This is a genomic window from Bacillus proteolyticus (assembly GCF_001884065.1).
Taxonomy (GTDB): Bacteria; Bacillota; Bacilli; order Bacillales; family Bacillaceae_G; genus Bacillus_A; species Bacillus_A proteolyticus.
The window spans coordinates 1-50,680 of record NZ_MACH01000140.1 but is presented as its reverse complement, the minus strand read 5'-3'; the positions used below and the strand labels follow the sequence as shown (position 1 = coordinate 50,680).

Genomic DNA, 50,680 nt, shown 5'->3' with positions numbered 1-50,680 from the left:
ACCTGAAGATGTGAAAAGTCTCATTAAACAGCGATATCGTTGGTCATATGGTACACTCCAATGTCTTTGGAAACATCGCAAAGCGTTGCTTAATCCAAAACATAAAACTTTAGGGTTTATTGCATTGCCCAATATGTGGTTATTCCAATATGTTTTGCAATTCATTGCTCCTTTAGCAGATATATTAATGATTATGGGGTTATTTGGTAGCAATCCACTAAAAGTTTTGGGGTTCTATCTTGTATTCTTTTTAATGGATCTTCTCGCTTCTCTGTTTGCATTTAAATTAGAGAGGGAGAACCCTAAACCATTAGTATGGTTAATTTTACAACGCTTTATTTATCGTCAATTTATGACTTATGTAGTAATTAAATCTATATTCTCGTCAATTCGAGGAGTAGCAGTAGGGTGGAATAAACTAAAGAGAATGGGAAGTGTTGAGCATTCCCCTGAACATAAGGAGGCGTCATAAGAGAGCAGAGAATCTGCTCTCTTTTTTATTGATTTTAGTTGGTTGAAGCTAGAGTAGATGTAACATAAAACCTTCTGCGTCCATAACGAAATTTCTATTCATTACTGATAGTGAGACGTTATGTTAAGACACTCCTTTGTTTTCGGACTAAAGTTTTTTTATATTTTTTTAAAATGACGGACACAAAAATGTATATACTTTCGAATTATATATATGGATATCATTAATATTTATATAAAAGGGGAGAAAAAATATGAAAAAAACAAAAGAAATGTATGAAGAAATCGCTGAAGTATTAAAGGTATTGGCGCATCCTGTCCGTTTATCTTTAGTAAAAATAATGCTTGCAAAAGGCGCTACGAATGTAACAACAATGTATGGGGATTTACAAATGCCCCAAAGTACAATTAGTCAACATTTATCCAAACTAAAGGCTGCTAAAATCGTAACTGGTACTCGAAAAGGATTAGAAATTTATTATGAGGTAACGGACAATCGTACAAAAGCGATATTGGCAAGTTTAGTTTAAATGCTGACTTTCTAGACTTCAAAATTAAGAAGAGGATAGGAAAGTAATTCTGTGGCTATAATTTTTTAGAAATTTATATAAGAGCTATATTTATAAGAATATGTAATTTTCCTTCGCTACAGTTAATTCCTTTGAGAAATAAGCTTTTTTCATTTTAGGGGTATTTTTTGTTAGCTTAATAGTGATATGGCGATACCCCTATTATAAAATTTCAGAAGAATTCTTGACATAGAAGATGTAACAAAGTTGATAGGGTTCTTTTAGTCATTTAATCTTTTTATTTGATGGTCTTTTCCCCATTCAAATAGTTCATCCATAATTTGCATTAAAGATTTTCCATGTGCGCTTATTGTGTACTCAACCTTTGGTGGTACTTCTTGATATACAGTACGATGGATAATTCCATCAGCTTCAAGTTGCCGAAGTTGTTGTGTAAGAACCTTTTGCGTAATGTTTGGAATTTCTCGTTTTATTTCATTCGTTCGCATTTTTCCATCCATCAAAATACATAATATATGAACTTTCCATTTTCCACCGATTACTTCGAGTGTCGTTGCGATTGGGCAATCATCATTTTGATTCATTTAACACCTCCAAAGGTACCTCAAGGTTCCTATAGCACTTGAAAGTACGTACTTTTCAATTATATGTGACTCATTCATACTAATACTAAAGCGTTTGAATTATTTATAAGGGGGAAGAAAATATATGAAAACACTTGTAATTGTAGCACATCCTGATATTGAAAAGTCTCGAATTAATAAAAGATGGGTAGAAGAACTTGAGAAATATTCAGATGAAATTACAGTGCATGAATTATATAAAGCGGCACCGAATTGGGAGTTTAATGTTGAAGAGGAACAAAAGCTGTTAGTAGAACATGACCGATATATATTTCAATTTCCACTCTACTGGTATAGCTCACCACCGTTGTTAAAAAAATGGTTCGATGATGTATTAACATATGGATTTGCTTACGGATCTAAAGGGGATAAAGTGCAGGGGAAAGAGTTTGGTGTAGCTATTTCTATAGGTGGATTAGAAAAAGACTATGAAAATAGCGGTATCACAATGGCTGAGTTAACAAAACCTTTTCAAGCAACATGCTTATACACGGGAATGGAGTTTATTCCTTCCTTCTATTTATATGGTGCAGAATATGAAATCAGTGATGAAGAGATTGAAAAAAGTGCACCTGAATATGTGAAATATGTTATGAACAAGAAGTATTCTAATATATAAGGAAAAATAGCCATTTACTTGCTAAGTAGATGGCTATTTTATATTTGTTTTATATTCACTAAGTGTAATCTTTAGCAAATTAATAGTTAATCTAGTAAAATAAAAAACCTAATATATATAAAGGGGAGTTTTACTTGAGAACGATGCGACAATTATTACAAAAGAGAGCAATGCAATCACTGAATATGGAAGCACTTGTCGGGGGAGAGAAAAGGTATTCGTTTCAACAATATAATGAACGAGTAAACCAGCTTGCACATTACTTGTTACATTGCGGTGTGCAAAGAGGAGATCGCATAGGGATCTTATGCAAAAATAATCATCCGTTTCCAAGCGTTATGATGGCAAGCTTAAAAATTGGAGCGGTATTTATTCCACTTAATCATCAGCTTACTGCTTATGAATTAGAAACGATTGTAAAAGAAGCAAAATTAAAAGTATTAGTTATTGATGATGAATTTAGTGAAGCTTTATTAAAAATTGAAGCAGTTAAAGAAATTCCTTATGTAATTGAGACGACAAAAGAAGGCTTTGGCTCATTTGAATTAAAATTAAAGGAACAGCCAATAACAGAACCGAACGTGGAAGTTCATGAAGAAGATGATGCCATTTACTTGTTTACTTCAGGAACGACTGGACAGGCAAAAGCATGTGTAATTGGTCATAAAAACTTACACCATTATTTTACTGAGATTGCGGGGCAAAGAGAAATTCCAGCAGGTGAACGCTTTTTATCAGTGCACCCATTGTTTCATATGAGTGGCGTGCTTTCTATTTTAAATTGTATTTATCATGGCGTTACGATGATTTTCTTAGCTGATTCGAATCCTACTCTTATTTGGGATAAGATTGAAGAAGAAAAGATTACTACGATGCTTGCATTCCCAGCTGTTTATAGTTATATGCTTGATGAACTAAATAAACAAGAGCGTAACATTTCGACTTTGAAAGTAGCACAAAGCGGTGGTACAAAAGTACCGGAAACGCTCATTCAAAAATATATGGAAAAAGGAATATACATGGTGCAAGGCTATGGTAGTACAGAAGGTTGGGTCGTAACTTCATGGCATCCAAATATGGGAAAAGAAAAAATGTCTTCTGTAGGGAAAACACTTAAGCATGTAGAGTTAAAAATTATTCATCCAGAAACGGGTGATGAACTAGCAACGAATGAAGTTGGAGAGATCCACGTAAGAAGTCCTTACATGTTTAAAGGATATTGGAATAACGAAAAGGCGACCGAGAAGGTAATAAAAGATAATTGGTTTAACATGGGTGACGCCGGTATGATAGATGATGATGGATTCCTACATATTATGGGAAGATATAAAGATGTTATCGTACACGGTGGTGACAACGTATATCCAGATCAAGTAGAAGATGTAATTCATGAAATAAATGGAGTTTTAGAAGTTGCAGTAGTTGGGATTCCAAATGATTTTTGGGGAGAGATTCCGACAGCTTACATTGTAAAAGACATTCAAACATCTTTAACAGAAGAAGAAATTATTCAGCATTGTAAAGAAAAACTAGCAAGCTATAAAATACCAGAAGTTGTATTTATGGACGAATTACCGAAAAACGCTTTAGGGAAAGTGTTGAAGAGAGAGTTACGGGATGTAGTTCTTGTGAAATAAAAGGTTATTAAATAATGAGGAATCCAGTTATGTATAAAGCATAACTGGATTTTTGTTTATAAAAAACATAATAATTTACTAGATTTTGTATTTTGTGTAAGATAATAAAGAATATTCAATTAATAATTCGGGGGATGAGATGTAATGAAGCTGCCACTATTACAAGTAGAGACAGAGAGACTGATTATCCGTCCATTTCAAAAAGAGGATTATGAAAGTTGGTTAGATGGCTTCAATAAGAGGTTACCATCTCAATATAAATACGATGATGGCTATCATGATATGTCATCTTCAACACAAGAATGGTTTACGGAATGGATAAGAGGATTTGATGAGGCGGCACGACGGGATGAAATGTACGTTCTAGGTATTTTTCAGAAAGAAGATGGCGCCAATATTGGAAAGCTAGAACTTATAAAGATTTTACGTATGGACTATCAATGGGCGATGATGGGCTACTCTATTCATAATCAATATTGGAAAAATGGATACGGGGTAGAAAGTGTAATAGCTGTGCTGCCGTTATTTTTTTATAGTCTTCAATTTCATAGAATCGAATTACATATACATGTTGATAATGAGCCATCCGTTCGTCTTGCAGAAAGAGCAGGTTTTTCATTTGAATGTAAGAGAGAAGCATTTTCTCAGGAGAATGGTAAGTGGGCAGATTTTCTCATTTATTATAAAAATAAGGAGCTAGATATATGAGGGTACTTATTACAGGTGGAAATCGAGGATTAGGGTTACAGTTAGTAAAGGTATTTCATGAAAATGGACATATCGTTTATCCGCTAGTTAGAAGTGAGGAAGCAATAGGACAATTGAATAAGGTCTTTACTTCGAGATGTTTTCCTATATTAGCAGACTTGTCAGATGATGAGAGTACTGAGCGTATTAAGGAGCAAATTGGAGAGTACACAGAGCATATTGATCTAGTTATTAATAATGCTGGAATTACTGGAAAGGAAACTGAGATTTTACGTACAAATTCAGAAGAGTTAATGGAACTATTTAACGTTCATTGTTTAGGTGTTATTCGAGCTGTAAAAGGTACATATGTGGCTTTAACTAAGTCGAATCAACCGAGAATAATAAATGTATCCTCTCGTTTAGGTTCATTACATAAAATGGCCGGAAAAGAATTTCCACAAGGGCAGTTCTCATATTCATACCGGATCGCAAAAGCTGCACAAAATATGTTAACGCTCTGTTTACAACAAGAGTTTGCGGATAAAGGAATTCGTGTAACCGCAATTCACCCTGGAAAATTAAAGACTGACATTGGTGCTTTTGATGCGAATATGACTCCTGCTGAAGGAGCTCAAAATATATATGATTGGGTAATGGATTCAAATGAGGATGTTTCGGGTAAGTTTATTGAGCCATGTATAGGGGAGTTGAAGTGGTAATGTACGATCTTACAACCATTCAAAATATATTTGGACCTTCAAAAAAATTTTAAAAGAGGATTAGGGGATATGAGAATGAAAAAAGTAAACGTAGTCAATTATGATGCATTTAGTAATAAACAGAACATGGGAAATCCAGCAGGTATTGTATTAGAAGGAGATGGATTAGCGGAAGAGGAAATGCAACTCATTGCTGAAAAGGTCGGATTTAACGAAACAGCTTTTGTTCATTCTTCAGAAGTAGCAGATGTAAGAATTCGCTATTTTACGCCTGGTCATGAAAATGATTTATGTGGTCATGCGACAGTAGGGACTATATATGCACTTCATGAAAGAGGATTATTAGAAGGGAAACACAATTTAACAATTGAAACGAAGGCAGGGATTTTGCCGATACATATAGGTGCGAATAAAAGTGGGGAAACTTTTATTAAAATGAGACAAGCAACACCGCGGTTTCAAAATTTTACAGGTTCCAAAGAGGCATTAGCTCACAGTATTGGTCTTGAAGGAAATGATTTAGATGAAAAATTACCGATTGTATATGGAAGTACTGGTATTTGGACTTTAATTGTACCTATTAAAAAACTTGAAGCATGTGAAAGGATGAAACCTAATAATAGTGAATTTCCATCTGTATTAAAAGAAATGCCAAAGGTTGCTATTCATCCACTTTGCTTGGAGACATATGATGCAGAAGCAAAAATGCACGGTCGTCATTTCTCATCACCTTATTCTGGAACAATAGAAGATCCAGTGACAGGAACTGCTTCAGGTGTAATGGGAGCGTATTATGCAACGTATTTGGAGAAAGATTTTGACCATGAACTGGAGTTAATCGTTGAGCAAGGACAGGAAATAAATAAAGATGGTCGTGTGAAGGTTTATGTAACGAAAGATGTAGAAAATGAGAAGTTACAAATAGGTATTGCGGGAACTGCAGTCTATGTGAAGGAGTTTGAAGTTTTAATTTAAAAGAGAAAAGCCGGTCGTATAGCCGGCTTCCTTATCTGTTCAACACTTCAATATACGAAGCATCCCCAGCTGTTCTTATAGTAGAGCGAAAATTATTATTTTCTAACGTCACAGCAACTTGTTTTAATTGCTGTGCATCATCATGATGAATAAGTAAGCTGTCGGAACCACTTTCTTCTATATGAATATGCTCAACATTTCCAATCGCTTCATGTATAGCTTTTAAAAATTCAGGTTTCATATTGTCCTCCTATATGTATGTAATGTCGTTAAATAGTATTTCCTTATTTTTGAAATATAAAAGTAAATGAAAGGAGAAATGAAAATGAATATAACGCAGTTTAAAGAACATATTACATCACTTTTTGAAGAGCATCTTAATAAATACGGTGATGACGAGTATGGCTTCACTTATATTAGTAAAGAGGAATTTCACAAAATAGGTTACACAACAAATTTGACGCTAGAAACAATTGAAGAAGCATATCGAAATGGGGTTGATATGATACTTACACATCATGCACCGTGGAGTTTTTTATTCGGTATGGAAGAGGCTTGTATTGAGAAATTAAAAGAATATGAAATGAATCATTTTTGGATTCATTTGCCGTTAGATTTTGTAAAGTTTGGCACGTGTACGTCATTATTTAACGAAATTGAGATAGATACAATACTGGAATATTCTACGTATGAGGAAGAAGAGCTACCGGGAATAGGAAAATATAAAGAAGCGATTCCCTTTTCAAACTTAGTTGAAAAACTTGAAGAGAGAATGGAAGAGAAAGTGAAGAGTTGGGAAAATCATGACAGACCAGTGAAACGGATTGCGATATTAACAGGTGCAGGAAACAATACAAATCTTATTGAGCGTGCACTAGAAAAAGGTTGTGATACGTACATAACAGGAGAAAAAACATTATATACAGTACAACATGCGAAATTTAAAGGCATTAACCTAATTGTAGGTAGTCACAGGTTTACAGAAGTGTTTGGTGTAGAAAGTTTGGCTCGTAAATTAAAAGAAGTAGATCCTGCAATAGAAAATACTAGATTAAATGAAGAGCATTTGGAGTGATGCAAATGGTAACGATATATGCAAATTATGGGGAATCAAAGGTGAAGTTAACGTGGAAAAAAGATTGTACACTGCCAGAATACAAAAGAATCACGAGTGTTCACGGTTTTTGTTTTCATAGTAAAAAGGTTTTACTAATAGACCATGAGCAGCGTGGTTGGGACTTTCCTGGTGGGCATATAGAAGAAGGAGAGCTACCAGAAGAATGTTTTAAAAGAGAAGCGTGGGAAGAAGGTTATGTAAAAGGAGAATGTACTTTATTTGGATATATTATCGTTGACCATAGTGATAATCCAAATTGGAATGAAAATAGTCCGTATCCAAAAGTAGGGTATCAGCCGTTCTACCGGATGGAAATTAATGAAGTGCATAAGTTTGACGGTGAGTATGAATCCGATAAAAGGATGTTTGTTAGAGTAGAAGAGAGTGCAGCCTATCATTATAAATGGAATGAATTATATGATGAAATATTGAAGGAAGCCGTTGCAGTAAAATAAAATTATTTTTGTTATATTAAGGTGTTGGGAGGATTTCCCTTGTGTTTGTCAAATGATAGTAAAGTTGTCTTTTGAATTAAGGGAATATTCAGGGTATAAGGGTGAGGGAATGGACATTTCAGTAATCGCTGAACAACTAGTTAATGAGAAGGTTATTTCACATTATCCGAAAAGTATGAAAGTGTTGAACGGAGGAACGACAAGTACAGTATATTTGTTGGACGCGAAATACGTTGTAAAGCTGAATGAATCAGAAGTGATACGTGAAGAAGCTGATTTTCTTTCTTTTTATGAAGGGAATACTTTATTTTCAAAGCTTTTGTATAAGGAACCTGTAAATAGATATATTGTGTATTCATTCCTCGAAGGGAGTACTTCGTGCGAACGTGGATATAAACGAATTACGCTTAGTATACTTGTAAAAGAAGCTATTAATAAGTATGAAATAGTTTCAGATATAGATGGGTGGGGATGGAAAGAAAGTCCGGTTCAATCTTGGAATGAATTTTTAACAACAAATGTGATAGAAGCTTATGAAAACCTAAAACCATATATAAGTGAGGAAGAGTATAGAACAGTTCTTAAGTTAGCAAATAATCCAAGTAGGGGGACTGGAATAAATCAGCCATTTTTATTGCATGGTGATCTTGGATTCCATAATTTTATATTTCAAGGAAATAAGCTGCATGGTGTAATTGATCCCTTACCAGTGTTAGGAGATCCTATATACGATTTAATCTATGCGTTCTGTTCAACCCCGGAAGATTTAACAAAAGAAACGATTAATTATGCGATAGAACAGTGTGTATTTCATAAAAAAGACCGTGATTTATATGAAGAAATAGTCATAGGACTATATTTGCGTATAGATACATGTTTAAGGCACCACCCGAAAGATTTAGAAGATTATTTAGCAGCTTGGCGTTATTGGATGGCCGAAATTGAGCCGACTGTATAGTACAAATATTTTGGGGGAGATAGTGAGATGAATGTTGCAGAAGCGAAAAAGGATTTAGCAATAAAAACGAAGAGAGGCTTACCAATTATATTAGCCGGCGTTTTATTTTGGATAGTTATGAGTATAACGGGCTTTGTTCTTTCGGAAAAACAAGTGGTGTGGGTATATTTAATCGGTATGGGATGTGTGTTTCCTTTCGGCTTAATGATAGCTGCTATATTGAAAATTGATATGTTTGTGAAAGGAAATCCGTTAGGGATTTTAGCAGGATTAATTGGTGGGATAAATGTATTAAATATTCCGCTTGTATTACTTGCCTATTTTCAATTTCCAGAATGGTTACCTTTTGTAGTAGCAATGTTAATAGGTGTGCATTTTATTCCGTACGTATGGATTTATGAAAGTAAAAGTTATGGTTTATTGTCAGTAGGGACTGTATTCGTAACGTCAGTTTGCGGGATTCTTTTTGCAGAAAAAGGATTTACTGTAATTCCATTATCGGTTACAGCTGTCTATTTACTTACTTTTATAAGTTTATTAATTGAAAATAAAAACGCAGATCATTATCAACAAAAATCAGCTTAATAAAAATATAGGGATAGGGGAAATGATTATGAAAAATTACGTTTGTACAACGTGTGGCGTGCAGTATGCAGCGAGTGTAGAAGAACCAGTGAGTTGTCATATTTGTGATGAAGAAAGGCAATATGTTAATCCGAAAGGGCAGTCTTGGACGACTTTAGAAAACTTGCAAACGAGTGATACATATAAAAATGAAATAATCGAAGAAGAAAATGGGCTTTATAGTATTACGACAAAACCAGGGTTTGCGATCGGTCAAACGGCATTTGTAGTGAAAACAGAATCATATCGTTTACTATGGGACTGCATTACTTATTTAGATGAAATGACAATTACGAAAATAAAAGAGCTTGGCGGATTAGATGCAATTGCATTGTCTCATCCTCATTATTATTCAACACAAGTAGAATGGGCAGAGACATTTGATGTACCAATTTATATACACGAAGATGATAAAGAGTGGGTGATGCGTCCGAGTAGTCGTATTATTTATTGGTCTGGTGAGTCTTTACAATTAGCTGATGGCTTGACCATTCATCGTTTAGGAGGTCATTTTAAAGGTGGTTCTGTCTTACATTGGGAAGAAGGTAATGATGGAAAAGGAATTTTGTTAACAGGTGATATTATTCAAGTTGTAGCAGATGAGCGATGGGTAAGCTTTATGTATAGCTATCCAAACTTAATTCCATTACCAGCGAGAAAAGTGGAAGAAATGGTGAATCGAGTGAAGCCGTTACAGTTTAATCGTTTATATAATGCTTTTCACCGAGTAGTAAAAGAAAATGCAAATGAGGCAGTTGAACGTTCTGCTGAAAGATATATGAAAGCGATAGAAGGAAAGTTGTTTCATACATAAAAGGAGAGTTAGCTTTATGAAAACGTTAGTATGCTTTGGAGATAGTATTACAGCTGATGAAACGTTTTTCAATGGAACGCCGAGGTTAACACCACGTTTGCAAGAGATGTTTCCGAATTGGGAAGTAGTGAATGCAGGTGTTCCAGGTGATAATACGTTCGACGCGTTACATAGAATTGAAGAAGATGTATTATCACATGAACCAGACTTTGTAACAGTTTTTCTTGGTACGAATGATGCAGTTTCTTTTGCTCAAGTCCCATTACAAGCATATAAAGAAAACTTAGAGAGAATTGTAAGCGCGATTTCACCAGAAAAAGTATTACTTATTAGTCCGGCGCCAGTTGATGAAGAAAGACAACGTAATAGAACAAATGAAATACTCGGCCAGTATGCAGAAGTTGTAGAGGAAGTAGCGAAGCAAACCGGGAGCCATTTTCTAAATTTGTATGCTGAGATGATTCAGGAAGAAAATTATAAAATATTCGTAGAAGATGAAGAAAAAGATGGCTTGCATTTTGGACTAGAAGGCTATGAGTATGTAGCGAAGTTAATTGGTGAAAAGTTAAAAGGGATTTTATAAAAAAGCAAAGCGATATCGCTTTGCTTTTCATCGTTTTTTTTAAGGTGGATCAATCTAGAAATGCTTGTTGCAATGCTTTTAGTCCATCCCTGTAGATGCCATGAAACAGATTAATTGCCTCTTCATCACTAACCCCTACAGGAGTGAAAGTACCAGACCACTCTACTAATGATGTGTTATTTTCAGTCCCTTCTTTAACCTGGATTGTGGATAGATAATTATTGACTGGGAATGGTGCATTCATAATTGAATACGTGTAGTAGCGTTCCTTATCATTGAATACTTCTAAGCGCTCTATAATCGTATCACCATCTGGATTAGCTAGATGACGTACGCGTCCACCTTCAGTTACTTTGCTGCTAGGTATATAAGGTAACCAGTCTGGAAGGGAGTTAAAACCTCCGATTAATTGCCATACTTGTTCAGGTGAAGCAAAAACTGTCATAGATGTAGTAGTATGTGCCATATTTATTAGACTCCTTTTTATCCCGCTATTTGCAGGGAAATAATCAGTGGGGGATGGCCCACTGATTAAAGTTTCACTTTATTTTACGTTGATTGGTAGTGGTGCATTAGGTGCTACTAGTTTTTGTTCGCGCATTTCTTCCCAGAATGCTGCTGGAATTACTGTGTTTAAGGCATTTTGGTCTTCTACAATTCGTTCCGGTTTACTTGCACCAGGAACAACGGCAGCAACTGCTGGGTTAGCTAGAGAAAATTGTAATGCAGCAGCTTTAATGCTAATTTCGTGACGATCTGCAAGAGCTTTGATTTTCTCAACTTTTGCAATGATTTCTGGTGATGCTTTTTGATATTCGAAGTGAGCACCTCCAGCAAGAATACCTGAGCTATATGGGCCACCAACAACAATATCCATATTATGCTTTACAGCTGCAGGCATTACTCGTTGTAAGGCACGCTCGTGGTCTAATAATGAATAACGGCCAGCTAACAAGGATATATTTGGCTGCGCTTCTTCTAAATCTAGCATAAGTTCAATTGATTCTACTTTGTTTACTCCAAGTCCCCAACCTTTAATGACTCCTTCTTCGCGTAAACGTGTTAGCGCACGGAATGCTCCTGTACGAGCCGTTTCAAATTGTGAAATCCACTCGTCGCCATAAAAGTCTTGTGCTAAATCATGAATGAAAACAAAGTCTAGACGATCTGTTTTTAAACGTTTCAAACTTTGCTCGATAGAACGAAGAGTTGCATCTGCGCTATAATCATTGATCATTTTATTTTTACGACCAAATTCGAAAAGTCCGCCTTTTTCACCTAAATCACGTGCAGATGGATCTTCTAGTTCATCTGAAATAGTTCGACCGACTTTTGTGCTTAAAAAGTAATCATCACGATTTCTTTTTGAAAGTGCTTCACCAAGACGAATCTCCGCTAAACCAGAACCATAAAGTGGAGCTGTATCAAAGTAACGAACGCCATTCTCCCAAGCAGCATCTACTGTAGCGATTGCTTCTTCTTCTGGGATATTACGGTACATATTACCTAGTGGTGCTGTACCAAAACCGATTTTTTCTTTTAGTAAATTACTCATTAAAGATATCCTCCTAAAATGTATTTGAAAATTAATTAATCATTGTGAATAGATGTGAAAATCAATACATGTCATTTCATCGTCTGACAAAATGCATGATAAAAATACTCACTTTAAAGTACAGGTACTAAAATGTAATTTCTAATACTACATGACTCACTCAACTCTTACAAATGCTATTATGAAATGTATTTTACATAATGAAAAGTACGTACTTTAAAGTGATATAGATACTAAAAAGTAATACAGGTACTTTTTGGTGCCGTACTACCCATCTGCTGTTTACGTATGCTATTATGAAACATGTTTAATACAATAAAAAGTACGTACTTTAAGGTGCTATAGATACTTAAAAGTAATATTTAAATCTTTAGCTTAATTGCCTTATAACATTATTAAAGGAGATTTTTATATGAAAACATACAATATTCCTGTAGAGGCGACTTTAGAGGTTATCGGTGGAAAGTGGAAAGTAGTTATCCTTTGTCATTTAAAGAAAGACAAAAAGAGAACGTGCGAATTAAAACAATTAATGTCTGGTATTACACAAAAGATGTTAACACAACAATTACGCGAATTAGAAGAAGATGGTGTAATTGAAAGAAAAGTGTATAATCAAGTACCGCCAAAAGTAGAGTATTCTTTAACGAATTACGGCCATTCTTTAGATTCTATACTCGATTCTCTTTGTAATTGGGGAGAAAATCATCTTGAAAAGAATGGGAACACGTCTATGCTCATAACAGCAGCAGAATAAAAAAGAAAAAAACGAACGGAAATACGTTCATTTTTTTTGTTTTGTCATGTATATAGAGGGAGATTTTTTAGCGATATAATTACTTTTTTGTAATATAGGTACTTTTTTGTGCTGTAGGAACTAAAATGTGCCGTATAGAAAATTATGTAGTTTTACGCAACAATAAAGAGGGAATTTATAAAAAAGGAGAGGAGAACGCGTGAAACAATATAATATACCTATAGAAGCAACTTTAGAAATCATCGGGGGAAAGTGGAAGGTCGTCATTTTATGCCACTTAACGAAAGGAACGAAGCGAACGAGCGAGTTGCAACGTTTGATTCCTGAAATTTCTGTTAGAATGTTGACGCAGCAACTACGTGAGCTGGAAGAAGACGGTGTAATTACACGTGAAATTTACAAACAAATTCCGCCCCGAGTAGAATACTCCCTAACTGATTATGGGTGGTCTTTACAAAATGTGTTAAATCAATTAACTGCATGGGGAGAACGATGCATAGATAGAAAAAATACTACAGTTAAGTGAAATCTCTATATGTAATATTGAAAACACCACCTAATGACGAGGTGGTGTTTTTCAGTATACAACTTTAGAAAGTTACAATGGTGAAAAGTAAGAATCTACACCAGATTAATAGCTGTTTTAGCAATGATGAATTTTTTATTTAATATATAATTTAAAAATCAAAACTATATACTTTTAGTAATAAAAATATATAATAAATGTAGAAACAGAAATTTATGAGCAAGGAAGTTGAAGAACATGACATTGACAATGGGCTTTATTGGATTTGGAAAATCAGCTAACCGTTATCACCTACCTTATGTAAAAATACGTGAAAATATAAAAGTAAAAACGATTTTTGCCCGCAATATTAATGAAGAATTAGCAGCTCCATATCAGAAAAAAGGTGTTTACTTCACCACTGATTTGGACGAATTGTTGAATGACAAAGAAATTCAAGTAGTGACGATCTGCACGCCAGCGCACACGCACTACGAATTGGCGAAAAAAGTTATACTTGCTGGAAAATCAGTTATCGTTGAAAAACCATTTTGCGATACAGTTGAACATGCTAAAGAATTATTAGCTTTAGGCCGGGAAAAAGGTGTAGTAGTTATGCCTTACCAAAACCGCCGTTTTGATGGTGATTTCTTAGCTGTGAAGCAAGTTGTTGAACAAGGATTCCTTGGTGATATTGTTGAGGTTGAATCGCATATTGATTACTTCCGTCCAGGCTCAATCACTCACGAAGGTCCAAAAGAAGAAGGTTCATTCTACAGTTTAGGTATTCATACGATGGACCGCATGATTTCACTATTTGGCCGTCCGAATACGGTGACATACGATATTCGTAATAATGAAGTGGAAGGTGCGGTTGATAACTATTTCGATGTTGATCTACATTACGGAAATCAGCTGAAAATTAAACTGAAAACCAACCATGTTGTAGCGAAAGATTATCCACGCTTTATTGTTCATGGAACAAACGGATCATTTATTAAATACGGTGAAGATCAGCAGGAAAATGATCTGAAAGCGGGTGTTATGCCTGAGAGTGCGGGCTTTGGTGAAGATTCCCCGATGTACTATGGAGTTGCTAAATATCGCAACGCAAACGGTGACTGGATTGAAAAACAAATTAAAACGCCGCTTGGTGATTACGGTCGTTTCTATGATGCAGCGTATGAAACAATCGTAAATGGTGCACCAAAACTTGTGAAAGACGAAGAAGCAGTAACGAATATTGAAATTTTGGAAAACGGATTTGCTGCATTATCACCTTCAGTTTACAAACTTGAAGCTTTAAATTGGAACGAATAGAAGGTAGTTAAGCATAAAAGGAGGTAGGGAAGTGGCAAGTGGATCAACGCAAGTAAAATACCTCGGCATTTATCAAAAAATTAAACAGCAAATTTTAGACGCTGAATATAAAATTAACGAAAAAATCCCGAGTAGCCCTGTCCTTGCTGAAGAATTTGGCGTTTCAGTTCTTACTATTAAAAAGGCGCTGGACTTGCTAGTTAGAGACGGCTACATCATTCGCCGGCGCGGAAGTGGAACGGTGGTTCAAGATTGGCGTCAGCAGGAAAAGGCCCGAATGATTCAAACTTTAACAGGTACGAAAGCAGTTTACGGTAGTGAGGTAGAAAGTAAAGTTATCGAGTTTATGATTGTAGGTGCCGATGAAATAGTTGCTGAAAAATTGGGGGTTTCCGTTGGTGATTTTGTCTATAAAATCATTCGCCTCCGCATCATTCACAGCATTCCGACGATTATGGAGCATACATGGATGCCCATTTCGGTCATCCCAGGTGTTGAAGCTTCAGTTTTAGAGGAGTCAATATACTCGCACATTCAAAATAAACTAGGCCTTGAAGTAGGGACATCCGTTGTCAGGGTCAAAGGAATTCGCCCAGATGATAAAGAAAAGCAATTTATGAACTTAACAAATCAAGATTTTCTAATGAGAGTTGAACAAGTGGCCTACTTAACGGATGGACGCACTTTTGAGTACTCTTACGCCGATCATTTGCCGGAAACCTTTGAATTCGAAACAGTCATTACCGCAAAAAGTTATAAAGAGGCATAAAAAATAGGTTGGGGCAAGTATTGCTTCAACCTATTTTTATATCTTCAATATAGTAGGAACGATTATTATTCATCAGCTGTAATAAGCATGGACGTGTTCCCGTTTTTTTCAAGGTGAACTTCTCCCCAACTGCAGAGGGAATCGAGTATCGCTCCTAAAGACGAACCGTAATCGGTTAAAGAATACTCTACTTTCGGTGGCACTTGGTCATATACTTTTCTTTGAATTACATCATCTTCTTCTAATTCACGTAATTGTTGTGTTAACATTTTTTGAGTAATACCAGGCATTAAACGTTTTAATTCGCTCGTTCTTTTTGTTCCTTTCTTTAAATGGCAAAGGATAACGACTTTCCACTTTCCACCAATAACTTCTAAAGTTGCTTCGACAGGAATATTATATGTCTTCATAAAAAACTCCTTTGATAAATTTAGATTACAGTTTTGGATTCACATACTAAAATTATTTCTTTTTAGTGCTTATAATACTTTAAAGTGCGTACTATTTATTGTGCTAAATATCGTTCATAATAACCGATGTAAGAGAGAAATAAGCAGAACGGCACTTGAAAATGCATACGTTCCTTTTTAGTACCTATAATACTTTAAAGTACGTACTTTTTATTTTGCTAAATATATTTCATAATAGCACATGTAAGTAAGAAATGAATAAAATGTATTTTGAAGTGCATTGGAAATTGGTTCGCCATAACGCTATGGGGAAATTCACACAAAAAATGATTAATTACTCCAAGACTTAACAGTTGATTAATCTTACTGTAATGTATAAAATTACAGTAAGATTTTTAAAAGTGAGTGGTCATCGTCTGTAAAATGTAGTTTCAATAATTTTATAAAAGAAGCATGAAAAGAAACGAATAGTAGAAATAAACGAAACATTGCCGAATAAATAAGATTACGTGTATTTGTTTCTGAACTGTAATCTTTTTTAATACATTTCAATAACAGATATTTAAAATGTACGTTTCATAAAGAAAATTAAAGGAGTGAGTGAAATATGGTGGTTTTATATACAACAGCAAGCTGTGGTTCATGTCGAAAAGCGAAAGCATGGCTTGAAGAGAATCAAATTGATTATACTGAAAAAAATATCGTTTCCAATTCTATGACAGTGGATGAACTTAAATCCATTCTTCGTTTAACTGAAGAGGGTGCTACTGAAATTATTTCAACTAGATCCAAAACTTTTCAAGACTTAAATATAAATATAGATGAGCTTTCGCTGAATGAATTTTATAAATTAATAATTGAGCATCCGCTAATGTTGCGTCGCCCAATTATGCTGGACGAGAAAAGATTACAGATTGGTTTTAATGACGAAGAAATTCGTAAATTTTTACCACGTAGCGTTCGAACATTCTTAAATATTGAACTGCAAAAGTTGGCTAATTAATAAGTAATAGTATGAAAGAGAAATTTTTTGAAAAGAGGAAACAGAAGGTGATAGAAGTATGCGTTACAGTTAATTATAAAGATAGAAACTATCAAACAAATGTTATTGTAAGCAAAGATACGGTGTGGACAAAAATTAAACAATTGGCAGAAGAACAAGTCAAAAAACAGTGGGATTTTTAAATTTGATTATTTAAAAAATGAAGTTGTAGGTTAGAGATTATAACTAAATCCAAGACTTTTCAGCAATTAAATATAAAAAAATTTGAAAGGAGGAAACAGAAAATGATAGAAGTATGCGTAACAGTTAATTATAACGATAGAAATTATCAAACAAATGTTATTGTAAGCAAAAATACGATATGGACAAAAATTAAACAGTTGGCAGAAGAACAAGTGAAGAAACAATGGAGCCTTTAAATGTATTTTTAACTTAAAAAGCTAAATGAAGTTATGGAATATAGGCGAGTTCGGATAGAATATAAAGGAATTTATTTTTTATGGTAAGAATTATTTATATATATTTTAACGTTTGACCAACCTATCTGTAATATTTATGGCTACAGTATGTTAATATACGAGAAACAACATTTTTGATCATAGGAGGAAAACAATGAACAGCGACTTTACCTTGGCCATTCACAGTTTAACTTATTTAGCTTTACAGCCAGACCGGATGTCAACAAGTAGTGCTATTTCAGAAAGTGCAGGTGTTCATCCAGTACGCATTCGCAAAGTGCTAAGTTTGTTAAAAAAACATAAGTTCATACAATCAAAAGAGGGAACTGGTGGAGGTTTTATTTTCGCTCGTGATTTAAGTGAAGTTAATCTCTGGCATATTTATCAAATAACCTCTGAAGGTGCATTGCAGCCGAAGTGTCCGGAATCGAATGATCAGTGTGTTGTAGGATCGAACATGCGAAAAGTTCTTTTTGCCATTTTCTTAGGCGCGGAAGAGCATCTAGGTGAATACTTAAAGAATTATACAATGAAAGAAGTTGTTGATCTTATTAATCAAGAACGTTAAGCGGCTTAAAGATTATATAGCCGTGAGTTCTTAATGCTTAAATGTAATGAAAAATATTACAGTTCGATTTCGTTTTTATATCTTTTATATCGTCACAAAAAATATTTATAAGAAGGTGAAAAATTATGATGTCAAATAATAATCAAGTTTTAAAAGTAGGAGATTGGGTTCGTGGAATATCAAATGAGGGTGAATTCATAGTTGGTTACATTGTATCCCTTGATAAAGTGGAAGATGTAGTTACAGTTAGCATTGTGAAACGTGACGACAAGTACACAATAAACGAAGCGATTTTACTCTTTAGTAAACACGTTAACAAACTCCCTGAATCAAAGGTAATCAATAAGGAGCAAATTCTTTATCTTATAGATCTAGCATTATTAACAGGGGATGAAGAATGGTTTATTGAGCTTTCTTCAAAATTAAACTCGATAAAAGAGCTAGTTAATGGGGGAGTTTAAAAATTATAATAAATATGATATCTATTTGTATTTTTAAGTTTCTGTAAAATCAATCCTTTGGTTTTAAATAGTTCCATTCATCAAATATTATCTATCATCAATAGCTTAGATATGTAAAGTCATTTCACTGCCAATAACGATAATTATGTAAATAAGCTGTCCAAATGGGCAGCTTATTGTAATTAGTCACGTCTAAATGGACCTTTTGGAGCAATTAGCTCTAAATTAGTACCATCTGGATCACGGAAGTAGGCAACACCTGTACCAAATCCAGATTTCAAGCCATCATCTTCTTGGAAGACAATAGGTTCTCCATCTGGTTCTATTCCAATTGCTTTTAGACGTTCTACAGCGGCATCGATATCTTCTACTTCAAAACAAAGATGCATCGCACTAATTTGATCATTTGAGTAAGAGGCTTTATCTGATTTAGGGACAACGTATTCTAGAATGTCGATATTCAAATTGTCTAAGTGTAGGTTGGCATATTTAATACGAGTATCTTCAAGTCCTTGGGTTTGCGCCATTCTCTTTCCGCCAATTTCATCGATGTTTGATATTTTCTTACCTGTTAATGCTTCATAAAAAACGATAGATTTTTCTAAATTACTTACTGTAATTCCGACGTGATTTACTTGTGAGAATCCTGCTGTTTTTTCACTCATTTTTGTTGCCTCCTATTTTTAGGTGGTGTAGTGTATTTGTTTCACCAATCTTTTACTGTAATTAAAATGAGCCTTTAGTAGGAGTTCTATTCTAAGTCGTTTGTAACAACACACGAGAAATATAAGAGTGTTTTTTGATCGGAAAAGAATCTAGTATCGGCTAGGTTCTTTTTATTTTTCATTTGTCTTGATACAAAAATTTGATGAATTTGAATTACAGCCATTAAGCAAAAAAGTTTGATATGAAAAATATTATTCTTTAGTACATACATTTTTAAGATGTTAAATATATTTCATAATAGTCTCTGTAAGATAGGGATAAGTAGAATAGTACTTTTTATAACTTTGAATATCATTCATAATAGCACCAGTAAGAAGAAAACAAGCTTTACGGTACTAGTTACCAACGATGTTACAGCATTTTATTCAGAATCAGATTGATTGAAAGGTTGTACTATATGGCCTAATAATTTCAAAAAATGCCGCAGTGGCATAAAACAATTATGGAGGTTAAAGATATGAGTACTTCAAATTTGAATGAAATAAGTAAACAAATTTTAAAAGAGGAGGAAACACTTCAATTTTCCTCTTTTACAAATGAAGATGCCTTGCAACTAGGTTTATTTATCGTTGAAACAGCAAAGCGAGAAGGAAAATTGATTGCTGTTGATATAACGAAAAATGGTGTGCAATTATTTCATTTTAAGATGACAGGGACAACTGAGGAAAATACGAAATGGATTGAGCGTAAAAAACGAGTCGTTTCTTTGCATAATCATAGTTCGTATTATATGCAGATACAAAGTGAAATAACTGGAATCTCTTATAATGAAAAATATCTTTTAGATACTTCGGAATACGCTGCGTTTGGTGGATGCTTTCCTATCCAAATAAAAAACGTAGGGGTTATTGGGATGATAACAGTCTCAGGATTACCACCAGAAGTAGATCATGAATTGGTTATAAGAGCAGTTAAAAATCATTTAAACCAGTAGTTGTAGTTAATGAATAAATAAATAATAAATTTTAGGGGGCAATACTATGCCATTAATTGAGCTAAATACTTGGCCGACCATGTCAACAGAAGAAAAAAAGGAATTCATTTATAATGTAACTGAACTTACAACAAAACTATTAAAAATTGTCCCTGACAAAATTCAAGTGTTGATAACTGAACTTGAGAAAGAAAATTGGGGGAAAGCTGGGGCTGTAGCAAGTGATGCTACCTTTGCTGAGAAAAGTAGGGTGTCCAATTGGGAGACAAAAGAGTCTTACGATACACCGGGTCGTAACGTTGATGGAATGGCTATTATTAAGATTGATATATGGAATACATTTGATCAAGATACAAAGGATAAGTGGGTAAACGAACTTACACAAGTGACATCTAAATATACTCATGCACCTATGGATAAAGTGCTAATTCTTATTCGTGAAATGATTCCAGGAAACTGGGGACAAAGTGGTGTAACGGGAGCTAATGCAGATTTCCTTTCCAAAAGTCGTACATTTTAATGATTAAATAAAAAGGCAAAAATGAACATATTTCTGTTCGTTTTTGCCTTTTTTGATATTTGTCTGCGGTAATGAATATAATCCTTTATATTTTTAAGCAATATCCTCTAAAGTTGCCTCTATCGGAAAAGTGTATTTCTTTATATGAAAGCCTTCCTCGTGGAATGTAGATTTCAATTTTTGAGCAAAATAAGCTAGGTTATGTAAATGTTACTTTTTAGTACCTATAGTACTTTAAAGTACGTACTTTTTATTATGTTAAATATCATTCATAATAGCACATGTGAGAGGGAAACAAGCTTTATGGTACTAGTAATTAACTATGTTACTTTTTAGTACCTACAGCACTTTAAAGTACGTACTATTCATTATGTTAAATGTATTTCATAATAGTACATGCAAGAGAAAAGTAAGAAGTACGGTACTAAAAAATGCCTATCGTACTTTAAAGTGCGTTCTTTAAAAAGAGAATGAAACCATTCATAATAGCGTTTGTAGAGATTAAATATATTTTTTGAAAGATAAAAAGGCTTTTTTATCGCACTATTATGATAGGAATTATAGGGAAGAGGGGAAACTCAATTGAATTCATATACAGCATCGTCTTCAGAATTTCAGACGAATCGAAGAAGTATATTTGCGCTATTAGCGCTAGCAATTAGTGCGTTCGGGATTGGGACAACTGAATTTGTTAGTGTCGGTTTATTACCATCTATTTCGGAAGATTTACATGTGTCGGTTACAACAGTTGGTTTAACAGTTTCTTTATATGCGTTAGGCGTAGCGTTTGGTGCTCCAGTATTAACGTCGTTAACAGCTAATATGTCACGAAAAACGTTATTAATGTGGATTATGGTTATTTTCATTATTGGTAACGGAATTGCAGCTGTCGCAACAAGTTTCACTGTATTACTTATTGCGCGAATTGTGTCTGCGCTTTCGCATGGTGTGTTTATGTCAATTGGTTCAACGATTGCTGCGGCACTTGTACCAGAAAATAAACGTGCTAGCGCGATTGCAATTATGTTTACGGGCGTAACAGTTGCGACTATTACAGGGGCACCAATTGGAACATTTATTGGTCAACAATTTGGCTGGAGAACATCATTTTTAGCAATTGTAGTAATTGGAATTATTGCCTTAATCGCAAATAGTATTCTCATTCCATCGAATATGAAAAAAGGTACGTCTGTATCATTCCGCGATCAATTTAAATTGATTACGAATGGAAGACTGTTACTAGTTTTCATCATTACTGCATTAGGATATGGGGGGACATTCGTAACATTTACGTATTTATCTCCGTTATTACAAGAGGTAACAGGATTTAAAGCAAATACGGTTACTATCATTTTATTAGTGTATGGAATCGCCATTGCGATAGGGAATGTGATTGGCGGGAAATTATCGAATCATAATCCAATTCGAGCGCTATTTTACATGTTCTTTATTCAAGCGATTATATTATTTGTTTTAACATTTACAGCACCATTTAAGGTAGCTGGGTTAATCACAATTATTTTCATGGGACTATTCGCATTTATGAATGTTCCAGGGTTACAAGTATATGTCGTAATGTTAGCTGAACGATTTGTACCGAGTGCTGTCGATGTTGCATCGGCAATTAATATTGCGGCGTTTAATGCTGGGATTGCTCTTGGTGCTTATTTAGGCGGTATTGTAACGAACTCGTTAGGGTTAATTCATACGGCTTGGGTAGGCGGCATTATGGTAGTAGGTGCTGTTATTTTAACAGCATGGAGTATGACATTAGAAAAAAGAGATCAAGCAAAATAAAAGGAGAGAAAATAAAATGAAAAACTTACAAAGTAAAACAGTATTAAATAATGGTGTAGAAATGCCTTGGTTCGGTTTAGGTGTATTTAAAGTAGAAGAAGGACCAGAACTTGTAGAAGCAATTAAATCAGCGATTAAAGCAGGATACCGCAGCATCGATACAGCGGCGATTTACGGAAATGAAACAGCTGTAGGTGAAGGCATCCGTGCTGGTATTGAAGCGACTGGAATTTCCAGAGAAGAATTATTTATCACTTCAAAAGTATGGAACGCAGATCAAGGATGTGAAGAAACAATTGCTGCATATGAAGAGAGCTTAAAAAAATTAAAACTAGATTATTTAGATCTATATCTTGTTCACTGGCCTGTAGAAGGAAAATATAAAGATACGTGGAGAGCGTTAGAAACACTTTATAAAGAAAAGCGCGTACGTGCAATTGGTGTAAGTAACTTCCAAATCCATCACTTGCAAGATGTAATAAAAGATGCTGAAATTAAGCCAATGATTAACCAAGTGGAATACCATCCACGTTTAACGCAAAAAGAATTACAAGCTTTCTGTAAAGAACAAGGTATTCAAATGGAAGCATGGTCACCGCTAATGCAAGGTCAATTATTAGATAATGAAACATTACAAGCAATTGCTGATAAACACGGTAAAACAACAGCGCAAGTTATCCTACGTTGGGACTTACAAAATGGAGTTATTACAATTCCAAAATCAACGAAAGAACACCGTATTATTGCAAACGCTGATGTATTTAACTTTGAATTAACGAAAGAAGATATGGAAAAAATCGATGCGTTAAATCAAAATCACCGCGTCGGTCCAGATCCTGATAACTTTGATTTCTAATAGAAATGAGTAAAAAGAGTGCAAAAAGTTGCACTCTTTTTTTATAGTTTCTATTCAATAAAGTGTTTCTGTTTATGACTTTTGAATTGTTTTAGGCTATGTGGAAAACTGATTTTAAAATAGTATAAAGTTTGACATAAAATAATGCATTCTATAATATGTATGCTATAGCATGTATGTTATAAGTTGTTTGGAGGTGGCATATGGGCTTATATGATTTAACAGGATATCTTGTTCATCGTACTGATGTGAAGTTAACAAATTATATAATGTAAGTTATTAATCACATATTCCTTATAAAATTCATCATTTATATGCTATAGCATATAAATGTCTTTTCTTAACTTGTAATGTTCAAAATTTAAATAATATAGTAGAAAATTTATGAAACAAGGAGATTTTAATTATGGAAAAATTCATATTAGCGTTTGATAGAGAGCTTGTAATTGCAGAAAAAAAAGACTCAACATGGAGCGTTCAATCGCAGTTTGTAGGTGCTAATCCAGTTGCGTTAGCTTTAGATCCATACGACCCAGAAAGAATGTATTGTGGTACTTTTGATAGGGGGTTATGGAGAAGCAAAGATGGAGGAAGTTCATGGGAAGCGAATGGGACTTTACCTTCTTTTGGTGAAGTGTTCCCAGCTAATGCTATTCATATGAGAGCTATTACAGCAGTTTCTGTATCTCCAGAGAAGGGTGATGACGGTAACGGGATCGTATATGTAGGAACTGAACCGAGCGCCATGTTTGTATCCAAAAATGGAGGAGACAGTTTTGAATTGCTAACGGATTATCGACAAATGCCATCGTATTCATCATGGTTCTTTCCTCAAAGAACATATACGCACCACGTAAAACATATTGAAATTGATGCTAATAATCCAGAAACTATTTATACAACGATTGAGGTTGGGGGATTAATTAAAAGTGTAGATGGCGGTATGACGTGGACTGAGGAAAAAGAGGGGAACTATCCTCAAGATATTCATATTCTTAAATCGCATCGCAATGCTCCAAATCGTTTATACGGGGTGTTAGGTGATTCATTCTTGAAAGAACCAGGTCAAGAATATGCGGAGAGTAATGATGGAGGTAAGACTTGGAACTATATGTGTAGTGGGTTAAAGCATCATTACGCATATCAAATGGCAGTTAACCCAAATGATCCAGAAAATATTATTATCGCAACATCTTCAAATCCACACGTAGCGCATGATTACAATAATGGAAATTGTGAATCATTTATTTATAAGAAAGAAAAAGATCAACCTTGGGCAGAAATGAATGCAGGTTTACCAACTCCTAAAGGCACAATCATACCAGTATTAAAGGCAACAAGTGATGGAACGTTTTATCTGTTTAGCAATAAAGGAGTGTATCAGTCAGTAGACGGTGGTTCAAATTGGACATCATTAGAGATTCCTTGGGAGAATAGATTTATGGAACAACATCCTTATGAGATGTTAATTATTAAATAAGCAATGAGTATAGTTTTTACTACTATTCATTAAGAATGGTTAGTTGAATTTAAATTAAAAATGTAAAAAGCCAGGTAATGGGTTATTCATGCCACCTGGCTTTTTTGCTGGTTAAAGTTATATTTGTGTAAATATGAAACACGCAGGATATATTAATAGAGAATGGATAAAATAGTATCGAATGATCACTAGATTGTATCAATGATGTTATAAGACGTTTTTTAGGTGAACTGAAGTGGTTTAAATGAAGCGGTTTAGTTAGATTCAGTATGAATGGCAAATTGGTGTTATGGAGTTCAATGATTCAAAAATGAACTCATTTAAACGCATATTATCTTCGAAATGTATCATTTTGAAGGATATTAGAACTCAGGAGGAAATGAATCATGACAAAAGATTTCTATACTGCACTGAAAGAAAGACGTACTTACTATGGAATTAATAAAGAGGTACAAGTATCAGATGAAAAAATTAAAGAAATCGTGGAGTTTGCTGTGAAACATACTCCATCAGCTTTCAATTCTCAAACTGCGCGATTAGTTGTATTATTTGGTGAAGCTCATAATAAATTATGGGATATTACAACTGAAACATTAAGAAAAGTAGTTGGAGATGGAGATTTTTCAGGAACGCAACAAAAAATGGATTCCTTTAAAGCTGGTTATGGAACAGTACTATTCTTTGAAGATGAGGCTATCGTTAAATCGCTTCAAGAAAAATTTGCTGCATATGCTGAAAACTTTCCAATTTGGTCACACCAAGCATCAGGTATGCATCAATTAGTCGTGTGGACAGGTTTAGAAGCAGAGGGATTAGGGGCATCTTTACAACATTATAATCCATTAATTGATGATGAGGTAAAACAAGAATGGAATGTTCCTGCTAATTGGAAACTAATTGCACAAATGCCATTTGGTAATCCAACAGCTGCACCAGGAGAAAAAGAATTCCAACCGCTTGAAGAGCGTGTGAAATTTCATAAGTAATATTCAAATGTAATAATACGGTCTAGTTATAGTAGAGTTATTCGCTCTATTTAGGGATAGGGACATGCTATTGGTGAAATCCGAAAAAACACTATTATATTTTTAAAAAGAACAAGGCGATCATTTTTGATCGCCTTGTTTAACATTTGTACAATTAATCTACGCATTAAGCTTAATAAGCTAAACAGCATGAATCATTATTTATATTATCGAGTTATAGTTACCAAACGTTATTCAACACTATTTTACCTATTGCTTTATTCGACTCCAAATGATCATGTGCTTGTGCAACTTCATCAAACGTAAATGATTTAGAATTTAGCAGTGGGCGAAGTTTTCCTTCTTCTACTATTTGCGTTAGTTTAGTTAAAGTTTCCCCGCAAGCGTCACGTTTATCTGTATGTAATATTTTTAACGCCATAAAAGTAACGTGCAGAGTAAGTCCTTTTGCGTGTAAAGGAGAGAGGTCATGGGTTGAACGAGCTGCAATTGTTACGACAGTTCCATTGACTGCGGCAGCTTCAAAAGAATGATCAAGATTTTTGCCACCTACCGTATCAAATATAACTTCAAATCCGTTGCCATTCGTATGTTTTTGAACATATTCTTGAACAGATTCTTCTTTATAATTAATAGCTATGTCGGCTCCTAGACGATGGGCTATTTCAATTTTGTTCTGCTGAGAAGCTGTTGTAAAAACTTTAGCACCTGCCCATTTAGCTAGTTGAATGGCAACGTGTCCCACGCCACCAGTAGCTCCATGAATGAGAACATTTTGACCAGGTTTAATATTTGCACGATCAAATAAAGATTCCCAAGCTGTAATTGCAACTAATGGCAAGACAGCTGCTTCTTCCATTGTTAAATTGTTAGGTTTGTGAGCAATCAGTCGTGCATCAGCAAGCATAAATTCTGCAAGTGCCCCACCAGTTTCTTTAAAACCTCCGGCACAACCGTATACTTCATCCCCAGATTTGAATTTTGAAACACCTTCTCCTACTTCAATAACAATACCAGCTACATCTCCGTGTAATATAGCTGGAAACTCAGGAGCGACTGCTGAAACGGTACCACTACGCATTTTAGTATCGATTGGATTTACACTTGTTGCCTTTACATGGATTAGAACATGACCTGGTAAAAGTTTCGGTTTTGAAACTTCCTCTAATTGAAATACAGATGAATCCCCAAAAGAATGGATAATTTGTGCTTTCATTGTTTATTACCTCCTGTTCGTGGTTATAGCATAGCAAAGCACAAAAAATAAGTATAATATTTTGAATTTGGCTAGTGAGAATCTTATATAAAGAAGAGGAAAGTGTGTGAAATGATGTAACGCACTTGCAAAAGCAACTGTAAAGCTTTTTGAAGAAAGGATAGATGTTATTTTTTACAGCATGATTTATTAATTACGTTTATCCCGCTATTCGCCGGGCAGTAAGACCCCCACCTCAAAATTCAGCGGAAGCAAAGAAGTTATGTGGGGGTCAGGCCGCCCGTAAAAGCCCGATTGGTTCAACTAATAATCAGTGGGGGGGATGAACAAAACCCCCACTGATTAAAGTTTCACTTTATTATTACTCACTTAGTATAGGTACTTAAAAGTGCCTACATCACTTTAAAGTACGTACTGTTATTCATGTTATGACCGATTTATAATAACACTCGTAGCACAAAGTTATAACGATTATGTTTGGGGTAATACGATTACCATCGGCAACAAGGTGTACAGTATTGTTTGTGAATTTTGGAAAAAATACCGAAAGTAAAGAAAATTATAGATTTATATGAATGAAGGAAAGTGAGTGAAACACATGGAAAAGTTTGCGAATCATTTTGGATATAATCGTATGTTTGCGAAAAATCAACTTACGTTAGGAGTTCACATTCCGATTGAAAATTATCAGTTTCATGCACCAACAATGGAAAAACAAGTAGAACTGGTACAAAAAGCGGAACAATATGGTTTTACAGGCGTATGGCTTCGAGATGTTTTGCTGCAAGACCCTGACTTTGGCGATCCTGCAACAGGTCAAATTTACGATATGATGATTTATTTGACGTATTTAGCAAGCAAAACAGAGAAAATCGCATTTGGAACGTCGGCAACTGTATTATCACTTCGTCATCCATTGCGTGTGGCGAAAGAAATTGCGACATTGGATCAACTATTTCCAGAAAGAATTATGCTCGGCGTTTCATCCGGTGACCGACGTGCCGATTTTAAAGCGTTAGGTGTTAGTCATGAAACAAGAGGTGAAAAGTTTAGAGAAGCGTTTGCTTACTTGGAAGAGATTTTGTATAAAAACTTCCCATCTATCCAGTCGACACTAGGAGAAGTGCATGGTGCAAATTTAGTTCCAAAACCGTCTAAGCATGTTCCAACCTTTATTACAGGTTTTAGTCAGCAAAATATGGAATGGTTTGCTGAACATGGAGATGGATGGATGTATTATCCACGTAGTCCGGTACATCAGGCGGCAGCAATTGGACAATGGAGAGAACTAGTAGAGGATTATCATCCAGATGTATTCAAACCATTTATACAGCCGATGCATTTAGACTTATCTGAAGATCCAAATGAACGCCCTACACCAATCCGTTTAGGTTACCGTACAGGACGTAAGGCACTAATTGAATTGCTTGATATATACCGAAGTATTGGTGTGAATCACTTATTCCTTGCTCTATTTGATGGTAAACGCCCGGCTGACGAAGTATTGGATGAGCTAGGAGAAGAAGTACTACCTCATTTCCCTGCATTGTAAAGGAGTGGAAAGAATGAAAGCAATAGGACTTATGCAATATGGAGATAAAAATGTATTACAAGAGATGGAAATGAACAAGTAATGGATTCAATGACATTTCTTTTATTCGGAGCGACGGGGGATTTAGCGAAACGAAAAATTTACCCTGCTTTATACAAACTATTTAGTAATCAAAATATACCGCAATCTATTTCTATTATCGGTATTGGCAGAAGGGTAATGTCAGATGTGGAATTTCAAACAAAGGTAGAACAATCTCTTGCTACATTTTCTAGAGTATCTACTGATGACGAATCAGGAGTAGAAGAATTTATTAGCACATTTCGTTATTGTCAATTAGATAAAGCGAATATAGAGGACTATCAAGATTTGTTGAGTCTTGTAAAGAGGCGTGAAACAGAATTAAACATTCCTAAAAACCGCATGTTTTACCTATCTGTTGTACCAGAAGTATTTGATGTAATTGCTTTAAATATTAAGGAAAGTGGATTGTGGGCCACAAAAGGATTGAACCGTCTTATTATAGAGAAGCCTTTTGGTCATAGTTTAAAATCTGTTCGCGAGTTAAATACAAAGTTAATTAAAGATTTTGATGAAACTGATATTTATTGTATTGATCATTATCTTTGAACATGAATGGTAACTAGGAATACACAAAAAAAGTATTACGAAATAAAAAATCTTTAATTCAAGACATATTTATTGACGGTCATAATTTATGTAGTTAATATACTAGACATAAGGTTATCTAATTACTAAAAGTAATTAGATAAATATTTTTTGTTGGATCTAATAAATAAGTAAAATGCAGTAGAAATGCTTTGAATTGCCACTATTAATATTGGGGACAATGAGAGAGCGAAAGGTATAAAAAGAATTGGAATTAGATAACTCTTTGTTTTTTATAAAAACAGGAAGTATAAGAGTATGAGCTTTTGTACAATTCATTTTTAGTATATTGACCAGGATTATACAACAAGAGGGGGACTAAAATTGGAATCAATGACCTTTGTTTTATTTGGAGCGACAGGGGACTTAGCGAAACGAAAAATTTACCCCGCGCTATATAACTTATATAGAGATCAAAAGCTTCCAAAGCAAATATCCGTTATCGGGCTTGGAAGACGCCAAGTATCTCATGAAGATTTTCAAGAAAGAATAAAAGAATCAATAGAGACGTTTTCTCGTCAGAGGGAAGAAGGTACTCCGGAACTCGAAGGTTTTTTAGATAATTTTCGCTATTGTCCATTAGATGTGAGTAAGCCGGAAGACTATGAGAGATTATTACAAGTCGTTCGTGAAAGGGAAGAAGAACTACATATAAAAGGTAATAGAATGTTCTATCTTTCCGTTGCACCTGAATTTTTCGAGACAATTGCTTTAAATATTAAGGAAAGCGGACTTGATAAAACGGATGGATGGAAACGCCTAATGATTGAGAAACCGTTTGGGCACGACCTTAAATCTGCTCGTGAGCTTAATGATAAACTTAGTCGCACGTTTGAAGAAGACGAGATATACCGTATTGATCATTATTTAGGTAAGCCGATGATTCAAAACCTTGAAGCATTAGAATTTGCAAATCCTGTTCTCCAATCGATTTGGAATAAAGAACATATAGCGAATGTACAAATCACAGCGAGTGAAACAGTTGGGGTTGAAGAAAGAGCAGGATATTATGATCGTGCAGGAGCTATTCGTGATATGGTTCAAAATCATATGTTACAAATATTAATGATGACTGCTATGAATCTGCCGGAAAAAATTAACGCATGTGAAATTCGAGAGGAAAAACGAAAGGTAATGGAGACGCTTCGTAAAGTGAAAAAAGAAGACGTTCAGAACCATACTATTCGTGGACAATACTCTTCAGGAGAGATAAAAGGCGGGCAAGTTGTAGCATATAAAGAGGAGCCGGGAGTAAATCCTTCTTCTAATATAGACACATTTGTTGCTGCTCGCTTATGGATCGATAATCCATTTTGGACTGGCGTTCCATTTTATATACGAACAGGCAAACGAATGAAAGAAAAGTCTACTCGTATTGTAATCGAATTTAAAAATACGTTAAAACAGCAATATCAAGATAATAATCCAAATGCAGAACCTAACTTATTAATAATTGAAATTAGCCCAGGTGAGAATGTTTCATTACAGTTAAATAGTAAAAATCCATTGAAAAATGGAGAAATTGAACCAATCCGTATTAACTTTACTTGTGAGCAAGCGGATGTGGGAGTACCTGAAGCGTATGAAAGACTCATTCATGATGCTGTGAGTGGAGACGCTACATTCTTTGCACATTGGAGAGAAGTTGAATTGTCATGGGAATGGGTACAACCAATTCTTGAAGCATTCGAGGAAAACTTATTGCCACTTCATGAATATGAGTCGGGTTCATATGGTCCAGATGCGTCTAATGAACTATTGCAAGAAAGTGGATTTAAATGGTGGTTAGATCAAGAAACGGAAAAATAAGTACTTTCTTTAATGAAAGCATTTAGGGGGACGATTACTATGACACAAAACATAAATCAATTAGCAGTGAATACACTTCGTACGTTATCAATTGATGCAATTAATGCGGCAAATTCAGGTCATCCAGGTCTTCCGATGGGAGCAGCACCGATGGCTTATGCATTATGGGCGAATCATTTAAATCATAATCCTAATCATCCAAAATGGTTTAACCGTGATCGATTCGTTTTATCGGCGGGACATGGATCGAGCCTACTATATAGCTTACTTCATTTAGCTGGATATGACGTTTCAATTGATGACTTGAAAAGCTTCAGAAAGTTAAATAGTAAAACACCAGGACATCCTGAGTTTGGGCACACTTCTGGAGTTGAAGCGACTACAGGACCGTTAGGACAAGGGATTGCAAATGCTGTCGGAATGGCAATGGCAGAAGCGCATTTAGCAGCGAAGTTTAATAAGGATGGTCACTCTATTATAGATCACAATACGTACGCTTTAGTTGGAGACGGTGATTTAATGGAGGGTGTCGCTTATGAAGCGATGTCAATGGCAGGGCATATGAAACTTGGCAAGTTAATTGTACTGTATGATTCAAATGAAATTTCACTTGATGGTGAATTAAACATTGCTTTCTCTGAAGATATTCAGAAAAGGGTAGAATCTGCACATTGGCAATATGTAAGAGTTGAGGATGGAAACGATGTCGATGCTATTACAAAGGCTATTCAATTAGCGAAAGACAATACGGACCAACCTACTCTTATAGAAATTAGAACGATTATAGGTTATGGAAGTCCAAAAGTTGCTGGAACGAACAAAGCACATGGTAACCCGCTGGGGGTAGAAGAAGCGACAGCGACAAAACAAGTGTATGGTTGGCATTATGAAGAAGATTTCTTTGTGCCTGAAGAAGTAACAGCTCATTTTAATGATTTGAAACAAAAAGGTATTGAAAAAGAGGACGAATGGAATGAGCAGTTCAACGTATATAGAGAATCAAACCCTGCACTAGCAGATGAATTAGAAAAAGCGATTACAGGCGAGGTTTTAATCGAAGCGAAAGACATTCTATCCTTTGATACTGAAAAAACGATTTCCACTCGTGTTGCAAGTGGGGAAGCTATTAATCATTATGTGAAATCGATTCCTTCTATTTTCGGTGGAAGTGCGGATCTTTCTCATTCTACGATGACAGATATAAAAGGTGAAGCTGTGTACGCGGTAGAATCGTATGCTGGCCGAAATATATACTTCGGTGTACGTGAACATGCGATGGGAGCGGCAGCGAATGGACTGGCTCTTCATGGAGGAGTAAAACCGTTCGTAAGTACATTCTTTGTATTTAACGATTATCTTCGTCCATCTATTCGACTTGCTGCATTGCAAAAGTTACCTGTTACGTACGTATTTACACATGATTCGATTGCTGTAGGAGAAGATGGTCCAACGCATGAACCAATTGAACAATTAGCAGCTCTTCGGGCAATTCCAGGTTTAACAGTTATCCGCCCGTCAGATGCAAATGAAACAGCGAGTGCGTGGGCTTATGCATTACAGCAAACGGATAGTCCAGTCGTTTTAGTACTTAGCCGTCAAAATTTACCGGTATTTAATGAAACGAAAGCGAACATAGAGAATCTTTCTAAAGGAGCTTACGTATTAACGCAAACAAATGAAAATCCGGATGTGATTTTAATTGCGACAGGTTCTGAAGTTTCTTTAGCTGCTAGTGCGAAAGCAAAATTAGAAGAAGATCATGTTTCAGTCCGCATCGTTGCAATGCCAAGCTGGGAGTTATTCGATCGCCAATCGAAAGAATATAAAGAATCCGTTCTTCCGTCTTCTGTAACGAAACGAGTATCTCTTGAGATGGGTGTATCTCTTGGATGGGAGCGTTATGTAGGACAAGAAGGAAAAGTACTATCAATTGAAACATTTGGAGCTTCAGGAACTGGAGCTGAAGTCATGAATCTATTTGGATTTACGACAGAAAATGTTGTTCAAATTACAAAAAATGTATTGAATTCTTAAGCTATGACTGTGAATACCTTTCCGGACATATCAACTTATAAGTGCTGAAAATGATATGTCAAAAAGGTATTCAAGATTGTAGTGATATGAATTTTTAATAAAAGATGATTTGCGGAGGAATTATATTATGCGAGTAGGATTAATTGGTTTAGGTAAAATGGGATTAAATTTAGGGAAAAATTTAATGGATCATAAACATGAAGTAGCAGCATTCGATTTAAATACGAGTGCAGTGGAAGAAATGAAAGAGTATGGGGCTACAGGTGTATCTAGTTTAAATGAACTTGTTCAGTCATTACAATCACCAAGAATTCTTTGGGTTATGGTACCGCACGCTGTTGTTGATTCTGTTATTGATGAGGTTACACCATTGCTTTCAAAAGGAGATATTTTAATTGAAGCGGGTAATTCACATTATAAAGAGTCAATTCGCCGATATGAGCAACTAAAGAAAGATGGCATTCACTTTATGGATGCAGGAACTTCTGGCGGAATGGAAGGCGCTCGTAATGGTGCTTGTTACATGATTGGAGGAGATCAAGAAGCTTGGGACATCGTTGAACCTATCTTCCGTGATACTGCTGTAGAAAATGGATACTTATATGCTGGAAAAGCTGGTAGTGGTCACTTCTTAAAAATGGTTCATAACGGAATTGAATACGGTATGATGGCTGCTATTGGTGAAGGATTTGAAATTCTAGAGAAAAGTGAATTTGATTACGATTATGAAAAAGTATCAAGAGTATGGAACAACGGTTCAGTCATTCGCTCTTGGTTAATGGAATTAACAGAAAATGCATTTTCTAAAGATGCAAAACTTGATGAAATTAAGGGCGTTATGCATTCTTCTGGCGAAGGGAAATGGACAGTAGAAACAGCATTAGACCTTCAAACAGCAACTCCTGTTATCGCAATGTCTCTATTAATGCGCTATCGCTCATTAGACAATGATACATTTACAGGAAAAGTTGTAGCAGCTCTGCGTAATGAATTTGGCGGACATGCAGTAGAAAAGAAATAAAGTGAAACTTTAATCAGTGGGGCTTCATCCCACACAAATCGGCCTTTTACGGGATAAGCATATTAAACATGTAACTCATCAACGTTTAAAAACTGGAGGGAATTGATCATGAAATTTTTTATTGATACTGCAAATCTTGAGGACATAAAAAAAGCATATAAACTTGGAGTTTTAGCTGGTGTTACAACGAATCCTTCTTTAGTAGCAAAAGAGGGCGTTAAGTTTGAAGACCGTATCGCAGAAATTTGTCAGGCAGTACCTAAAGTTGAGTCTGTTTCGGCAGAAGTAACGCCAGATGCTGTTACAGCTGAAGAGATGATTGCTCAAGCAGAAGAATTAATTAAAATTAACGGTGGCGATAAAAACGTCACGATAAAACTTCCGATGACGCTAGCAGGATTAGAAGCTTGTCGCTATCTTACTGAAAAAGGTGTGAAAACGAACGTTACCCTTATTTTCACTGTAAACCAAGCTCTTTTAGCTGCTCGAGCAGGTGCAACGTACGTTTCTCCATTTTTAGGACGCTTAGATGATATTTCTGAAGATGGTGTACTATTAGTTGCGAAAATTGCTGAATTATTCGATGTTCATCAATTAGATACACAAATTATTGCGGCTTCTGTCAGACACCCAGATCATGTAACTCGTGTAGCGATGGCAGGTGCTCACATTGCAACAATTCCTTATAAAGTAATTGAACAACTTGCTATGCACCCATTAACAGACCAAGGTATTGAGAAGTTTGCTGCGGATTGGGCGAAAGCTCCTAAATTATAATGAAGTGAAGTTTTCGCTAGTTGCTTTTTCAAGAGAGGGCCACGCTCTATGTAATTTCATCCTGTAAACTTAATCTTGAGTTTGGCATCTTATTACGTGAAAACGGCAATATAATAAAGAAACGATTCATTTTCAAAATAGCACAATAGATATGAAAAGGACCCCCTTATGAGAGTAAAGTTAGTTAGCATATAATTCTCATAAGGGAGAGTCTTTTTTCTTATAAAACATGGTGTTCTCAAGTATATATTTAATCGAGAAAGATTTTGGAGAGTGTTCTTTTGTTATAGGAATATTTTGAAAGGGGTTACATGGTGGGTTCGAAATATATGATTGGTGTAGATATTGGGACAACTAGTACAAAATCAGTTTTATTTTCAATTGATGGATCTGTTATCGCAAGCCATGGGATTGAATACCCTTTATATTCTCCCGCGCCAGAAATAGCAGAACAAGATCCAGAAGAGATTTTTCAAGCAGTGATACATACGATTAAAGAAACTGTGCAATCAAGTAAAGTACAGCCAATTGATATTCTTTGTGTTTCTTTTAGCTCGGCAATGCATAGTGTCATTGCTGTAGACGAAGAGGGGAATCCATTAACGAAATGTATTACTTGGGCGGATAATAGAAGCGCAAGCTGGGCAGAGAAAATAAAGAATGATATGAATGGTCATGAAATTTATCTTCGTACGGGAACGCCAATTCATCCTATGTCACCACTTTCGAAATTAGTTTGGCTACAGAATGAGCAGGCGGAATTGTTCGCAAAAAGTTATAAATTCATTTCTATTAAAGAATATGTTTTTTACAAGTTATATAAAGAATATGTAATTGATTATTCTATAGCATCAGCAACAGGAATGTTCAATTTGAAATCTTTAAATTGGGATGAGGAAGCTCTTCGTGTTGCAGGAATTTCAAATGAAAAGCTTTCTAAACTTGTTCCAACGACGCACAGTTTAATAGGATTAGATGAAGAACTTGCAAATGAGATGAATTTACTTGTTTCTACTCCTTTTATAGTAGGAGCGAGTGACGGAGTACTATCCAATTTAGGTGTAAATGCAATAGATCCTGGCGTTGTGGCTGTTACAATTGGTACAAGCGGTGCGATACGTGCTGTAACAAATGGTCCTGTAACAGATCCAAAAGGTAGAATTTTTTGTTATGCCTTAACTGAAGACCATTGGGTAATCGGTGGACCAGTTAATAACGGTGGTATGATTTTCAGGTGGGCTCGTGATCAATTAGGCACTTCAGAGATTGAGCTTGCGAAGCGTTTAAGAAAAGATCCATATGAAGTGCTTACTGAAATAGCAGCAAAAGTTAATCCGGGATCTGACGGTTTATTATTTCATCCTTATTTAGCGGGGGAAAGAGCTCCTTTATGGAATGCAAATGCGCGAGGATCTTTCTTTGGACTTGGATTGCATCATAAGAAAGAACATCTTATCCGTGCTGTTTTAGAAGGGGTAATTTATAATTTATATACAGTTCTTCTCGCTTTAAAAGAACTAATTGGCGAACCGAAAAAAATTCAAGCGACAGGCGGTTTTGCAAGGTCGGAACTTTGGAGACAGATGATGGCGGATATTTTTCATCAAGACGTATATGTTCCTGAAAGTTTCGAAAGCTCTTGCTTAGGGGCTGCAATCCTCGGTTTATATAGTATAGGTGAAGTAGATACGTTGCATGTAGTTTCTGAAATGGTAGGTGCGAGTTTCCACCATGAACCCAACATGGAAAGTGTGGAAAAATATAAAGATTTAACACCAATCTATATTCGTCTGTCCCGTCAATTGGAAGAAGAATATGAAAGTATAGCAGCGTACCAAAAAAAGTGGGTTTAAAGCCTATTTAACAGGAAAATATGGTAACGTATAAAGAGGTACTCCAATTTTTTTAGGGTACTCATTCAATATAAAATATTTTAAGAAGTATGATGAATGAAAAATATAGGGAGAGAGGGTTATGAAAATGAAGGATAACAAAGAGTTTATTGGATATGTTGGAACTTACACGAAAGAAAATAGCGAAGGAATATACAAGTTTACTTTAGATACGGAAGCAAAGAAAATTAGTAATGTAACACTTGCGGCCAAGCTGGATAACCCTACATATGTAACGATTAACCGAAATAATGAATATCTCTATTCCGTTGTTAAGGAAGGCGAATCTGGCGGTGTAGCTGCTTATTCTATTGATAGTCATACTGGAGAACTAAAAGTGAACAATAGACAAGTAGTAGAAGGTGCTTCTCCTTGTCATATTAGTGTTGATAGTGGAAACCATACAGTAGTTACAGCGAATTACCATAAAGGAACGATTGAGTCTTTTGAAGTAACTGAAGAAAATGGAACTGTAAATCCTGCCTCATCTATTATGGCGCATGAAGGTTCAGGTCCAAATAAAGAAAGACAAGAAAAACCACATGCACATTACGCAGGATATACTCCTGATGAAAAATATGTGGTCGGTGTTGATTTAGGAATTGATAAGTTAATTACGTATGAAATAAAAGATAGTACATTAATAGAAGTAAATAGCTTGTCTGTGAAACCAGGAAGTGGTCCAAGACATATTACTTTTCATCCAAATGGAAAGTACGCCTATGTGATGACGGAGCTGAGTTCAGAGGTCATTGTGTTAACGTATCATTCGGAAGAAGGATCCTTTACAGAATTACAGTATATTTCTACCGTTCCCAAAGAAGTTGATGGAAATAGTCAAGGTAGTGCTATTCATATTTCTTCTGACGGCAATTTTGTATATGCAGGTAATCGTGGTCATAATAGTATCGCTGTTTTCAGTGTGGATCAAAACTCAGGTCAGCTTACATTTGTTGAACATACATCTACAGAAGGAAATTGGCCGAGGGACTTTGTATTAGATCCGACTGAAAAATTTCTTGTTGCTACAAATGAAAAGTCACATAATCTTGTGCTATTTTCAAGAAATGAATCTACAGGAAAGTTAACACTCTTACAATCTGATGTTGTTGTGCCAGAGCCTGTTTGTGTTAAGTTTTTAAATGTGTAGCTCATGTTCGACATAATTTCATCTATCCAAAAAAATAGAGTATAGAAAAAGCAAAGCGATATCGCTTTGCTTTTTACTGTTTCTTTTTCGGTCTACGTACTAACTCGCCGCCGCAGTTTGGACAAACGTTTTGTCTTTCTTCTGTACATGGTGCACAAAATGTACATTCATACACGCAAATGTATGCTTCAGAATCTTGCCCCAGTGATTGATCGCAAATTTGACAGTTTGTTTTCATTGCTAGTGCCATAGTAATTCTCCTTTTAATTTGAAAATTTATAATTTAATTATAATTCATTAGGTAGAAACTGTCTTTTTCAATTGAAAGGAAATTGAATGATAAAGTTATGAATTGAAACGAAAGATGTTGGTTTATTTTAAAATTGATTATTTATTACAGTTGGAATATTATGAAATAGTCAAAAGACAACAGGGGGTATAGATTTTGACTAATCATAACGATCATTTAAAAGCAAACTGCGAAAAATGCTTCGGTCTATGTTGCGTTGCATTACCGTTCGCAGCATCGGTAGATTTTGCAGTGAATAAAGATGGTGGTAAACCATGTTCCAATTTACAATCAGATTATAAATGTAGTATACATAAAAATCTTAGAGGAAATGGCTATAAAGGCTGTACAGTATTTGAATGTTTCGGTGCTGGGCAAAAGATTTCTCAAGTTACATTTAACGGGGTTGATTGGCGGAAAGATGCTAAGCATGCGAGAAAAATGTACGATGCTTTTCCGGTTATGCATCAACTTCATGAAATGCTTTGGTATTTAAATGAGGCTATTCTTTTAAAGGCGACACAATCGATTCATAAAGAATTAAGTAAAGCGATTGAAGAGACTGAGCGTCTATCAAATTTAAGTTCAGATGAGTTAATGAAAATAAATGTTCCATTACACAGAGCGGAAGTGAACATTCTCCTTTTAGAAACGAGTGAATTAGTATGGAAGGAAATGAATGCTGCGCGTAAGAAACGAATCATTCACCGCGGAGCAGACCTTATGGGAGCAAATCTGAAAAAGAAAAATTTGCAAGGGGCGAATTTAAGAGGGGCGTATTTAATTGCGGCTAACTTAAATGGGGCAGATTTAAGAGGAGCAGATCTCATCGGAGCAGATTTGCGAGATGCAGATATTCGCGGGGCCGATTTTACAAATAGTATTTTTCTGACGCAAGTTCAAGTTAATGCGGCGAGAGGGGACAAACATACGAAATTACCGAAATTATTGTCCCGTCCATCGCATTGGAGTGCGTAAAGAGTATGGAGTGAGTTAGTTTGGATATATTTCGATATTTAGGAGAGATGCAAGAGGATGTTTTTTCGTTAGCAGTAGAACAAATAGAAGCGAAGTATTATGATATTTGTTGCATGTTAGCATCAAGTGCGCATGCCGAGCGAATTAAATCGATTCCTTTAGATTCATATGAAAAGAGTATGAGGATAGGTTTGAGAGAAACATTAGAAGTTGCTGAAAGTGAAGAAGCAAAGGCAATTTACTTTGAGTATGATCTTGATAATGAATGGGATAGTCAGTTTTATATTTGTGAGGAATATGCTCCACTTGAAGAAGAGGATGATGATTGGGCTTCTGAATGGACGTATGATATTGAGGGACCAAGGTCTGTAGAATTAGCGGATCTGTATGCTGAAAATGGCTTTGATACAAGTGAAAAAGCTGTTGGTATAACTTTGTATTTAATTGCTAAAACGCTGTGTAGTTTTATAAGTGTATGTAGTGAAGTGCAAAGTAATATACCGATTTGTATTGGTTTTCACGACCAAGATCCAATTATGCGAACAGGCAGAGAATAAGTCTCTGCCTGTTTTTTATACTACGTTCTCTTTTCAAAAGTAGTAATTAGAACACTACATATAATAAGGATACCACCAATGAAAAAGTTACTGCTTAACGTCTCATTTAATAAAATCCAGCCGAGTAGCGAACCAACGATCGGTTGGAAGAAGAAAAATAAGGAACCGATGCTAGCATCCATTAATTCTAATCCTTTATTCCAAAGGAAAAATGCACCTGCCGTTGAGACGATTCCTAAATAAAGTACGCCTAATACTACATACATGTTCATATGTTCAATTGGGTTTGATTGGAATTCCCATATCATAAAAGGTGTAATGAAAAAGAGTGAAAAGAATATTGCATACGTTGTAATAACTAAAGATGAAAATTGTGCTGAAGCAATCTTCACATAAATGGATAGTAAAGCCCATGTGATAGCGGCTCCAACTAAAATAATTGTACCGATAAAATAGGATCCAATTTCAATATCCCATCCGATTACTATAATGACACCGATTGTCGCTATTATAGTTGATAAAAGTCTACGAGTAGTTAGTTTCTCTTTTAAAATGAGCGTTGCAAATATAACCATAAATGCAGGTGTAGCTGATGTCACTAAGGAACCTGTATGAGCATCGGATAATTTCGTTCCGATAAATTGACATGTGATTGAAATGAAATACCCGATGAATCCAATCCAAGCAAATAATAGCCAATCTTTTTTGTGGATGGTTATTTTTTTCTTTTTCTTTTTTTCAGTTATTTTCAAAATCACATATAAAACAACAAAAGCGATAATAAAACGTAGCCAAACGAGTGTAAGTGGCGGGATAAAGTCGAGTACGTATTTACTAACAACGTACATACCGCCCCATATACTTGCTGCTAGAGATAAACATATAGCTCCTAAAATTGTTTGTTTCATTTGAATTACCTCCGTCTATTTTTAGGGTTATGATTTATTCCCTAAGACGAGGCATAGTGCACTTGTTATATGAATGCCCGTCTTAGATTATAGACGGACTACAGGTTGATCGTTTTCGAATGAAGTGTTGTAGTACATGAGCGTAGTCTCCTTTCTTTTTTTATAATGACATTATAACTTAATTTTCCGATTATTACAGAGTGTTATGTAAAATATTGCTATTAAGTTGTATGCCAGTGATTATCCGGACCCAATTCGTATAGAGAAGGGAGATCTTGTTTCTGTTAGTGAAAAGCATAAGGGACCAAAAAAATGGATAACTGGGTGTGTTGTTCGGAGGAGAACCAGAGCAAATAATAAGCAAGTGTGCAGATGAAAGTGGAGTTATTATAAAGCGATATACTGCAAAAGAATTACAATTGAGTAGTGGAGAAATACTAATTGGGTAAGCAGAACTGAATGGATGGATTTGGTTTGAAACGGTAAATGGCGAAGCGGGATGGGTACCGAAAGAAAATTTGCAGCAATAATAGGACACATATTTTTGAATAGTATAAGATGAGACGTGAAATTGTGTATAAATTGTGAATAACAAACCGTCACGTTTGACTGTACAGTTTATGTATTGTATGATTATAGTAATATAAACAAGGGGGGAAGATCGTTGGGAAGGTGTATCGAATCGGACAGTTGGCTCTCATGGCTCACGTGTCGAAACGAACGATTGATTATTATACGAATCTAGGTATCTTAAAAGCGGAGCGATCTCAATCTAATTATCGCTATTACGACGAAACAGCATTTGAGACATTACAATTTATTGAGAAGTGCAAAGAAATGCATATGCCGCTTTGTGAGATTAAAGAGAAAATCGAGGAGAAGAAAAAGCTGCTCGGTATCAATGAACACGTTTCGAAACATGTGAATGAAGTGACAGACCATATTCATAGATTAGAAGCAGAGTTAACGGAGTTAAAGCCTCTTTTAGATGAATTGACTGATTCACAACGTGAAAAAATATCGAAATCTTTATCAGGTCAAACGACAGCTTTAATACAGACACTTGCTCTATTATTATAGAATAAGTGAAATCCGACCTCTTTAATTTTTGTATCGGGCTATGTTTTCTAACGAACAAATAAGAAAACATTATAGTATACAGGAGGTGGACACCTTAGTTTTTTTAACTAAGGGGATTCATTGGAAATATTTAATTTAGTCATGGTTGCGATTTTAATCGCATTTACTGGATTTTTCGTAGCAGCAGAGTTTGCGATTGTAAAAATACGTTCAAGTCGCATTGATCAGCTTGTTGCGGAAGGGAAACGCGGCGCATTAGCAGCGAAAAAAGTAACAACAAATTTAGACGAATATTTATCTGCTTGTCAATTAGGTATTACAGTTACAGCGATGGGACTTGGTTGGTTAGGTGAACCGACGATAGAAAAATTATTACACCCGTTATTTGAGAAATGGAATTTAAATCCGTCTATCTCATCAGTATTAACATTTGGTCTTGCATTTATGACGATGACGTATTTGCACGTTGTAGTCGGGGAATTAGCTCCAAAAACGATGGCAATTCAAAAAGCTGAAAAAGTGACATTGTTATTAGCAGGTCCGTTAATGATATTCTATAAAGCTATGTATCCATTTATTTGGGTATTGAATGGTTCTGCTCGTGTTGTAACTGGTTTATTCGGTTTGAAGCCAGCTTCTGAACATGAAGTAGCTCATACAGAAGAAGAGTTACGTCTTATTCTTTCAGAGAGCTACGAAAGTGGAGAAATTAATCAAGCTGAATACAAGTATGTAAATAATATCTTTGAATTTGATAATCGCATTGCGAAAGAAATCATGGTACCGCGTACGGAAATCGTTGGTTTCTATCTTGAAGATTCAGTAGAAGAACACATGAAAGTAATCCAAAATGAACGATACACACGTTATCCGATTTTTGGAGAAGATAAAGATGATATTATCGGTATGGTCAATGTAAAAGATTTCTTTATTCGATATATGAACAACGATAAAGAAGATTTATCATCGATTCGCACGTATATGCGTCCGATTATTGAAGTTATGGAAACTACTCCAATTCATGATTTATTACTGCAAATGCAGAAGAAGCGAATTCCAATGGCTGTTTTATATGATGAGTACGGAGGAACAGCTGGAATTGTAACGCTTGAAGATATATTGGAGGAAATCGTCGGCGAAATTCGTGATGAATATGATGAAGATGAAGCACCACCAATTCAACATGTGAACGAATACCATAAAATTGTTGATGGAAAAGTGCTTATCTCAGAAGTAAAAGATTTGTTTGGATTACACATTGAAGAAGATGATGTGGATACAATCGGTGGATGGATTATGATGCAAAATCATGAAATTGAAGAAGGACAATACGTTGAAGCAGAAGGTTATGAATTTAAAGTGTTAGAAAAAGATGCTTATCAAATTAAACGTGTTGAAATTCAAAGAATGGAACAAGAACAAGAGAAAGCAGCAACTGTGTAAGTTGCTGCTTTTCTTCTAGCGTATAATAAAATGTGAAATTAGGAGCGGATATTTTGATTCAAGTAGCCTTACGTGTATATCGATTACAATTGTATGCGATCTTTAGTGGTTTACTACTTATGTGGACGATTACTCCGTTTGGAAAACAAGTGACAGGGTTCGGTATTGGATTAGCTGTAAGTGCATACTGTCTTTGGTTATTAGCTCGTAGAGTGGAGAAACTAGGAAGAAGTATCGTACTGAAAGAAAAGGCTCCTGGATTAGGGGTTTTAAACCGATTTGCAGCTGCAATATTAGGGGCTATCATTATGTATGAAATTGAGCATGAAATGGAAATGTGGGCATTTGGTACTGGAATATTAGGTGGTCACTTTTTAATGATTGCGAATTTAGCCTATGCAAATATGCAGTTAGTAAAGGAGGAAGAGAAGCAAAGAGAACAAGCTTCGAAAAACATAGAGTTATAATGAGAGGAACCTAACTGGGTTCCTTTTTTGTGTTTGAGAATAAATTGCGCAATAGTTAATATACTATGAGCAATTTAATAATGATAATCGAATTAGCGACCAAATATAATACGCTCCTTTTTTAGGTTTTTCAATAGTGTAGAAAAAATTTCGAGAAAATTTAAAAACCCATCGATTTCTAAAGCTTAAGTATGTTATCATGACAAAAGAATTTGTGAAAGAGGTGGATACCAATGTTACAAGCGCTACTTATTTTTGTGCTTCAAATTATTTACGTTCCCATTTTAACGATCCGTACGATTTTGCTTGTAAAGAATCAAACAAGATCCGCTGCTGCTGTTGGATTGTTAGAGGGAGCAATTTACATTGTCAGTTTAGGTATTGTGTTTCAAGATTTATCAAATTGGATGAACATTGTTGCCTATGTCATTGGCTTTAGTGCGGGACTATTATTAGGCGGTTATATAGAGAATAAATTGGCAATTGGTTATATTACGTATCAAGTTAGTTTACTAGACCGTTGTAATGAATTAGTAGATGAATTACGTCACTCTGGATTTGGTGTTACAGTATTCGAAGGTGAAGGTATTAATTCTATACGTTATCGGTTAGATATCGTTGCAAAGCGTTCTAGAGAAAAAGAACTGTTAGAAATTATTAATGAAATCGCACCGAAAGCATTTATGTCTTCTTATGAAATCCGTTCGTTTAAAGGTGGATACTTAACGAAAGCGATGAAGAAGAGAGCATTAATGAAGAAGAAAGATCATCATGTATCGTAAAGAAAAGGGGAGAAGCTGAGAAGCTTCTCCCCTTTCTATTTTTCTATAGTATTATGCCGCATTGTAACTTTTAGAGTGTTTGTTTCTTTCTTTTTTAAAATATGAAGCGAAACAAAACCAATAATCCCGAATATACCGAAGGCAAACCATGGTGTATGCAGGCCCTTCATATTTGATGTAAACCATGTACCAGTATAATTACCAATGATAAAACCAAATGCGAGTGATAGTTGATAAAATCCGAAATAAGTAGCTGTATAGGATTCGTTACTGTAATTTGCAATAGCGATATCAGCGTTAGGTAATACGAGCGTTTCACCAATTGTAAAGAAAATTACACAAATAAATAACCAATATGGATGTTGGAATAAAGGGATGAGTAAAAAGGAAATCCCCATTAATAAAACACCGTATTTAATGATAGAAAGTGTGTTGTACTTATGAAAGAGTTTTCGGAATAACACCATGAATATGACGCCTGTTATTGCATTTATTGTAATAACTGATGCAGCGAGCTGGTTACTATGACTAATGTTTTTCATATGAAGTGGAAGTGCGACAGTAAGTTGAGTAAACATAATGTAGAAGAAAATCATAATAAATGAAAACAAAAGGAAAGATTTATTTTGTAAGATAGCTTGTATTCCTAGTGTAATAGACGTGTTTTCAGTAGAAACTTGGAAATGGTTTTTAAGTAAGTAAAAGATAAGAGCGAATATTAGCATAAGAGATCCTGTTAGTGCGAAAGCGTATATCGGATTTAGAGAGAGTAAGAAACCTCCTGCAATTGGTCCGATTATCGCACCGCAATTAAAACTAAGGTTTAAGTATGTAAATAAATTTTTCCTCATATGAGCTGGTTGTGAACCGAATATAGCACGAGCTGCAGGTTCGTAAAATGCAGTTCCAAAACCGATAAGTGCGGAAGAAATAGAAATTGTATAGAAATCAGAGCATATTCCTAAGGCTATAAATCCGATTCCTCTTAAAAATAATCCGGCTATCATCATAATGATATAGCCTATTTTGTCAGCGATTAATCCTGAGAATAAAGGGATAACGCGTGATGTGATTATAATAACCGTCAAAACTGTTCCTACTTGCATAGCTGAAAAGTGAAGGGAACTTAATAGATAAATAGCTAGAAATGCATATACCGCAAAATATCCAAAAGACATAAAAAATGAAGAAATAAGCATGAAACGTATCGGTATTGAGAAATTTTTCATAGAACTCCTCCTAGGTATGTAACCATTAAAATTAATTACTGGTTAACAATTTTATATTATAATTATACATAAAGTCAGAAAAAAGTAAATTTTAAGAAGAAGGTGGATGGAATTGAATCAAAATGCACCAAATGAATTAGAATATATTCGGGAATTTTTAAATACATGGAAAATACCAAATGATACGAGAGAGCCAATTGATTTGTTGCAAACAGAAGGTGATATAAAGCAATTTATGAAAAAACAATTTCATGAAGAGTTTCTTTTTCATACGATAGATGAATTGAAAAGTTTTCGAGAAGACATTCGACTAACAATTGAAGGGGAAGGATCGTTGCAAAAGTGGTTAGAGAAATATCCATTTCAAGTACATGTAAAGGAAGATATGAAAGGTATTACATATGAACCATTGCACGAAGAGAGTATGTATACAAAAGTATTAAGCATTGTTTTAATGGCGATTCAAGAAGATTTGTGGAGAAGGTTAAAAGCATGTCCAGATTGCCGTTGGGTCTTTTACGACCATTCTCGTAATGGAAGTAAAAGATGGTGCGGTATGTACGCTGGAGAGGAAGGAGGAAGAGCGTGCGGTACGATCGCGAAAGTGAAAAATTACCGGGCGAAGAGAAAAGGAAGAACGGGTTATAATGTGTAATTTATATTAGGGGAAGAAAATTGGATGGGGGAATGTAGAATATGAAAGGTACACAAATGTTAGCTTTAAATAAAAAGTGTTGGGATACAGTTGCACCATATTTCTTTCAAGTGGATTGTTTACCTAAATATGGTCCGTATACAGCGTCTGAAGATGAGATTCATTTGTTCGATTCAATCAGAAATAAGAAGGTTCTTGATATTGGATGTGGAAGTGGGCATTCATTGCAATATATGGCAGAACATGGGGCAGAGGAAGTATGGGGACTTGATCTTTCAAGTGAACAAATTAAAACAGCGAATGAAACGTTAAAGTGTTGGAATCCAAAGTTAATGTGCGGAGCAATGGAAGAAGAAGGAGATATTCCGAAAGGGTATTTTGATATTGTATATTCCATCTATGCATTAGGTTGGACTTCAGACTTAGGAAAAACGTTGGAACTGATTCATTCATATTTAAAGCCAGGAGGAAGTTTTATTTTTAGCTGGGAGCATCCAGTATATTCAAACTTACAGTATGGTACAGAAGAAGTTGCTTTAAAGTCTTCTTATCATGAGGAAACCCCTATTACCTTTGAAACATTTAAAGGAGAAAATGTACAAGCGACATTATATAAGAGAAAAATGAGTACATACATAAATGAGTTAAATAGAGCCGGATTTACAATTGAGAGAATAGAAGAACCTGAACCATCTAGCATATTTGATGGAGAAATAGCTGAGCCTTCTACGAAGTATTATTCTTTATATAAAGCTAGGATGGTGCCGACGACGTTCATTATTAAGGTAAGGAAGTAAATAATGCTGCATAAAGAAGGGGAAAAAATGAGTCATATTAATATGGTGAAAATTGGTGAAGTGCAAAACTCTATAGATGAAAAAGTATACAGTAATTGGGGAAGTGTTATTTCTAACATTAATATATATCCAGAGTATATTGGAGGATTAACTGGCCTTGAGGATTACTCTCATGCAATTGTTATTTTTTATATGAATGATTTCCAGGAAGAAAATAACGAGTCGTGGGCTAGAAAGCCAAGGGGACTAAGTGATTTAGATGAAAAGGGATGTTTTGCGCAACGGACAAAGTATCGTCCAAACCCCATTGGAATTACTACTGTCGAAATATTGTCCATTGCAAATAATGTTATGACTGTGCAAGGATTAGACGCTAATGATCAAACGGCTATTTTAGATATAAAACCATATATTGCTGCTTTTGATGCAAGGGAAAATGTTAGTGTTCCAGATTGGATGAATAAATTGATGCAAGATTATTTTTAATGCTAATACAAAAAGATTTGCAGTTCATAATTGCAAATCTTTTTGTGTTAAATATTGTATGCATGGTTTATTTATCTCTTCGGTTGAAAAATATGCTGAAAGAAGTATTTGTGATGTAAGTTATCTATAACTTTATTTGCTTGATATGTGCGGTGTTGTTCTAGTCGAAGTCTTTGCTCCATCATTTTTATTGCGTGATCTGATAAACGTAACATTATACATTTCTCCTTTTCTATAAATATAGGTTTCTAATTGATATCGTTCCCATATTTATAACTAAGGAGGCATACTGTGTAACATAGGCAAAAAGCACCTTCCTCTCCCATTACGCTTACGAGGTTAGCTGTCGGACTCGGGAAGTGAGAGTTTCCCTACTTAAAAAAGATTCGCCCCAAGTAGCATGGCTACAAAAATGGTTCCCCCGCTCCAAAATTTGGACTCAGCAAAAGGTTTTATAAAGTAAAAAATAACATAAAGAGATGAACAAGTCAAATTATTTTATGTTTTCTGTCTTTTTAATTGCGTAAGAATCATACCATCAGGAAGTATTGTATCTGATACTGTAATGAATCCGTGTTTTTTATATAATGTAATAGCAGGGGTATTCGCTTTACCTGTTTGTACAATGTACGTCATTGAAGAAGGGAACATGCTAAAAATATAAAGTAGCAGTTTCGTTGCGATTCCTTTTTTAAAAAAATCGGGCGATACAACGAGTCGGTGAATATCAATTAAATTTTCTTCTTGTATAAAAGAAATAAAGCCGACAAGTTTATTTGCAGAAAAATATCCATAGAATGTTTCATCGCAACTTTGAATATCGTTTACAGTATCATATAAACGGGGTATTGCGGTACTGTTTATATAAGCTGCTTCAACTGTGTAAGCTGGAATTTGAACTTGTAAAATAGATGTTGCTACTTCAAAAGAATCGGGAAGTAATTTATGAATCATAAATAATGAAGCCTCCTTTGAATATGGTATATTAATATAATTGATTCATGGATAAGTTTGACAATATTTTTCTTTTTTGTATATAATATATGTATCTTTATACATGAAATGTTCTTACATTTATTTCTATAGTAAAATATAGTTAGCGTTGATAAATACGTATTTTTGTATTTAATCATAAAAACTATAATAGAAATGGAGGACTAAAGATGGGATGGATTATCACATTAATAGTTGGTGCTATTATAGGGGCAATTGCTAGTTCTATAACGGGTAAAAATTTTCCAGGTGGTATGTTTGGAAATATTATCGCAGGTTTATTAGGTGCTTCGTTAGGTGGTAGATTATTTGGATCTTTTGGGCCATCATTTGGTGGGATTCATGTCGTGCCAGCATTATTAGGAGCAATCGTTTTAATTCTTATTGTATCATTTGTAGTGAAAGCTGCAAGAAAATAAAGATATAGATTATAATGAGAAGCCCTGAATAAGGGCTTTTCATTATTCAAAGAGGTGGTTTCGTTGGAGAAAGTAAATATAAGAAAAAGAGATAAGTTGAAAAAGTTTTTTAGAGAACAAAATTATTTAGCGGTGTTACTTGGATTTGCATTATTGTTCATTAACATATTACTGCTAACGAAAATTTCATTTGTTTTTACACCGTTTATCGTCTTTTTAAAAACGATATTCTTCCCAGTATTATTAGCGGGAGTACTATTTTATATATTACACCCATTCGTTTCTCTTTTAGAAAGAAAAGGTGTTTCGAGAATTGTATCAATTGCCTCGATATATATACTCGTTCTTGGGTTATTTGTTTTTCTTGCGGTGACAGTTATTCCAATTATTAAAGATCAAGTAAATGCCTTAATAAATAACTTGCCATATTTCGGTCATGAAATCGAAAGGGCAGCACGTAAATTTGGAGAAAGTAATGTAATTGGTAGAATGCAAGAAAGCTTAAATATTGATGTTGCTAATATCGTGAAGGATTCTACAATGAACTTTACAAAATCATTATCATCAGTGACAGGAAACGTAACTGGATTTTTAAGTACAGTAACAGAAGTTGTTTTAACATTTGTAATGGTTCCCTTTATATTATTCTACCTTTTAAAGGACGGAGAACAGTTACCGAATCACTTTTTAAAGTTTATATCTGAGCAAAGGCAACCAGCTGCGAAGAGAATACTAGATGATATGCATTATGCGATTAGTTCGTATATTAGAGGGCAAATTATCGTTAGTTTATTTATCGGGATTATGCTATTCATTGGTTATCTTATAATCGGCATTAAATACGCGGTATTACTTGCTATTTTGGCAATGATTGTAAACGTTGTTCCATATGTAGGCCCTATTATTGCGATAACGCCAGCGTTAATTATCGCTTTTATTGATTCGCCAGCAATGATTTTAAAGGTAATTATCGTAATGATGGTTGTACAATTAGCAGAGGGGAAATTTATTTCACCACAAGTAATGGGGAAAAAGTTAGATATTCACCCGATTACTATTATATTTATCATTTTAACTGCAGGAAATTTATTTGGAATTATGGGGGTTATTTTAGCAATTCCAGGATATGCGATATTAAAAGTGTTAGTTACGCATAGTTATAGATTTGTTAAGTTGAATACGTAAAAAAGAGCTAAAACAGATAAAACTGTTTTAGCTCTTTTTTATTAATAATTGATTTGCATATTGGCGTGCCCATTAATCAGCTTCTAATAGCGTCTAGAGAAGTTTTTTTACTTTATAATGGGCAGCAATTGTTTTTTTATATCGAAAAATGTAATTTCATTTGCTGCATTTAATAAGAAGTATGTTTAGGTTTTTGCTATATATATTAAAATGTATTTTCAAAGTTTGATAGCAATGTAGCGGTATCCCTATTAAAAATCAAGGTTATAGATAACTGGTATATCCATTCTAGGGAAACCGCCCATACCTGTTCCAGGGAAACCGCCCATACCCATTCCAGGGAAACCACCCATACCTGTTCCAGGGAAACCG

General features: G+C 35.0%; 59 protein-coding genes, 1 pseudogene and 1 riboswitch. Of the genes and pseudogenes, 48 read left to right on the top strand and 12 right to left on the bottom strand.

Annotated features, from left to right (window positions below; translation table 11 throughout):
- Together BAQ49_RS25290 and BAQ49_RS25285 are read left to right on the top strand one after the other, a co-directional pair.
- Positions 1–472, top strand: a 472-nt coding sequence (locus BAQ49_RS25290) for a glycosyltransferase family 2 protein (protein ID WP_425266557.1), incomplete at its 5' end; no start/stop codon positions are given.
- Between the two features lie 253 nt (positions 473–725).
- Positions 726–1,001, top strand: coding sequence for an ArsR/SmtB family transcription factor (locus BAQ49_RS25285; protein ID WP_071747511.1), 276 nt, complete (start codon positions 726–728; stop codon positions 999–1,001).
- 260 nt (positions 1,002–1,261) lie between these two features.
- Here the strand turns inward: BAQ49_RS25285 and BAQ49_RS25280 are convergent, their stop codons facing one another.
- Entirely contained in the window at positions 1,262–1,585 is a 324-nt protein-coding gene (locus BAQ49_RS25280) for a winged helix-turn-helix transcriptional regulator (RefSeq protein ID WP_071747510.1), read from the bottom strand.
- A gap of 124 nt (positions 1,586–1,709) precedes the next feature.
- Between BAQ49_RS25280 and BAQ49_RS25275 the strand changes: the two genes are divergently transcribed.
- From BAQ49_RS25275 to BAQ49_RS25255, 5 genes are all read left to right on the top strand, one after another.
- Positions 1,710–2,243 carry an NAD(P)H-dependent oxidoreductase gene (locus tag BAQ49_RS25275; RefSeq protein WP_071747509.1) on the top strand — a complete coding sequence of 178 codons (534 nt, stop codon included), beginning with the start codon at positions 1,710–1,712 and terminating at the stop codon, positions 2,241–2,243.
- 134 nt (positions 2,244–2,377) lie between these two features.
- Positions 2,378–3,880: a class I adenylate-forming enzyme family protein gene (locus BAQ49_RS25270; RefSeq protein ID WP_071747508.1), complete on the top strand. Its 1,503-nt coding sequence runs from the start codon at positions 2,378–2,380 to the stop codon at positions 3,878–3,880.
- 144 nt (positions 3,881–4,024) lie between these two features.
- Positions 4,025–4,588 (top strand): GNAT family N-acetyltransferase, encoded by a 564-nt coding sequence (locus BAQ49_RS25265; RefSeq protein ID WP_071747507.1) that lies wholly within the window; start codon positions 4,025–4,027, stop codon positions 4,586–4,588.
- Positions 4,585–5,289 carry an SDR family NAD(P)-dependent oxidoreductase gene (locus BAQ49_RS25260; RefSeq protein WP_071747506.1) on the top strand — a complete coding sequence of 235 codons (705 nt, stop codon included), beginning with the start codon at positions 4,585–4,587 and terminating at the stop codon, positions 5,287–5,289. The genes BAQ49_RS25265 and BAQ49_RS25260 overlap by 4 nt, the downstream gene beginning before the upstream one ends.
- 75 nt (positions 5,290–5,364) lie before the next feature.
- Positions 5,365–6,264, top strand: coding sequence for a PhzF family phenazine biosynthesis isomerase (locus BAQ49_RS25255; RefSeq protein ID WP_071747505.1), 900 nt, complete (start codon positions 5,365–5,367; stop codon positions 6,262–6,264).
- A gap of 31 nt (positions 6,265–6,295) precedes the next feature.
- On the opposite strand, the gene BAQ49_RS25250 is transcribed toward BAQ49_RS25255, so the two are convergent.
- Positions 6,296–6,505, bottom strand: coding sequence for a hypothetical protein (locus BAQ49_RS25250; RefSeq protein ID WP_071747504.1), 210 nt, complete (start codon positions 6,503–6,505; stop codon positions 6,296–6,298).
- A gap of 84 nt (positions 6,506–6,589) precedes the next feature.
- Between BAQ49_RS25250 and BAQ49_RS25245 the strand changes: the two genes are divergently transcribed.
- The 6 genes from BAQ49_RS25245 to BAQ49_RS25220 are packed head-to-tail and all read left to right on the top strand — an operon-like array spanning position 6,590 to position 10,815.
- Entirely contained in the window at positions 6,590–7,339 is a 750-nt protein-coding gene (locus BAQ49_RS25245; protein ID WP_071747503.1) for a Nif3-like dinuclear metal center hexameric protein, read from the top strand.
- A gap of 5 nt (positions 7,340–7,344) precedes the next feature.
- A complete protein-coding gene (locus BAQ49_RS25240) occupies positions 7,345–7,836 on the top strand; it encodes an NUDIX hydrolase (RefSeq protein ID WP_071747514.1) in 492 nt (163 codons plus the stop codon).
- Between the two features lie 52 nt (positions 7,837–7,888).
- On the top strand, positions 7,889–8,794 hold the full coding sequence (locus BAQ49_RS25235) for a phosphotransferase (RefSeq protein ID WP_116733501.1): 906 nt from the start codon (positions 7,889–7,891) through the stop codon (positions 8,792–8,794).
- Positions 8,795–8,821: 27 nt separating this feature from the next.
- Positions 8,822–9,379 (top strand): DUF7010 family protein, encoded by a 558-nt coding sequence (locus BAQ49_RS25230; protein WP_071747502.1) that lies wholly within the window; start codon positions 8,822–8,824, stop codon positions 9,377–9,379.
- Between the two features lie 28 nt (positions 9,380–9,407).
- Positions 9,408–10,232 (top strand): MBL fold metallo-hydrolase, encoded by an 825-nt coding sequence (locus tag BAQ49_RS25225; protein WP_071747501.1) that lies wholly within the window; start codon positions 9,408–9,410, stop codon positions 10,230–10,232.
- 16 nt (positions 10,233–10,248) lie between these two features.
- Complete coding sequence (locus BAQ49_RS25220) at positions 10,249–10,815, top strand: SGNH/GDSL hydrolase family protein (RefSeq protein WP_071747500.1); 567 nt, start codon at positions 10,249–10,251, stop codon at positions 10,813–10,815.
- Between the two features lie 49 nt (positions 10,816–10,864).
- On the opposite strand, the gene BAQ49_RS25215 is transcribed toward BAQ49_RS25220, so the two are convergent.
- Complete coding sequence (locus tag BAQ49_RS25215; protein WP_071747499.1) at positions 10,865–11,281, bottom strand: SRPBCC family protein; 417 nt, start codon at positions 11,279–11,281, stop codon at positions 10,865–10,867.
- Positions 11,282–11,359: 78 nt separating this feature from the next.
- Positions 11,360–12,370: an aldo/keto reductase gene (locus tag BAQ49_RS25210; protein WP_071747498.1), complete on the bottom strand. Its 1,011-nt coding sequence runs from the start codon at positions 12,368–12,370 to the stop codon at positions 11,360–11,362.
- A gap of 412 nt (positions 12,371–12,782) precedes the next feature.
- Between BAQ49_RS25210 and BAQ49_RS25205 the strand changes: the two genes are divergently transcribed.
- The 4 genes from BAQ49_RS25205 to BAQ49_RS25190 all read left to right on the top strand — a co-directional run bounded on the left by BAQ49_RS25205 (position 12,783) and on the right by BAQ49_RS25190 (position 15,721).
- The gene (locus BAQ49_RS25205; protein WP_071747497.1) at positions 12,783–13,127 is read left to right on the top strand and encodes a winged helix-turn-helix transcriptional regulator; all 345 of its coding nucleotides are present in this window, start codon (positions 12,783–12,785) and stop codon (positions 13,125–13,127) included.
- 199 nt (positions 13,128–13,326) lie between these two features.
- On the top strand, positions 13,327–13,653 hold the full coding sequence (locus tag BAQ49_RS25200) for a winged helix-turn-helix transcriptional regulator (RefSeq protein ID WP_071747496.1): 327 nt from the start codon (positions 13,327–13,329) through the stop codon (positions 13,651–13,653).
- Positions 13,654–13,890: 237 nt separating this feature from the next.
- A complete protein-coding gene (locus BAQ49_RS25195) occupies positions 13,891–14,952 on the top strand; it encodes an oxidoreductase (protein ID WP_071747495.1) in 1,062 nt (353 codons plus the stop codon).
- Positions 14,953–14,983: 31 nt separating this feature from the next.
- Entirely contained in the window at positions 14,984–15,721 is a 738-nt protein-coding gene (locus BAQ49_RS25190; RefSeq protein ID WP_071747494.1) for a GntR family transcriptional regulator, read from the top strand.
- A gap of 65 nt (positions 15,722–15,786) precedes the next feature.
- On the opposite strand, the gene BAQ49_RS25185 is transcribed toward BAQ49_RS25190, so the two are convergent.
- A complete protein-coding gene (locus BAQ49_RS25185; protein ID WP_061131035.1) occupies positions 15,787–16,131 on the bottom strand; it encodes a winged helix-turn-helix transcriptional regulator in 345 nt (114 codons plus the stop codon).
- Between the two features lie 607 nt (positions 16,132–16,738).
- Here BAQ49_RS25185 and spxA point away from each other — a divergent pair.
- The 5 genes from spxA to BAQ49_RS25160 all read left to right on the top strand — a co-directional run bounded on the left by spxA (position 16,739) and on the right by BAQ49_RS25160 (position 18,621).
- Entirely contained in the window at positions 16,739–17,134 is a 396-nt protein-coding gene (spxA, locus tag BAQ49_RS25180) for a transcriptional regulator SpxA (RefSeq protein ID WP_000261180.1), read from the top strand.
- 47 nt (positions 17,135–17,181) lie between these two features.
- Complete coding sequence (locus BAQ49_RS25175) at positions 17,182–17,316, top strand: BA3454 family stress response protein (protein WP_000573519.1); 135 nt, start codon at positions 17,182–17,184, stop codon at positions 17,314–17,316.
- 102 nt (positions 17,317–17,418) lie between these two features.
- Positions 17,419–17,553: a BA3454 family stress response protein gene (locus tag BAQ49_RS25170; RefSeq protein ID WP_071747492.1), complete on the top strand. Its 135-nt coding sequence runs from the start codon at positions 17,419–17,421 to the stop codon at positions 17,551–17,553.
- 193 nt (positions 17,554–17,746) lie between these two features.
- Positions 17,747–18,160 (top strand): Rrf2-family transcriptional regulator SaiR, encoded by a 414-nt coding sequence (gene saiR, locus BAQ49_RS25165; protein WP_071747491.1) that lies wholly within the window; start codon positions 17,747–17,749, stop codon positions 18,158–18,160.
- A gap of 125 nt (positions 18,161–18,285) precedes the next feature.
- Positions 18,286–18,621 (top strand): IDEAL domain-containing protein, encoded by a 336-nt coding sequence (locus BAQ49_RS25160; protein ID WP_071747490.1) that lies wholly within the window; start codon positions 18,286–18,288, stop codon positions 18,619–18,621.
- Between the two features lie 182 nt (positions 18,622–18,803).
- On the opposite strand, the gene BAQ49_RS25155 is transcribed toward BAQ49_RS25160, so the two are convergent.
- Positions 18,804–19,286 carry a VOC family protein gene (locus BAQ49_RS25155; RefSeq protein ID WP_071747489.1) on the bottom strand — a complete coding sequence of 161 codons (483 nt, stop codon included), beginning with the start codon at positions 19,284–19,286 and terminating at the stop codon, positions 18,804–18,806.
- 479 nt (positions 19,287–19,765) lie between these two features.
- Between BAQ49_RS25155 and BAQ49_RS25150 the strand changes: the two genes are divergently transcribed.
- The 6 genes from BAQ49_RS25150 to BAQ49_RS25125 all read left to right on the top strand — a co-directional run bounded on the left by BAQ49_RS25150 (position 19,766) and on the right by BAQ49_RS25125 (position 25,920).
- Positions 19,766–20,281, top strand: a complete 516-nt coding sequence (locus BAQ49_RS25150) for a heme-degrading domain-containing protein (RefSeq protein ID WP_116733500.1) — start codon at positions 19,766–19,768, stop codon at positions 20,279–20,281.
- A gap of 46 nt (positions 20,282–20,327) precedes the next feature.
- Positions 20,328–20,801: a tautomerase family protein gene (locus tag BAQ49_RS25145; protein ID WP_071747487.1), complete on the top strand. Its 474-nt coding sequence runs from the start codon at positions 20,328–20,330 to the stop codon at positions 20,799–20,801.
- 582 nt (positions 20,802–21,383) lie between these two features.
- On the top strand, positions 21,384–22,598 hold the full coding sequence (locus BAQ49_RS25140) for an MFS transporter (RefSeq protein WP_071747486.1): 1,215 nt from the start codon (positions 21,384–21,386) through the stop codon (positions 22,596–22,598).
- A 16-nt stretch (positions 22,599–22,614) separates the two neighbouring features.
- Entirely contained in the window at positions 22,615–23,454 is an 840-nt protein-coding gene (locus BAQ49_RS25135; RefSeq protein ID WP_071747485.1) for a glyoxal/methylglyoxal reductase, read from the top strand.
- A gap of 406 nt (positions 23,455–23,860) precedes the next feature.
- Complete coding sequence (locus BAQ49_RS25130) at positions 23,861–24,934, top strand: WD40/YVTN/BNR-like repeat-containing protein (RefSeq protein WP_071747484.1); 1,074 nt, start codon at positions 23,861–23,863, stop codon at positions 24,932–24,934.
- 386 nt (positions 24,935–25,320) lie between these two features.
- On the top strand, positions 25,321–25,920 hold the full coding sequence (locus BAQ49_RS25125) for a nitroreductase family protein (protein ID WP_071747483.1): 600 nt from the start codon (positions 25,321–25,323) through the stop codon (positions 25,918–25,920).
- Between the two features lie 220 nt (positions 25,921–26,140).
- On the opposite strand, the gene BAQ49_RS25120 is transcribed toward BAQ49_RS25125, so the two are convergent.
- On the bottom strand, positions 26,141–27,136 hold the full coding sequence (locus BAQ49_RS25120; RefSeq protein WP_071747482.1) for a zinc-dependent alcohol dehydrogenase family protein: 996 nt from the start codon (positions 27,134–27,136) through the stop codon (positions 26,141–26,143).
- A 598-nt stretch (positions 27,137–27,734) separates the two neighbouring features.
- On the opposite strand from BAQ49_RS25120, the gene BAQ49_RS25115 reads away from it, so the two are divergent.
- The 8 genes from BAQ49_RS25115 (at position 27,735) to BAQ49_RS25080 (ending at position 38,040) form a co-directional block, all read left to right on the top strand.
- Positions 27,735–28,688 (top strand): LLM class oxidoreductase, encoded by a 954-nt coding sequence (locus BAQ49_RS25115; RefSeq protein ID WP_071747481.1) that lies wholly within the window; start codon positions 27,735–27,737, stop codon positions 28,686–28,688.
- Positions 28,689–28,769: 81 nt separating this feature from the next.
- Positions 28,770–29,318, top strand: coding sequence for a glucose-6-phosphate dehydrogenase (locus BAQ49_RS25110; protein WP_071747480.1), 549 nt, complete (start codon positions 28,770–28,772; stop codon positions 29,316–29,318).
- A gap of 363 nt (positions 29,319–29,681) precedes the next feature.
- Positions 29,682–31,166: a glucose-6-phosphate dehydrogenase gene (gene zwf / locus BAQ49_RS25105; RefSeq protein WP_071747479.1), complete on the top strand. Its 1,485-nt coding sequence runs from the start codon at positions 29,682–29,684 to the stop codon at positions 31,164–31,166.
- 39 nt (positions 31,167–31,205) lie between these two features.
- A complete protein-coding gene (gene tkt / locus BAQ49_RS25100; RefSeq protein ID WP_071747478.1) occupies positions 31,206–33,200 on the top strand; it encodes a transketolase in 1,995 nt (664 codons plus the stop codon).
- A 127-nt stretch (positions 33,201–33,327) separates the two neighbouring features.
- A complete protein-coding gene (gene gnd, locus BAQ49_RS25095) occupies positions 33,328–34,221 on the top strand; it encodes a phosphogluconate dehydrogenase (NAD(+)-dependent, decarboxylating) (protein ID WP_071747477.1) in 894 nt (297 codons plus the stop codon).
- Positions 34,222–34,329: 108 nt separating this feature from the next.
- Positions 34,330–34,998 (top strand): fructose-6-phosphate aldolase, encoded by a 669-nt coding sequence (fsa, locus tag BAQ49_RS25090; RefSeq protein ID WP_000667692.1) that lies wholly within the window; start codon positions 34,330–34,332, stop codon positions 34,996–34,998.
- 311 nt (positions 34,999–35,309) lie between these two features.
- Positions 35,310–36,851, top strand: coding sequence for a gluconokinase (gene gntK / locus BAQ49_RS25085; protein ID WP_071747476.1), 1,542 nt, complete (start codon positions 35,310–35,312; stop codon positions 36,849–36,851).
- Between the two features lie 121 nt (positions 36,852–36,972).
- Positions 36,973–38,040, top strand: coding sequence for a lactonase family protein (locus tag BAQ49_RS25080; protein ID WP_084667560.1), 1,068 nt, complete (start codon positions 36,973–36,975; stop codon positions 38,038–38,040).
- 73 nt (positions 38,041–38,113) lie between these two features.
- On the opposite strand, the gene BAQ49_RS25075 is transcribed toward BAQ49_RS25080, so the two are convergent.
- Entirely contained in the window at positions 38,114–38,290 is a 177-nt protein-coding gene (locus tag BAQ49_RS25075; RefSeq protein WP_071747475.1) for a DUF1272 domain-containing protein, read from the bottom strand.
- Between the two features lie 195 nt (positions 38,291–38,485).
- On the opposite strand from BAQ49_RS25075, the gene BAQ49_RS25070 reads away from it, so the two are divergent.
- Both BAQ49_RS25070 and BAQ49_RS25065 read left to right on the top strand, forming a co-directional pair.
- Positions 38,486–39,307 (top strand): pentapeptide repeat-containing protein, encoded by an 822-nt coding sequence (locus BAQ49_RS25070; protein ID WP_071747474.1) that lies wholly within the window; start codon positions 38,486–38,488, stop codon positions 39,305–39,307.
- A 20-nt stretch (positions 39,308–39,327) separates the two neighbouring features.
- Complete coding sequence (locus BAQ49_RS25065; protein ID WP_071747473.1) at positions 39,328–39,864, top strand: hypothetical protein; 537 nt, start codon at positions 39,328–39,330, stop codon at positions 39,862–39,864.
- 20 nt (positions 39,865–39,884) lie between these two features.
- Here the strand turns inward: BAQ49_RS25065 and BAQ49_RS25060 are convergent, their stop codons facing one another.
- The gene (locus BAQ49_RS25060; RefSeq protein ID WP_071747472.1) at positions 39,885–40,772 is read right to left on the bottom strand and encodes a DMT family transporter; all 888 of its coding nucleotides are present in this window, start codon (positions 40,770–40,772) and stop codon (positions 39,885–39,887) included.
- A 214-nt stretch (positions 40,773–40,986) separates the two neighbouring features.
- On the opposite strand from BAQ49_RS25060, the pseudogene BAQ49_RS33340 reads away from it, so the two are divergent.
- From BAQ49_RS33340 to BAQ49_RS25035, 5 genes and pseudogenes are all read left to right on the top strand, one after another.
- Positions 40,987–41,302, top strand: a pseudogene (locus BAQ49_RS33340) (SH3 domain-containing protein).
- Between the two features lie 142 nt (positions 41,303–41,444).
- Positions 41,445–41,852, top strand: a complete 408-nt coding sequence (locus tag BAQ49_RS25050; RefSeq protein ID WP_071747471.1) for a MerR family transcriptional regulator — start codon at positions 41,445–41,447, stop codon at positions 41,850–41,852.
- A gap of 120 nt (positions 41,853–41,972) precedes the next feature.
- Positions 41,973–43,295, top strand: a complete 1,323-nt coding sequence (locus tag BAQ49_RS25045) for a hemolysin family protein (protein ID WP_071747470.1) — start codon at positions 41,973–41,975, stop codon at positions 43,293–43,295.
- A 53-nt stretch (positions 43,296–43,348) separates the two neighbouring features.
- Complete coding sequence (locus BAQ49_RS25040; RefSeq protein WP_071747469.1) at positions 43,349–43,762, top strand: ATP synthase subunit I; 414 nt, start codon at positions 43,349–43,351, stop codon at positions 43,760–43,762.
- Between the two features lie 233 nt (positions 43,763–43,995).
- Complete coding sequence (locus tag BAQ49_RS25035; protein ID WP_000938435.1) at positions 43,996–44,544, top strand: DUF2179 domain-containing protein; 549 nt, start codon at positions 43,996–43,998, stop codon at positions 44,542–44,544.
- Between the two features lie 35 nt (positions 44,545–44,579).
- Here the strand turns inward: BAQ49_RS25035 and BAQ49_RS25030 are convergent, their stop codons facing one another.
- On the bottom strand, positions 44,580–45,773 hold the full coding sequence (locus tag BAQ49_RS25030) for an MDR family MFS transporter (RefSeq protein WP_071747468.1): 1,194 nt from the start codon (positions 45,771–45,773) through the stop codon (positions 44,580–44,582).
- Positions 45,774–45,885: 112 nt separating this feature from the next.
- On the opposite strand from BAQ49_RS25030, the gene BAQ49_RS25025 reads away from it, so the two are divergent.
- From BAQ49_RS25025 to tsaA, 3 genes are read left to right on the top strand one after another with little or no spacing between them, the layout of a single operon-like run.
- Positions 45,886–46,428 carry a CGNR zinc finger domain-containing protein gene (locus BAQ49_RS25025; RefSeq protein WP_071747467.1) on the top strand — a complete coding sequence of 181 codons (543 nt, stop codon included), beginning with the start codon at positions 45,886–45,888 and terminating at the stop codon, positions 46,426–46,428.
- A 41-nt stretch (positions 46,429–46,469) separates the two neighbouring features.
- Positions 46,470–47,225 (top strand): class I SAM-dependent methyltransferase, encoded by a 756-nt coding sequence (locus BAQ49_RS25020; protein ID WP_071747466.1) that lies wholly within the window; start codon positions 46,470–46,472, stop codon positions 47,223–47,225.
- Positions 47,226–47,252: 27 nt separating this feature from the next.
- Entirely contained in the window at positions 47,253–47,711 is a 459-nt protein-coding gene (gene tsaA / locus BAQ49_RS25015) for a tRNA (N6-threonylcarbamoyladenosine(37)-N6)-methyltransferase TrmO (protein WP_071747512.1), read from the top strand.
- Positions 47,712–47,782: 71 nt separating this feature from the next.
- Here tsaA and BAQ49_RS33145 read toward each other — a convergent pair whose 3' ends face one another.
- Complete coding sequence (locus BAQ49_RS33145) at positions 47,783–47,926, bottom strand: hypothetical protein (RefSeq protein WP_002137343.1); 144 nt, start codon at positions 47,924–47,926, stop codon at positions 47,783–47,785.
- Between the two features lie 97 nt (positions 47,927–48,023).
- Positions 48,024–48,166, bottom strand: a riboswitch (cyclic di-AMP (ydaO/yuaA leader).
- A 43-nt stretch (positions 48,167–48,209) separates the two neighbouring features.
- A complete protein-coding gene (locus tag BAQ49_RS25005; RefSeq protein WP_425266558.1) occupies positions 48,210–48,710 on the bottom strand; it encodes a GNAT family N-acetyltransferase in 501 nt (166 codons plus the stop codon).
- Positions 48,711–48,874: 164 nt separating this feature from the next.
- On the opposite strand from BAQ49_RS25005, the gene BAQ49_RS25000 reads away from it, so the two are divergent.
- Both BAQ49_RS25000 and BAQ49_RS24995 read left to right on the top strand, forming a co-directional pair.
- On the top strand, positions 48,875–49,123 hold the full coding sequence (locus BAQ49_RS25000) for a GlsB/YeaQ/YmgE family stress response membrane protein (RefSeq protein WP_000539733.1): 249 nt from the start codon (positions 48,875–48,877) through the stop codon (positions 49,121–49,123).
- Positions 49,124–49,186: 63 nt separating this feature from the next.
- Positions 49,187–50,308 carry an AI-2E family transporter gene (locus BAQ49_RS24995; RefSeq protein WP_071747464.1) on the top strand — a complete coding sequence of 374 codons (1,122 nt, stop codon included), beginning with the start codon at positions 49,187–49,189 and terminating at the stop codon, positions 50,306–50,308.
- Positions 50,309–50,680: the final 372 nt, after the last annotated feature.

Excerpts from the sequence above, each read along its gene's own strand:
- BAQ49_RS25285 (WP_071747511.1), top strand. The coding sequence starts at position 726 with ATGAAAAAAACAAAAGAAATGTATGAAGAAATCGCTGAAGTATTAAAG.
- BAQ49_RS25280 (WP_071747510.1), bottom strand. The coding sequence starts at position 1,585 with ATGAATCAAAATGATGATTGCCCAATCGCAACGACACTCGAAGTAATC.
- BAQ49_RS25275 (WP_071747509.1), top strand. The coding sequence starts at position 1,710 with ATGAAAACACTTGTAATTGTAGCACATCCTGATATTGAAAAGTCTCGA.
- BAQ49_RS25265 (WP_071747507.1), top strand. The coding sequence starts at position 4,025 with ATGAAGCTGCCACTATTACAAGTAGAGACAGAGAGACTGATTATCCGT.
- BAQ49_RS25260 (WP_071747506.1), top strand. The coding sequence starts at position 4,585 with ATGAGGGTACTTATTACAGGTGGAAATCGAGGATTAGGGTTACAGTTA.
- BAQ49_RS25255 (WP_071747505.1), top strand. The coding sequence starts at position 5,365 with ATGAAAAAAGTAAACGTAGTCAATTATGATGCATTTAGTAATAAACAG.
- BAQ49_RS25250 (WP_071747504.1), bottom strand. The coding sequence starts at position 6,505 with ATGAAACCTGAATTTTTAAAAGCTATACATGAAGCGATTGGAAATGTT.
- BAQ49_RS25245 (WP_071747503.1), top strand. The coding sequence starts at position 6,590 with ATGAATATAACGCAGTTTAAAGAACATATTACATCACTTTTTGAAGAG.
- BAQ49_RS25240 (WP_071747514.1), top strand. The coding sequence starts at position 7,345 with ATGGTAACGATATATGCAAATTATGGGGAATCAAAGGTGAAGTTAACG.
- BAQ49_RS25235 (WP_116733501.1), top strand. The coding sequence starts at position 7,889 with ATGATAGTAAAGTTGTCTTTTGAATTAAGGGAATATTCAGGGTATAAG.
- BAQ49_RS25230 (WP_071747502.1), top strand. The coding sequence starts at position 8,822 with ATGAATGTTGCAGAAGCGAAAAAGGATTTAGCAATAAAAACGAAGAGA.
- BAQ49_RS25225 (WP_071747501.1), top strand. The coding sequence starts at position 9,408 with ATGAAAAATTACGTTTGTACAACGTGTGGCGTGCAGTATGCAGCGAGT.
- BAQ49_RS25220 (WP_071747500.1), top strand. The coding sequence starts at position 10,249 with ATGAAAACGTTAGTATGCTTTGGAGATAGTATTACAGCTGATGAAACG.
- BAQ49_RS25215 (WP_071747499.1), bottom strand. The coding sequence starts at position 11,281 with ATGGCACATACTACTACATCTATGACAGTTTTTGCTTCACCTGAACAA.
- BAQ49_RS25210 (WP_071747498.1), bottom strand. The coding sequence starts at position 12,370 with ATGAGTAATTTACTAAAAGAAAAAATCGGTTTTGGTACAGCACCACTA.
- BAQ49_RS25205 (WP_071747497.1), top strand. The coding sequence starts at position 12,783 with ATGAAAACATACAATATTCCTGTAGAGGCGACTTTAGAGGTTATCGGT.
- BAQ49_RS25195 (WP_071747495.1), top strand. The coding sequence starts at position 13,891 with ATGACATTGACAATGGGCTTTATTGGATTTGGAAAATCAGCTAACCGT.
- BAQ49_RS25185 (WP_061131035.1), bottom strand. The coding sequence starts at position 16,131 with ATGAAGACATATAATATTCCTGTCGAAGCAACTTTAGAAGTTATTGGT.
- spxA (WP_000261180.1), top strand. The coding sequence starts at position 16,739 with ATGGTGGTTTTATATACAACAGCAAGCTGTGGTTCATGTCGAAAAGCG.
- BAQ49_RS25170 (WP_071747492.1), top strand. The coding sequence starts at position 17,419 with ATGATAGAAGTATGCGTAACAGTTAATTATAACGATAGAAATTATCAA.
- saiR (WP_071747491.1), top strand. The coding sequence starts at position 17,747 with ATGAACAGCGACTTTACCTTGGCCATTCACAGTTTAACTTATTTAGCT.
- BAQ49_RS25160 (WP_071747490.1), top strand. The coding sequence starts at position 18,286 with ATGATGTCAAATAATAATCAAGTTTTAAAAGTAGGAGATTGGGTTCGT.
- BAQ49_RS25155 (WP_071747489.1), bottom strand. The coding sequence starts at position 19,286 with ATGAGTGAAAAAACAGCAGGATTCTCACAAGTAAATCACGTCGGAATT.
- BAQ49_RS25150 (WP_116733500.1), top strand. The coding sequence starts at position 19,766 with ATGCCGCAGTGGCATAAAACAATTATGGAGGTTAAAGATATGAGTACT.
- BAQ49_RS25145 (WP_071747487.1), top strand. The coding sequence starts at position 20,328 with ATGCCATTAATTGAGCTAAATACTTGGCCGACCATGTCAACAGAAGAA.
- BAQ49_RS25135 (WP_071747485.1), top strand. The coding sequence starts at position 22,615 with ATGAAAAACTTACAAAGTAAAACAGTATTAAATAATGGTGTAGAAATG.
- BAQ49_RS25130 (WP_071747484.1), top strand. The coding sequence starts at position 23,861 with ATGGAAAAATTCATATTAGCGTTTGATAGAGAGCTTGTAATTGCAGAA.
- BAQ49_RS25125 (WP_071747483.1), top strand. The coding sequence starts at position 25,321 with ATGACAAAAGATTTCTATACTGCACTGAAAGAAAGACGTACTTACTAT.
- BAQ49_RS25120 (WP_071747482.1), bottom strand. The coding sequence starts at position 27,136 with ATGAAAGCACAAATTATCCATTCTTTTGGGGATTCATCTGTATTTCAA.
- BAQ49_RS25115 (WP_071747481.1), top strand. The coding sequence starts at position 27,735 with ATGGAAAAGTTTGCGAATCATTTTGGATATAATCGTATGTTTGCGAAA.
- BAQ49_RS25110 (WP_071747480.1), top strand. The coding sequence starts at position 28,770 with ATGGATTCAATGACATTTCTTTTATTCGGAGCGACGGGGGATTTAGCG.
- tkt (WP_071747478.1), top strand. The coding sequence starts at position 31,206 with ATGACACAAAACATAAATCAATTAGCAGTGAATACACTTCGTACGTTA.
- gnd (WP_071747477.1), top strand. The coding sequence starts at position 33,328 with ATGCGAGTAGGATTAATTGGTTTAGGTAAAATGGGATTAAATTTAGGG.
- fsa (WP_000667692.1), top strand. The coding sequence starts at position 34,330 with ATGAAATTTTTTATTGATACTGCAAATCTTGAGGACATAAAAAAAGCA.
- gntK (WP_071747476.1), top strand. The coding sequence starts at position 35,310 with ATGGTGGGTTCGAAATATATGATTGGTGTAGATATTGGGACAACTAGT.
- BAQ49_RS25080 (WP_084667560.1), top strand. The coding sequence starts at position 36,973 with ATGAAAATGAAGGATAACAAAGAGTTTATTGGATATGTTGGAACTTAC.
- BAQ49_RS25075 (WP_071747475.1), bottom strand. The coding sequence starts at position 38,290 with ATGGCACTAGCAATGAAAACAAACTGTCAAATTTGCGATCAATCACTG.
- BAQ49_RS25060 (WP_071747472.1), bottom strand. The coding sequence starts at position 40,772 with ATGAAACAAACAATTTTAGGAGCTATATGTTTATCTCTAGCAGCAAGT.
- BAQ49_RS25035 (WP_000938435.1), top strand. The coding sequence starts at position 43,996 with ATGTTACAAGCGCTACTTATTTTTGTGCTTCAAATTATTTACGTTCCC.
- BAQ49_RS25030 (WP_071747468.1), bottom strand. The coding sequence starts at position 45,773 with ATGAAAAATTTCTCAATACCGATACGTTTCATGCTTATTTCTTCATTT.
- BAQ49_RS25020 (WP_071747466.1), top strand. The coding sequence starts at position 46,470 with ATGAAAGGTACACAAATGTTAGCTTTAAATAAAAAGTGTTGGGATACA.
- tsaA (WP_071747512.1), top strand. The coding sequence starts at position 47,253 with ATGAGTCATATTAATATGGTGAAAATTGGTGAAGTGCAAAACTCTATA.
- BAQ49_RS33145 (WP_002137343.1), bottom strand. The coding sequence starts at position 47,926 with ATGTTACGTTTATCAGATCACGCAATAAAAATGATGGAGCAAAGACTT.
- BAQ49_RS25000 (WP_000539733.1), top strand. The coding sequence starts at position 48,875 with ATGGGATGGATTATCACATTAATAGTTGGTGCTATTATAGGGGCAATT.